The sequence below is a fragment of the Burkholderia sp. PU8-34 genome (assembly GCF_053427725.1).
Genome location: NZ_JBSAXC010000028.1, coordinates 1 through 56073 on the forward strand (window position 1 = coordinate 1; position 56073 = coordinate 56073).

At 64.3% G+C, this 56073-nt stretch carries 54 protein-coding genes and 4 pseudogenes (1 of these 58 only partly in view); 23 read left to right on the forward strand and 35 right to left on the reverse strand.

The window, feature by feature from the left end; genetic code table 11:
• Positions 1-145 precede the first annotated feature (145 nt).
• Entirely contained in the window at positions 146-349 is a 204-nt protein-coding gene (locus tag ACV22Z_RS34120; protein ID WP_448080659.1) for a cold-shock protein, read from the reverse strand.
• Positions 350-757: 408 nt separating this feature from the next.
• Here ACV22Z_RS34120 and ACV22Z_RS34125 point away from each other — a divergent pair, with 408 nt between their 5' ends.
• The 3 genes from ACV22Z_RS34125 to ACV22Z_RS34135 all read left to right on the forward strand — a co-directional run bounded on the left by ACV22Z_RS34125 (position 758) and on the right by ACV22Z_RS34135 (position 3313).
• On the forward strand, positions 758-1561 hold the full coding sequence (locus tag ACV22Z_RS34125; protein ID WP_448080660.1) for a hypothetical protein: 804 nt from the start codon (positions 758-760) through the stop codon (positions 1559-1561).
• Between the two features lie 358 nt (positions 1562-1919).
• A complete protein-coding gene (locus ACV22Z_RS34130) occupies positions 1920-2759 on the forward strand; it encodes an SPFH domain-containing protein (RefSeq protein WP_448080661.1) in 840 nt (279 codons plus the stop codon).
• A 2-nt stretch (positions 2760-2761) separates the two neighbouring features.
• Positions 2762-3313, forward strand: a complete 552-nt coding sequence (locus ACV22Z_RS34135; RefSeq protein ID WP_448080662.1) for a hypothetical protein — start codon at positions 2762-2764, stop codon at positions 3311-3313.
• 341 nt (positions 3314-3654) lie between these two features.
• On the opposite strand, the gene ACV22Z_RS34140 is transcribed toward ACV22Z_RS34135, so the two are convergent.
• The 6 genes and pseudogenes from ACV22Z_RS34140 to ACV22Z_RS34165 all read right to left on the reverse strand — a co-directional run bounded on the left by ACV22Z_RS34140 (position 3655) and on the right by ACV22Z_RS34165 (position 8232).
• A complete protein-coding gene (locus ACV22Z_RS34140; protein ID WP_448080663.1) occupies positions 3655-4293 on the reverse strand; it encodes a 3'-5' exonuclease in 639 nt (212 codons plus the stop codon).
• A 136-nt stretch (positions 4294-4429) separates the two neighbouring features.
• A pseudogene (locus tag ACV22Z_RS34145) lies at positions 4430-4702 on the reverse strand (helicase-related protein); the annotation flags it as partial.
• Between the two features lie 279 nt (positions 4703-4981).
• Positions 4982-5305: a CcdB family protein gene (locus ACV22Z_RS34150; RefSeq protein ID WP_448080664.1), complete on the reverse strand. Its 324-nt coding sequence runs from the start codon at positions 5303-5305 to the stop codon at positions 4982-4984.
• A complete protein-coding gene (locus ACV22Z_RS34155; protein ID WP_448080665.1) occupies positions 5305-5592 on the reverse strand; it encodes a type II toxin-antitoxin system CcdA family antitoxin in 288 nt (95 codons plus the stop codon). Before ACV22Z_RS34155 ends, ACV22Z_RS34150 begins: the two co-directional genes overlap by 1 nt.
• A gap of 637 nt (positions 5593-6229) precedes the next feature.
• Positions 6230-7012 (reverse strand): DEAD/DEAH box helicase, encoded by a 783-nt coding sequence (locus ACV22Z_RS34160; protein WP_448080666.1) that lies wholly within the window; start codon positions 7010-7012, stop codon positions 6230-6232.
• Between the two features lie 200 nt (positions 7013-7212).
• Entirely contained in the window at positions 7213-8232 is a 1020-nt protein-coding gene (locus ACV22Z_RS34165; RefSeq protein WP_448080667.1) for an AraC family transcriptional regulator, read from the reverse strand.
• Positions 8233-8576: 344 nt separating this feature from the next.
• Between ACV22Z_RS34165 and ACV22Z_RS34170 the strand changes: the two genes are divergently transcribed.
• From ACV22Z_RS34170 to zwf, 6 genes and pseudogenes are all read left to right on the forward strand, one after another.
• The gene (locus ACV22Z_RS34170) at positions 8577-9824 is read left to right on the forward strand and encodes a dienelactone hydrolase family protein (protein ID WP_448080668.1); all 1248 of its coding nucleotides are present in this window, start codon (positions 8577-8579) and stop codon (positions 9822-9824) included.
• Positions 9825-9864: 40 nt separating this feature from the next.
• Positions 9865-10652 (forward strand): annotated as a pseudogene (locus ACV22Z_RS34175) (SDR family oxidoreductase).
• Positions 10653-10716: 64 nt separating this feature from the next.
• On the forward strand, positions 10717-11955 hold the full coding sequence (locus ACV22Z_RS34180; RefSeq protein ID WP_448080669.1) for a styrene monooxygenase/indole monooxygenase family protein: 1239 nt from the start codon (positions 10717-10719) through the stop codon (positions 11953-11955).
• A 20-nt stretch (positions 11956-11975) separates the two neighbouring features.
• Complete coding sequence (locus ACV22Z_RS34185) at positions 11976-12515, forward strand: flavin reductase family protein (protein WP_448080670.1); 540 nt, start codon at positions 11976-11978, stop codon at positions 12513-12515.
• 36 nt (positions 12516-12551) lie between these two features.
• Positions 12552-13508 (forward strand): SphA family protein, encoded by a 957-nt coding sequence (locus ACV22Z_RS34190; RefSeq protein WP_448080671.1) that lies wholly within the window; start codon positions 12552-12554, stop codon positions 13506-13508.
• 452 nt (positions 13509-13960) lie between these two features.
• Positions 13961-15436, forward strand: coding sequence for a glucose-6-phosphate dehydrogenase (gene zwf, locus ACV22Z_RS34195; protein WP_448080672.1), 1476 nt, complete (start codon positions 13961-13963; stop codon positions 15434-15436).
• A gap of 49 nt (positions 15437-15485) precedes the next feature.
• Here the strand turns inward: zwf and ACV22Z_RS34200 are convergent.
• Together ACV22Z_RS34200 and ACV22Z_RS34205 are read right to left on the reverse strand one after the other, a co-directional pair.
• Positions 15486-15662 (reverse strand): annotated as a pseudogene (locus ACV22Z_RS34200) (porin); the annotation flags it as partial.
• A gap of 47 nt (positions 15663-15709) precedes the next feature.
• Positions 15710-16649 (reverse strand): annotated as a pseudogene (locus tag ACV22Z_RS34205) (cupin).
• A 217-nt stretch (positions 16650-16866) separates the two neighbouring features.
• Here ACV22Z_RS34205 and ACV22Z_RS34210 point away from each other — a divergent pair.
• A complete protein-coding gene (locus ACV22Z_RS34210; protein WP_448080673.1) occupies positions 16867-17355 on the forward strand; it encodes a substrate binding domain-containing protein in 489 nt (162 codons plus the stop codon).
• A gap of 168 nt (positions 17356-17523) precedes the next feature.
• On the opposite strand, the gene ACV22Z_RS34215 is transcribed toward ACV22Z_RS34210, so the two are convergent.
• From ACV22Z_RS34215 to hyfB, 9 genes are all read right to left on the reverse strand, one after another.
• On the reverse strand, positions 17524-19074 hold the full coding sequence (locus ACV22Z_RS34215; RefSeq protein ID WP_448080674.1) for a phospholipase D-like domain-containing protein: 1551 nt from the start codon (positions 19072-19074) through the stop codon (positions 17524-17526).
• A 228-nt stretch (positions 19075-19302) separates the two neighbouring features.
• Positions 19303-19515 (reverse strand): twin transmembrane helix small protein, encoded by a 213-nt coding sequence (locus tag ACV22Z_RS34220; RefSeq protein ID WP_448080675.1) that lies wholly within the window; start codon positions 19513-19515, stop codon positions 19303-19305.
• Positions 19516-19517: 2 nt separating this feature from the next.
• Positions 19518-19862 (reverse strand): hypothetical protein, encoded by a 345-nt coding sequence (locus ACV22Z_RS34225; protein WP_448080716.1) that lies wholly within the window; start codon positions 19860-19862, stop codon positions 19518-19520.
• Between the two features lie 99 nt (positions 19863-19961).
• A complete protein-coding gene (locus ACV22Z_RS34230) occupies positions 19962-20477 on the reverse strand; it encodes an NADH-quinone oxidoreductase subunit B family protein (RefSeq protein WP_448080676.1) in 516 nt (171 codons plus the stop codon).
• Positions 20477-22036: a hydrogenase large subunit gene (locus tag ACV22Z_RS34235; RefSeq protein WP_448080677.1), complete on the reverse strand. Its 1560-nt coding sequence runs from the start codon at positions 22034-22036 to the stop codon at positions 20477-20479. The genes ACV22Z_RS34230 and ACV22Z_RS34235 overlap by 1 nt, the downstream gene beginning before the upstream one ends.
• Before the next feature lie 3 nt (positions 22037-22039).
• Complete coding sequence (locus ACV22Z_RS34240; protein ID WP_448080678.1) at positions 22040-23503, reverse strand: hydrogenase 4 subunit F; 1464 nt, start codon at positions 23501-23503, stop codon at positions 22040-22042.
• Positions 23496-24155 carry a formate hydrogenlyase gene (locus ACV22Z_RS34245; protein ID WP_448080679.1) on the reverse strand — a complete coding sequence of 220 codons (660 nt, stop codon included), beginning with the start codon at positions 24153-24155 and terminating at the stop codon, positions 23496-23498. Before ACV22Z_RS34245 ends, ACV22Z_RS34240 begins: the two co-directional genes overlap by 8 nt.
• Entirely contained in the window at positions 24156-25106 is a 951-nt protein-coding gene (locus ACV22Z_RS34250; protein WP_448080680.1) for a respiratory chain complex I subunit 1 family protein, read from the reverse strand. It lies immediately after the preceding gene.
• On the reverse strand, positions 25100-27106 hold the full coding sequence (gene hyfB / locus ACV22Z_RS34255) for a hydrogenase 4 subunit B (protein WP_448080681.1): 2007 nt from the start codon (positions 27104-27106) through the stop codon (positions 25100-25102). The genes ACV22Z_RS34250 and hyfB overlap by 7 nt, the downstream gene beginning before the upstream one ends.
• Before the next feature lie 248 nt (positions 27107-27354).
• Between hyfB and ACV22Z_RS34260 the strand changes: the two genes are divergently transcribed.
• Positions 27355-28149, forward strand: coding sequence for a YoaK family protein (locus ACV22Z_RS34260; protein WP_448080682.1), 795 nt, complete (start codon positions 27355-27357; stop codon positions 28147-28149).
• Between the two features lie 103 nt (positions 28150-28252).
• The gene (locus ACV22Z_RS34265) at positions 28253-28438 is read left to right on the forward strand and encodes a CopG family transcriptional regulator (protein ID WP_448080683.1); all 186 of its coding nucleotides are present in this window, start codon (positions 28253-28255) and stop codon (positions 28436-28438) included.
• Positions 28439-28463: 25 nt separating this feature from the next.
• On the opposite strand, the gene ACV22Z_RS34270 is transcribed toward ACV22Z_RS34265, so the two are convergent.
• Together ACV22Z_RS34270 and ACV22Z_RS34275 are read right to left on the reverse strand one after the other, a co-directional pair.
• A complete protein-coding gene (locus ACV22Z_RS34270) occupies positions 28464-29300 on the reverse strand; it encodes a spermine/spermidine synthase domain-containing protein (protein WP_448080684.1) in 837 nt (278 codons plus the stop codon).
• An 89-nt stretch (positions 29301-29389) separates the two neighbouring features.
• Positions 29390-29734, reverse strand: coding sequence for a zinc ribbon domain-containing protein YjdM (locus ACV22Z_RS34275; RefSeq protein WP_448080685.1), 345 nt, complete (start codon positions 29732-29734; stop codon positions 29390-29392).
• A gap of 216 nt (positions 29735-29950) precedes the next feature.
• Between ACV22Z_RS34275 and ACV22Z_RS34280 the strand changes: the two genes are divergently transcribed.
• Genes ACV22Z_RS34280 through ACV22Z_RS34295 form a run of 4 tightly spaced genes read left to right on the forward strand, consistent with a single transcriptional unit; the run spans position 29951 to position 31784 of the window.
• Positions 29951-30406, forward strand: a complete 456-nt coding sequence (locus ACV22Z_RS34280) for a hypothetical protein (protein WP_448080686.1) — start codon at positions 29951-29953, stop codon at positions 30404-30406.
• Between the two features lie 26 nt (positions 30407-30432).
• Positions 30433-30696: an HPr family phosphocarrier protein gene (locus ACV22Z_RS34285; RefSeq protein WP_448080687.1), complete on the forward strand. Its 264-nt coding sequence runs from the start codon at positions 30433-30435 to the stop codon at positions 30694-30696.
• Between the two features lie 5 nt (positions 30697-30701).
• Complete coding sequence (locus tag ACV22Z_RS34290) at positions 30702-31514, forward strand: fused MFS/spermidine synthase (RefSeq protein WP_448080688.1); 813 nt, start codon at positions 30702-30704, stop codon at positions 31512-31514.
• Positions 31515-31562: 48 nt separating this feature from the next.
• Positions 31563-31784 carry a hypothetical protein gene (locus ACV22Z_RS34295; RefSeq protein WP_448080689.1) on the forward strand — a complete coding sequence of 74 codons (222 nt, stop codon included), beginning with the start codon at positions 31563-31565 and terminating at the stop codon, positions 31782-31784.
• A gap of 25 nt (positions 31785-31809) precedes the next feature.
• Here ACV22Z_RS34295 and ACV22Z_RS34300 read toward each other — a convergent pair whose 3' ends face one another.
• A complete protein-coding gene (locus ACV22Z_RS34300) occupies positions 31810-32025 on the reverse strand; it encodes a hypothetical protein (protein ID WP_448080690.1) in 216 nt (71 codons plus the stop codon).
• A 104-nt stretch (positions 32026-32129) separates the two neighbouring features.
• Here ACV22Z_RS34300 and ACV22Z_RS34305 point away from each other — a divergent pair, with 104 nt between their 5' ends.
• Positions 32130-32360, forward strand: coding sequence for a GDCCVxC domain-containing (seleno)protein (locus ACV22Z_RS34305; protein ID WP_448080691.1), 231 nt, complete (start codon positions 32130-32132; stop codon positions 32358-32360).
• A gap of 362 nt (positions 32361-32722) precedes the next feature.
• On the opposite strand, the gene ACV22Z_RS34310 is transcribed toward ACV22Z_RS34305, so the two are convergent.
• From ACV22Z_RS34310 to ACV22Z_RS34325, 4 genes are all read right to left on the reverse strand, one after another.
• Complete coding sequence (locus ACV22Z_RS34310; RefSeq protein ID WP_448080692.1) at positions 32723-33667, reverse strand: heme-binding protein; 945 nt, start codon at positions 33665-33667, stop codon at positions 32723-32725.
• Between the two features lie 83 nt (positions 33668-33750).
• Positions 33751-34905, reverse strand: a complete 1155-nt coding sequence (locus ACV22Z_RS34315; protein ID WP_448080693.1) for a tryptophan 7-halogenase — start codon at positions 34903-34905, stop codon at positions 33751-33753.
• Positions 34895-36712: a LodA/GoxA family CTQ-dependent oxidase gene (locus ACV22Z_RS34320; RefSeq protein WP_448080694.1), complete on the reverse strand. Its 1818-nt coding sequence runs from the start codon at positions 36710-36712 to the stop codon at positions 34895-34897. The genes ACV22Z_RS34315 and ACV22Z_RS34320 overlap by 11 nt, the downstream gene beginning before the upstream one ends.
• Before the next feature lie 16 nt (positions 36713-36728).
• Complete coding sequence (locus ACV22Z_RS34325; RefSeq protein WP_448080695.1) at positions 36729-38054, reverse strand: ferritin-like domain-containing protein; 1326 nt, start codon at positions 38052-38054, stop codon at positions 36729-36731.
• A 1125-nt stretch (positions 38055-39179) separates the two neighbouring features.
• Here ACV22Z_RS34325 and ACV22Z_RS34330 point away from each other — a divergent pair.
• Both ACV22Z_RS34330 and ACV22Z_RS34335 read left to right on the forward strand, forming a co-directional pair.
• On the forward strand, positions 39180-39743 hold the full coding sequence (locus ACV22Z_RS34330) for a helix-turn-helix domain-containing protein (RefSeq protein ID WP_448080696.1): 564 nt from the start codon (positions 39180-39182) through the stop codon (positions 39741-39743).
• Positions 39736-41058 carry a HipA domain-containing protein gene (locus ACV22Z_RS34335; RefSeq protein WP_448080697.1) on the forward strand — a complete coding sequence of 441 codons (1323 nt, stop codon included), beginning with the start codon at positions 39736-39738 and terminating at the stop codon, positions 41056-41058. Before ACV22Z_RS34330 ends, ACV22Z_RS34335 begins: the two co-directional genes overlap by 8 nt.
• A 269-nt stretch (positions 41059-41327) precedes the next feature.
• Here the strand turns inward: ACV22Z_RS34335 and metE are convergent, their stop codons facing one another.
• Entirely contained in the window at positions 41328-43622 is a 2295-nt protein-coding gene (gene metE / locus ACV22Z_RS34340) for a 5-methyltetrahydropteroyltriglutamate--homocysteine S-methyltransferase (protein WP_448080698.1), read from the reverse strand.
• Between the two features lie 116 nt (positions 43623-43738).
• Here metE and ACV22Z_RS34345 point away from each other — a divergent pair, with 116 nt between their 5' ends.
• The 3 genes from ACV22Z_RS34345 to ACV22Z_RS34355 all read left to right on the forward strand — a co-directional run bounded on the left by ACV22Z_RS34345 (position 43739) and on the right by ACV22Z_RS34355 (position 47539).
• Positions 43739-44647: a LysR family transcriptional regulator gene (locus ACV22Z_RS34345; RefSeq protein WP_448080699.1), complete on the forward strand. Its 909-nt coding sequence runs from the start codon at positions 43739-43741 to the stop codon at positions 44645-44647.
• A 403-nt stretch (positions 44648-45050) separates the two neighbouring features.
• Positions 45051-45329, forward strand: coding sequence for a hypothetical protein (locus ACV22Z_RS34350; protein WP_448080700.1), 279 nt, complete (start codon positions 45051-45053; stop codon positions 45327-45329).
• 68 nt (positions 45330-45397) lie between these two features.
• On the forward strand, positions 45398-47539 hold the full coding sequence (locus ACV22Z_RS34355) for an Agd3-related carbohydrate deacetylase (protein WP_448080701.1): 2142 nt from the start codon (positions 45398-45400) through the stop codon (positions 47537-47539).
• A 116-nt stretch (positions 47540-47655) separates the two neighbouring features.
• Here the strand turns inward: ACV22Z_RS34355 and ACV22Z_RS34360 are convergent, their stop codons facing one another.
• The 4 genes from ACV22Z_RS34360 to amrS all read right to left on the reverse strand — a co-directional run bounded on the left by ACV22Z_RS34360 (position 47656) and on the right by amrS (position 51039).
• Positions 47656-48567, reverse strand: a complete 912-nt coding sequence (locus ACV22Z_RS34360; RefSeq protein WP_448080702.1) for a hypothetical protein — start codon at positions 48565-48567, stop codon at positions 47656-47658.
• A 101-nt stretch (positions 48568-48668) separates the two neighbouring features.
• Positions 48669-48998, reverse strand: coding sequence for a TfoX/Sxy family protein (locus ACV22Z_RS34365; protein WP_448080703.1), 330 nt, complete (start codon positions 48996-48998; stop codon positions 48669-48671).
• Positions 48999-49062: 64 nt separating this feature from the next.
• Entirely contained in the window at positions 49063-49674 is a 612-nt protein-coding gene (locus ACV22Z_RS34370; RefSeq protein WP_448080704.1) for a Fic family protein, read from the reverse strand.
• 249 nt (positions 49675-49923) lie between these two features.
• A complete protein-coding gene (amrS, locus tag ACV22Z_RS34375) occupies positions 49924-51039 on the reverse strand; it encodes an AmmeMemoRadiSam system radical SAM enzyme (protein ID WP_448080705.1) in 1116 nt (371 codons plus the stop codon).
• 305 nt (positions 51040-51344) lie between these two features.
• Here amrS and ACV22Z_RS34380 point away from each other — a divergent pair, with 305 nt between their 5' ends.
• Positions 51345-51509: an FmdB family zinc ribbon protein gene (locus ACV22Z_RS34380; RefSeq protein WP_448080706.1), complete on the forward strand. Its 165-nt coding sequence runs from the start codon at positions 51345-51347 to the stop codon at positions 51507-51509.
• Positions 51510-51648: 139 nt separating this feature from the next.
• Here ACV22Z_RS34380 and ACV22Z_RS34385 read toward each other — a convergent pair whose 3' ends face one another.
• The 5 genes from ACV22Z_RS34385 to ctaD form a co-directional block, all read right to left on the reverse strand.
• A complete protein-coding gene (locus tag ACV22Z_RS34385) occupies positions 51649-53349 on the reverse strand; it encodes a phage integrase family protein (protein ID WP_448080707.1) in 1701 nt (566 codons plus the stop codon).
• 192 nt (positions 53350-53541) lie between these two features.
• Positions 53542-53883 carry a cytochrome C oxidase subunit IV family protein gene (locus tag ACV22Z_RS34390; RefSeq protein WP_448080708.1) on the reverse strand — a complete coding sequence of 114 codons (342 nt, stop codon included), beginning with the start codon at positions 53881-53883 and terminating at the stop codon, positions 53542-53544.
• Positions 53884-53891: 8 nt separating this feature from the next.
• Entirely contained in the window at positions 53892-54599 is a 708-nt protein-coding gene (locus ACV22Z_RS34395; RefSeq protein WP_448080709.1) for a heme-copper oxidase subunit III family protein, read from the reverse strand.
• Positions 54596-55207, reverse strand: coding sequence for a cytochrome c oxidase subunit 3 (locus ACV22Z_RS34400; RefSeq protein ID WP_448080710.1), 612 nt, complete (start codon positions 55205-55207; stop codon positions 54596-54598). The genes ACV22Z_RS34395 and ACV22Z_RS34400 overlap by 4 nt, the downstream gene beginning before the upstream one ends.
• Positions 55204-56073 carry the end of a cytochrome c oxidase subunit I gene (gene ctaD, locus ACV22Z_RS34405; RefSeq protein ID WP_448080711.1) on the reverse strand. Its footprint extends 885 nt past the window's final position, so the window shows 870 of its 1755 coding nt (coding positions 886-1755); the start codon falls outside the window, past its right edge; the stop codon is at positions 55204-55206. The genes ACV22Z_RS34400 and ctaD overlap by 4 nt, the downstream gene beginning before the upstream one ends.

A 56073-nucleotide genomic window follows, 5' to 3' on the forward strand; every position in this document is an offset into this window, starting at 1 on the left:
CCGCGCTGACAAGTTGAGGCCCTTCCTCGAGCGTTGAGCCGAGGCGGAGGTGCGCCCGCCCTTTCGACGCCCTGCTCCAGACGCGCAGCGATCACGCATCGGCGTGATCGCTGTGCTGACACGCCGCGGTCGCGGCGCGAAAAACTTACAGCGGCTTGATGTTCGCTGCCTGCTTCCCTTTGGGGCCCTGCTTGACGTCAAAACTGACCTTCTGGCCCTCCTGAAGGGATTTGAAGCCGCTTCCCTGAACCTCGGAGAAGTGCGCGAACAGGTCATCGCCGCCGTCGTCCGGCGTGATGAACCCAAAACCCTTCGTATCGTTAAACCACTTGACGGTACCTGTTGACATGTTCTGAATATTCCACGGAAGGCTGGTTGTAGATGACATCGGCGGCCTGCGCCAGACGTGCGGCTATCTTGTATCACAGGTGCGCCGGCGCCGACAATCCAGGTTTTTCGAACGACCGCTTCAACAAGCCGCGGACAGTCATGCTCGGTGCAAGTTGGCTGGTTGTCGGAGCACTTGCCGCTCGGCGCGAATGCATGTGACCACGGATCCAGTAAACCGCCGTTGAGGCGGCGCAGATTCCACCTGCGGTCGTGGATCGATCGTCACCTGTCGTGCCTGTCGCTGCTGAGCCTGCAGGGCTCCGCCCGGCCGGATTGGAAAGTGGCGATCCATCGGATTGATCGATCGCCATGTCCACCACGGAACAATCGACAACTTGGAACTATACTGGGCAACTAGGAGGTTTCAATGACCGATCACGATAGGCCGCATCCACTACGTCCGTTCCTGAAAAATTGGGTTTGGGAGCATGGCCGAATCGGGACTCGCTATCTGGACTGCGTTGATGGCGAAATCAAGTTTGATGAAGGCAAGAAGTCGCATTTCGCAGCTGAGAAATATATCTACGTGCCTCTTGGCAAGGGCACTGAAGACGATGCATCTGCGGATGGTCCTGCGATCCAGGAGGCCGGACTTGCCCGATTTTTGCGGGCTGCGCAGTTGGGTACGCCAGAGGAAGCCGGTTCTGTAGCGGATGTTCAGCGCGCAGTGCAGGACTGCGTGGAGATTGGCCTGTTCAGCGCATATCAATGGGAGGCTCGACAGGCATTCTCCCGATACGCCCAGGAACCCATGTTCGACAACGAGATCCGCGCGGCGCTTGTCGACGACATCCGGCGTATTTACGCCGGCATGCGGGAGCAACTGGCGCTGTACGATTTCAGTGTGCTCCACGGCTTGCCCATGCCGCTGCTTATTGGCGACACGCCCTTCATTGACTGGCGCATGCGCGCCAGTTCGGCACTTCCGTTTGTATCGCTTCCGCTGGGACCTTACTGCCTGCTGGTAGGCGCGCCGTCGGGCAGGAAAAGCCGAATCGGCCCAGTGGTCTGGAAGGCCGCTGCCGCGATGGGCCCGTTGAAGGACCACAACCGCCAGATCGAGGAGCAGGCACGTCGGTGGCTGGTAGCGACCTCGGATGACCAACTCGTCGCTGCACAAAACCGCATTGTTGCGGCCATGGGCTCCAGGCAAGGGGACGCAAAGCCCTAACCGAAGTCGACGGAAAGCAGACCGTCGGCGGCGGCTGAACGATTTCATCCGTTCGTTGCATCGACCGGTTGAATCCGCAAGGCAAAAAGGCCGCGTCGAGCCTCAGCCTCACCAGACCGGCATATGACTCGACGAAGGAAAGCATGCAATGGACCGGTGGCACCGGTTCAGCGTCCGTCGTCCCGACAATGGGAGTCAAGCGGTGTAACGAATACGAAGGCCATATGTCATATCGGCGGAAGTTCGGTGTCACACATAGAATCATTTGACTTTCTTCGGTATGGGAATATGCTTTGAACGCCAAGAATCACGATACCCGCTTCGCCGTGGAGTCAATGACTGACACAAGGAGCATCGCATGGCCATCACAAGGCAGGTCATCACCTCGCTACAACGCGACGGCACCGATATGCTGGGGACCAGGGTCTTGGCAATCAAGATTGCCGACGAGAGCATCGTTTCAGGCTCGCTGTTGACCGTGGAAAGCAATCACTTCTGCGTTCTGAAATCGCGCGGGGCTGTGCTCAACATCTATGAGACGGGTCAATACGCACTGACTACACCCGATAAGCCGCTTCTGGGCTCGATTGCTCAAGGCTTTTTCGGCGGCTCCTCGCCTTGGGTTTTTGAAGTGATTTACGTCAATCGGTCGAAGCTCCTGATTCGGAACCAGGGGGTTGCCACGAGTGCAGAAATGGCCGAGATGGCTTACCAAGTCGACTATTATGTTCACATCGATACCAAGGAAGCGGCGCTCGACCTGATTGCACACCTGCCGTTCAACGGCAATTTCATCAATACCGAAGAAGTCGCCGAGTATGCGGGCCCCGCGATCGAACAGGCCATCAACCAGATCGTGCAGGTAACGAAAATGGAAAGCATCAATGAGCACATCACCGAAATCAGGGATTCGGTGAAGATGCACCTTTCCGACTTCCTGAAAACCTTCGGCATCTTACTGAACGACGTCAAGGTGTTGATCGTGCCGAAAGACGAGCGGATGCGCGAACTGATTTCGCTGCAGGCAATTGGACTCACGCCGATTGAGGCCGTTCGTTATTATCTTGCTCTGCGGATGGCCGAAAAAGGTCTCGTTTCCGCCCCCAACGCTGCGGCTGGCTTGCCGTTCCAGATCGGTGGTCCGGCTGCTGGAGTTTATCCGTTGGGGCCCGATACAGGGCTTTCCACAAATACCTAGCCATGGATTCGGGATTCTATGACGAAGGCGTACTCCGGCAAACTGCGATTAACTTGTTTTATGGCTGGGGGTACAACTTCTACAAGATCGAGAACCAGCTGCGCGCTGACGATCAACTCGTGCGCAGCAAGGCGGCATGGCTGCTCGGTATGGCGCGCTCGAGTGTGGAACGTGCTGATTCCGAGTACCGACGGGCGCGTTGTGGCACGCCGTCTCGCGAAAAGCCATTTCCAGATCCTGTGGTCACGTCGGCGTCCCAGCAGCTCGAACGGCTAGCTGCCGATATCGGCATGGTGGGTGGCCGGCTGCAATCGCAGCCGGTGCCGGAGAACGACCGCATGACACAACGCTACCGTCGCGAGGCAGATACGATCAAGGCTCTGATCAGTTGCGATGAGCGGCTCGTGGGGCAGTGCAATTTGCTGCACGCAATGCTGGATACGCGAAGTGGTGAATGGATGTTGGAACATCTGGGTGAACTTGGCCAAGGGCTGATGGCGATCCAGGAAACCCTGCGGCGCCGCGAAGCGGTATTGCTCGACCGCATGGAATAGGCGTCGTACAGCCATGCCGTGCCGCATCCGCAAGAACGCGAATCGCCCGGCAGCCTGGATGCGTGCATTGACGAACGGCGGTTCGCAGATCCAAGGGCATGCGTGTCACGTGCCCGACGGGCCGTTGTGAGTCGACAGCACGCATTGGCTGCATTCGTGACTGTGAGAGGTGGCTGCGCGAATTCGGACAGTCCGATTAGTGCAGCGGCCGGGGCCTGAGTCAGCAAGAATCCCGGCCAAAGAACCCGGAAGATCAAATATGCTAAAGCCTCCGCGCGCGGCGGTGCCCGGAAGACTTGTGGCACGCCGACTCACACGAACCCTCCGTCGCACCGGCCTACTCAGGGCATCACATCTTCACATTGCGGCTTGCCTGCTGTCAGCGAACGCAGTAATGCCGGAACCTTCGCCTTACTGGTCGTCTGCACTCGTGTCATGAGAGCATGACCGACACGATCCAGGCCGTACGTCTTCGTAATGTCGTCTTGCAACCGGCACCAAAGATGAGTCGTCATCTCGGCATCGACCATTGCCCGGTGGGCACGACCCGGCTTCGGCAATTGCAGCATCTCTACCAGACTTGAAAGACGGTGACTCGGGGCGTGCGGATAAACACGTCTCGCTACGAGCATCGTACAAGCAAAGGCATGCTCTGCCGACATCCCAAGGCATGCAAGCTCTGCCTGCCAAAACCGTTTATCGAAGCCGGCGTTGTGGGCAACGACCGGATGCTTACCGACGAACTTTGCCGCTTCACTCATGACCTTCGAGACCGAGGGGGCCGATGCGATCATGTCGTTCGAGATGCCGGTTAGCGCCACGACATCGGACGGTATGCGTCTTCCGGCGTTCATCAAGCTCTGGTAGCGGTCGACGATTTGCCCATCACGCAGGAGAATGACCGCAATTTCGGTAGCTCGGTCGCCCTGAGCGGGTGAGAGCCCGGTTGTTTCGAAGTCTAGAACCGCAACAGTTTGCATATTTCGTCGCTTAAACAGCAGTTTTCAATTGGGACAACCAGCGATCTCGTTCGAGCCGACGACAGATTTTCTCAGTTGGACACACGATCCCATCTTGTCATCTGCGATGCGCTGGAGCTGCGCGAACGTCGTCATCCTGCATGGACATCACCACCTCACTCTCATCCACGCCGCCTGCCGTGTTCAGCTTGTAGACGAACTCCGGATTGCGCTGCCCCAGCCGGCGTGCGCGATCGGTGGTCTGGTTTTCCACGGCTGGATTCCACCATGGCTCGTCGTGCAAAACGGTGTCGGCCGCAGTCAGGTTCAGACCCACGCTCCCGGCATTCAGGACGATGAGGAAAAGCTGGGAGAAGTGCAGGATGCGACGGCCATCCTCGATGCACTCTGGCAGCATCCCGAGCAGCATCTGATGTTCGGTCAAAACCGAAAACTGAACGAGCAAACCCTTGGCAACGCCTCCTGAGCAGCCGAGCAGTCGTCGCGGGTTTCATGTGTGACTGTCGTGCGAATCAAAGCCGGGGCGCTCAAGTTCAAGAAGCGTTGGTCGAGCATGCGCTGAGCGTCGAGATGAGTCGCCATCTCGGCTATCTCCACTCAACGTGATTCCGGCTACCTCTTCATCTGGCGAGAGAAAACTCCGCCGGTATAAACCCTGCCGGCGCAAAGTTTGGACCAGTGATGTTGATTAGTATGTGCCGAACAAACGGTCAAGCGCAGCAGTGACCCGGTCTCGTTCGGCCTTGAGGGTGCCAATCGCGGGGCCGAGTTCACTCGTCCTGATCGCGCCGAGGAACGGTGTCTCCAACACGAACTTCTCCCCGTCGATAGCGATGAGCGGAGCCAGATCCTGCGCGACCTTGCTGGGTGTGTAATTGCCGGTTACTCGTGTCAACGGAATGACAACACGCGACATCAGATTCCCGAGATGATCGCTCTGCACATCGAGTAGGTATGGCGACTTCGCGTTGGATTTTGAAGAAGGATTGCTGTAAAGATCAAAACGAGCCATCAAAACATCCGGTGTTCTTCGAGGGGCAAGCCGTCGCGTTCGATACGCGTGTTCATCTCAGCGATAAAGTCGGCGTGCGCTTCCGCCCATGCCCGGGCCTCGGCCTCTTGAACTTCTTCGCGCAAGCCGCGTTCGCTCGCTCGCGAGATATTGACATGCAGCTCTTTCGCGCGCTCCAACAGTTCCGAGGGCAACGACACGTTGGTTGGCTTGCGCGTAGCTTTGGCAATCTTCCGAGACTGTTCCCCCGCAGCAACGTCAGCTTGCACGACGTATGCATGGATCATATGCATCTCCTATGCGCATGAACTATGTCGTAGTATCGCACACGTCGCGGGTGAAGAAGTAACGTTTCGGCGCTCCTGCCGGGCGTCGCTGATGGTGAAACTGGAACGAGCTCCGCCTGTTTTATTGAGTAATGGGGCCGGAGTTGGCGCGCAGGATAAGGCGACGCTGGCTTGTCGGAAATGGCCATTTTGTCGCGTTTTAGCGAAGAAAGCTCAACGCTGCTCTTGAATTCGTCGCGAAGCAGCGAAAGATGCATTAATCAGACATTTGGCGGCGCGTTCACAGTTGGGGTTGCCGGCGTCCTATACGCGTTTCTGGATCAAGCGGTGCATCAGTCCGCGGCACCGTCGAGCGCGAACCGCGCCCGGTAACCGGCAAGCAGCAACGGGTGCGCGTCGACCTGCGCGGCTGCACGCGCGTTTGCCGTTCGGGCGCGAACCATTCGTGTGCCCATCCACATAATCGAGACGAGTGCGGGCCATTATCAAATGTGAGGGTCCGTCCACGGCTGGCGACCGCGTGAAACGGTATGAAATGGGGATCGCCTGCCGGGTTTCAGGCGAGCGTCAGTTGGCCCGCGCCTTCCGACGCGCCGACCTGGTAGCCCATGGCCCGGTAACCCCGCTGGCGCTTGTCCTACATACGCAGCAGCGCCGGATGGCCGCTATCGACGAAATCGAGGACCCGCACGCCCGTCTTGGCTGCATGCTCACGATGCAGCCGCCCGGCGTACTGCTGCAGCGTGCCCTTCCATGAGATCGGCATGGCCAGTACCAGGGTGTCCGGTGCCGGGTGATCAAACCCCTCGCCCACCAATTTGCCGGTCGCCAGTACGACGCGCGGCGCGTCGTCGGCCTGCGCGTTGCGCGCGGCCCGTTGCGCGACGCGCGCCTTCCTTATGAGGCGCCCATGCAGCACGAACAGTGGCTCGATCGCATCGCCCAGCACCTGCTGCAAGCGTTCGAGATGATGCGTGCGCTCGGTCAGCACCAGCACCTTGCGCCCTTGCCGGTACTGCTCGCAAATGGTGTCGGCGATCAGGCGCGTGCGCCTCTCGTCCTGCGCGAGATGCGCAAACACCGTTTGTATTGGTGCGTCGACCGCGATCCCCACCGCGGCGGTGAGCTTTTGCGGGAGCACCTCAAGGCGTTGTGGCAGCGTGGCCGGCGGTCGCGCCACGTGACGGACCGGCCCGCACAACATGAACATCACCGGGTGTTGGCTATCGCGCCGCACCGAAGTCGCGGTCAGGCCCAGCACGTAGCGCGCATTGACAGCCTTGAGGACCGCCTCGAAGGAATGCGCGGAGACGTGGTGGCATTCGTCGACAAGAAAATCTGACGTAGAAGCGCGAAAGTTGAGCGAGACACAATCGTGTGTGCAAGAAGCGAAATTCGCCTCCTTCGCCTTTCCGACCAACAATCGCTCCAGATTGCAACATAGATTTACGTCCGGGCACTCCGATGTACCTACTCTCAGGCTCGTTCATTAGGACTACGTCCATTATTTTCCATAAGTGATTATGGCCGTTTTGGGGTCGGATAAACTTTACCCTCGCATCGTGTTTGCGACCAAACATGTGGCCGGTGTGGCCGACACCGCCGTTTCGGTCGCCAACTTCACATACGCCTCGTCCTGAGCGTGGCCGACGGCGATTCCCCGAACGCGCGCTTGTATTCGATCGCAAAGCGTCCGAGGTGTGCGAATCCCCATTTCAGCGCTATATCCGTCACCGATGCGAGCCCTGGCGTCTCGTCGCTGAGCAGTTCCTCGCGCACATGCTGCAACCGAAGTTGCCGAACGTAAGCCATCGGCGTGGTGCCGTGGCGGTTGCGGAACCCGGCAAACAACGTGCTTGCGCTGACGCCCGCGAGTTCGGCGAGTCGTTCGATCGTCAGCGATTCGTGGAGGTGTGCGCGGATGTATTCCTCGACCCGCCGCACATAAAACGGTGCGAGTGCGGACGGCACGTGTCGCGTACCGGGGCGCGTGCTGTTCGGGTGGCCGTAGAGCAGGATGTTGAGCAGCGTCGATTCGAGCTGCTCGAATGCCAGCGGATGACGCAACGGATGCGCGTCCGTTGCGATCACGTCGGCGAGCATCGGCAGCAGTTGCGTCAGGCACGCCCCCTGCGACGAGGACAGCGGGAACTCGGGATCGAATTCGATCGGCGCCCGCCAGTCGTCGCCGAAATGTCGCGCCGCATGCCTCTCCAGCACGTCGCGCTCGATGCGCAGGATGGCCTGCGGACAGGCATCGCCCCAGCGCATTTTCAGCGACAGCGTCGGCGACAGCAGCGACGCGGCAGTCGGCGACGAAACGAACTGCTTCGAACCGCATTCGATTTCGGCGTGGCCGCGCAGCGGGATCTGCAACAGAAAGAAATGCTCGAGTCGTCCCGGCTCGATGCTGACCTCGCCGCCGTAATCGAGCAGATTCAGCGACAGGTTGCCCCAGCGCGCGTGATGCAGGCAACTGTGCAACTCGCGCGAATGGCCGGTCAGCGTGAGCCGGTGCGGCTTGAAGACGGCCCCGACGCGCGCGCGCACCTCGTCGATATCGTTCGACCGCAGCAGCAGATTGCCCTGGTTGAAACAGGCGGCCTCGGCAAGCCAGCCCGTTCCGCAAAAATGCGCCATCGAAGTTCTCCCGTCATGCCCGGTTGCACCCGCACAGTGCGTGCGTTCCCGATCCGGCTAATCCTCTCGCACGATCCGGATAAGGTCCGGAGTATTCGGACAGTCCGGCCCGATGGAACGCGAGTCCAGCGTCGATAGCGCAAGAAGCGGACCACTCGCGCATCGTAGAAAACGGCGCGGGCTTCCGCATCCGCACATACCCGCAGTCCGAGGCGCTGTGCGGCAGGCCGGGCCGCCGGATCGTCAGGTTTCCGGAATTCCCGGACACCGGCCGAAGAAAGCGGATAGAAGCGCCCGTTTCGTCCGCCAATACTAGACCCGTCACAAACATGATGGAGGCGCACATGAAAGGACAGCACATCGACATTCCATCGCCGGACGGCGGGACGTTTCGCGCGTACCTGAGCACGCCGGAGGCCGGAAAGGGGCCGGGTATCGTGCTGTGTCACGAGATCTTCGGCGCAAATGCGACGATGCGCGAAGCGGCCGACTACTACGCCGAGGAGGGCTATACGGTGCTCGTGCCCGACCTGTACTGGCGTCAGTCCGCCGGCATCGAACTCGGCAGCTCCACAGCCGGGTTCGAGCGCGCGATGGCACTTTATCGGCAGTATGACGAGAACAAGGGGGTCGAGGACATCGGCGCGGCGCTGAACGTGCTGACGCAACGGCCCGAATGCACCGGCGAGGCCGGCGTGCTCGGCTACTGCCTCGGCGGCAAGCTCGCCTACCTCGCTGCGTGCCGGCTGCCGGGCGTGGCCTGTGCGGTCAGCTATTACGGCGTAGGCATCGAACATGCGCTGGACGAGGCGGCTCATCTGCGCGGACGTCTCGTGCTGCAGATCGCCGGAGAGGATCGCTTCTGCCCGCCCGAGTCGCAGCAGCGCATCGCGGAGACGTTGTCCGGCCGCGAGGACGTCGAAGTGTACGTCTATCCCGGCGTCGATCATGCGTTCGCGCGCGTCGGCGGCGACCACTGGGACAAGGCGGCCGCGGTCATGGCGCACCAGCGCTCGATCGCCGCGTTTCGCCGGACGCTCGGCCCGCACTACGACCTGTCCGCGCTCTGGGAGGTCCATCTCAAGCACGAATTCGATACGCGCAACGTCGACGCAACCATGGCCACGATGGTCGCCGAGCCCTACGTGAACCACATACCGACGCTCACGGGCGGCGTCGGCTACGACGAGCTCAAGCGCTTCTACACGCACCACTTCGTGCATGCGAATCCGCCCGACACCACGATCACGCCGATCTCGCGCACGATCGGCGCGAGCCAGATCGTCGACGAACTGCTGTTCTGCTTCACGCACACCACCGAGATCGACTGGATGCTGCCCGGCATCGCGCCAACCGGCAGGCGTGTCGAGATACCGCTCGTCGCGATCGTCAAGTTCCGCGGCAACAAGCTCTATCACGAGCATATCTACTGGGACCAGGCCAGCGTGCTCGTGCAGATCGGCCTGCTCGATCCGGCCGGCCTGCCGGTCGCGGGCGTGGAAACGGCCCGCAAGCTGCTCGACGAAACCGTTCCGTCGAACGGACTGATGCGCCGCTGGCAGGACAGCGCGTCGTCGTCGGATACCCATTGACCATGCCCTGCCCTCACCCACCGTTTCCAGGAGACACACCATGACCGTCCTTGCTGGCAAAGTCGCGATCGTCACCGGCGGCGCCACGCTGATCGGCGCAGCCGTCGCGCAGGATCTGAGCCGCGCCGGCGCGCGCGTCGCGGTGCTCGATCTCGATGCGCAAAATGGCACGCGCGTCGCGGAATCCCTCGGCGCACAGGGGATGTTCATCGCCGCCGACATCACCGACGACCGCGCGATCGACCATGCGGTGTCGGCCATCGTCGAGCGGTTCGGCGCCATCGACCTGCTCGTCAATCTGGCGTGCAGCTACGTCGACAACGGCATCCACGCGAATCGCAACGACTGGCTCGCCGCGATGGACGTCAACGTGGTCTCGGCCGCGATGCTGGCCAAGGCCGTTCATCCGCACATGGTCCGGCGCGGCGGCGGTGCGATCGTGAACTTCAGTTCGATCTCCGCTCAATGCGCGCAGACCGGCCGCTGGCTTTATCCGACATCCAGGCGGCGATCCGCCAGCTCACGCGCAGCATGGCGATGGACCTCGCGCCGGATCGCATTCGCGTCAACTCGGTGTCGCCGGGCTGGACCTGGTCGCGCGTGATGGACGAGCTGACCCGCGGCGACCGCGCGAAGACCGATCGCGTCGCCGCGCCATTCCATCTGCTCGGGCGCGTCGGCGACCCGTCGGAAGTCGCGCAGGTGGTCACGTTCCTGTGCAGCGACGCGGCGAGCTTCGTGACGGGCGCCGACTACGCGGTGGACGGCGGCTATTCCGCAATGGGACCCGAGCAGGCGGCGCCGGCCATCCCGCGGCTGGCCGAATGACCAGCGCCCGCGGACGGCCATCGATTCCATTCCCACCGGAACTCCAGCAAACAAGGATTGACTCATGAGACGCATCGCCATCGTCGGCGCCGGCCAGTCCGGCCTGCAACTCGCTTTCGCCCTGCTCGACCAGGGCTTCCAGGTCACGCTCGCGACCAATCGCGACGCGGAGCAGATCCGCACCGGCAAGGTCATGTCGAGCCAGTGCATGTTCCATACCGCACTGCAGATCGAGCGCGATCTCGGCCTGAACACGTGGGAGGAAGCCTGCCCTTCCGTCGAAGGCATCGGCGTCGCGGTGCCGCATCCGGACGGCAAGGGCCTGAAGGCAATCGACTGGTCGTCGCGGCTGACGCGCTATGCGCAGTCCGTGGACCAGCGCATCAAGATGGCCGACTGGCTGGACGGTGTCCGGCGCCGCGGCGCGGACGTGCGCATCTGCGACGTCGGCGTGCCCGAGCTCGAGGAACTGTCGCGAAGCCACGATCTCGTGCTGCTGGCAGCCGGCAAGGGCGAAATCGTCAACCTGTTTGGCCGCGACGACGCGCGCAGCGCATTCGATCGCCCGCAGCGCGCGCTCGCCCTCACCTACGTGAAAGGCATGACGCCGAGCCAGCCGTATTCGCGCGTGCGTTTCAACCTGCTGCCGGGCATCGGCGAGTATTTCGTGTTCCCCGCGCTGACCGTGAGCGGCCCATGCGAAATCATGGTGTTCGAAGGCATTCCGGGCGGCCCGCTCGACTGCTGGGCCGACGTGAAGACGCCCGAGCAGCATCTCGACAAGAGCCTGTCGTTCCTGCAGCAATACGTGCCGTGGGAATTCGAGCGATCGCGCCACGTCGAACTCACCGATCCGAACGGCACGCTGTCCGGCCGCTTCACGCCGATGGTGCGCAAGCCGTTCTTCCGCCTGCCGTCGGGCCGCACGGTGTTCGGCATGGCCGATGCCGTGGTGGTCAACGACCCGATCACCGGCCAGGGATCGAACAACGCCGCGAAATGCGCGAACGTGTATTTCGACGCGATCCTGTCGCGCGAATCCGCGCCATTCGGCGAAGACTGGATGCAGGAAACCTTCGAACGCTATTGGGCCTATGCGCAGCATGTCGTGCGCTGGACCAACTCGCTGCTCTTGCCGCCGCCGCCGCACATTCTCGAACTGCTCGGCGCGGCCGGCCGCGTGCCGTCGCTCGCCGCCGCGATCGTCAACGGTTTCGACGACCCGCGCCAGTTTTCGCCGTGGTGGTTCAACCCGGCGGCCTGCGCGGCGCTGATCCGCGCACACAGTGCGCGTTCGGAGTGAGCGACATGGAAACCACCATCATGCGCGATCCGGCCGATTCCGACGCATTCGCCCTGCCGTCCATCGATCCGGCGCGATTGCGCGCCGCATTCGGGCAGTTTCCGACGGGCGTCACCGTGATCACCACGCGCGCCGCCGACGGACGCAAGGTCGGCCTCACGGCAAACTCGTTCTCGTCGCTGTCGCTGGATCCGCCCCTCGTGCTCTGGAGCCTGCGCAAAGCCGCGCCGAGCTGCCCGGATTTCGTCTCGGCCACCCATTTTGCGATCAACATTCTCGCGCACGATCAGATCGACCTGTCGCGCCGCTTCGCGACACCTCACGCCGACAAGTTCGACGGGGTGCTTCACGTAGCGTCCGGCACCGGCGGCGTGCCCTGCCTCGACGGCGCGAGCGCCCGCTTCGTCTGCCGCAATGTCAGCCAGTACGAAGGCGGCGATCACCTGATCTTCATCGGCCAGATCGAGCAGTTCGACACGTTCGGCAAGGCGCCGCTCGTGTTCCATGCGGGGCAGTACCATGCGATCGCAGCTCACCCGGCTCTTTCTTGCCCTGTTTGATTAGTCATGCAAATGAATATGCGGGAGGTGGTTCAAATGAAATGCTGCTTTCGTCTGCTTGCCATTGCAGGCCTCGTGCTGACTTGCGTCACCGGAACAGCGCCGGCCGGTGCCGCCGACCTGCCGAGCGTCAACCTGGGCATGACCAGCTTCCTCGACGGCATGCCGCCCGCCGGCTCCGGCTGGTACGGCACCCAGTACTTCGAGTACTACACGGCCGGCCGCATCAACGACAACGCGGGCAACAAGGTCGGCCTGCCGAAGCAGGATGTCGACCTGTTCGCCGGACTGAGCCAGCTCGTCTACCAGTCGCCGCTGACTTTTGCGGGACTGCATCCGGGCCTCGACGTGATCCTGCCATGGGTCGCGTCCGTGCATACCGACGACGGGATCGGCAACGTGGCGCTGAATTCGCGCGCCGGTTTCGGCGATCTGCTGGTGGGCCCGTTCATCCAGTTCGACCCGGTCATGGGCGAGCACGGTCCACGCTTTGCCCAACGCGTGGAATTCCAGTTCATCGCGCCGACGGGCGCATACGATCCTTCGCGGGCCATCAATCCGGGCAGCCACTTCTGGTCGTTCGACCCGTACTGGGCGGCCACGCTCTGGCTGACGCCGAAGTGGACGGTGTCCTGGCGCCTGCACTATCTGTGGAATGCGACCAATCACCGTCCGTCGACCTCGCTCGGCCCGGACGTGACCTCGACCCAGGCGGGGCAGGCGATCCACGCGAACTTCGCGACCGAATACGAAGTGCGGCCCGGTCTGCGTCTGGGGGTCAACGGTTACTGGCTGCGGCAGACCACCGACCTGAAGGAAAACGGCCAGGATGTGCCCGGCACGCGAGAAGCCGTGTGGGCGATCGGCCCCGGCGCGATGTACAGTTTCTCGCCGAAGGATCATCTGATGTTCAACGCATACTTCGAGGTCTATGCCCGCAACCGGCCGCAAGGTACGCGCATGGTGCTGCGCTACGTGCACCACTTTGAATGACGTGCGAAGCGGATTTGTCCCATTTCGGCTTGTTGCGGACGTATGCCGACGTGGCGATCGAGCGGGACCGAAAGGCCATGTTCTCGAGCTGTCGAACGACCGGTTTCCGTGAACCGCAGGATTCGGCTGCGATTATGCGGGCCCGCTGGTTCAAGCGGGTCATTCGCCCGCTGGGCGCGCCCTGAAAGGTCGCCAACGACTATCGCCAGTGGTTCGGCAAGCAATGTGGATTGCTGCCGATCGACCTGCCAAGCGAAGCGCAGCGGGAGTATCCGGCACGATCGCGCAAAGGTTTTGCAGCCGCGACTTCGGGCACAGGATGCACGCGTGCCGTCGCGCGACGACAGCAGACACGCACGCGATCCGCAAAAACCGTGCATTATTGACGTTTACCGTCGTGCCGACAGCCCGCAGCACGTTCCACGCTCACCCTTTCAGACCGCGAACGATCCATGGCGAATCAATCTACCCGGACCGCAACCGACCAACCCGTCGACATGATCATCTTCGGCGGCGGCGGCGACCTGGCCGCCCGCAAGCTGCTGCCTGCGCTGTACATGGCGCACCTGCACTGCAACCTCCCGCCCGAAACGCGCATCATCGCCGTCGGACGCCGCGACTGGGGCATCGACGGCTACCGGAAGTTCATGGAAGAGCAGTCGCGTCCGTTTATCGACGAGAAGGCCTTCGACGCCGAAGCATGGCGCTGCTTCCTCGACCTGTTCCAGTACGTGCTGATCGACGTCGGTGCGCCCGGCGACTACGTGCGGCTTGCCGAAGCGTCGCGCGACGGCGCGATCCGCGTGTTCTACCTGTCGACGTCGCCGGAGCTGTTCACGACGATCTGCGACAACCTGTCGGCCGCGCATCTCGTCGACGCGCACGCGCGCGTCGTGCTCGAAAAACCGCTCGGACACGATCTGGCGTCCGCGAAAGCGATCAACGATTCGGTCGGCAAGCATTTCGAGGAATCGCAGATCTACCGGATCGACCACTATCTGGGCAAGGAAACCGTGCAGAACCTGATGGTGCTGCGTTTCGGCAATCCGATCTTCGGGCCGCTGTGGCAAGCGCCCAGCATCCGCAGCGTGCAGATCACGGTCGCGGAGACGGTCGGCGTCGGCAGCCGCGCGGGCTTCTACGACCATACGGGCGCGCTGCGCGACATGGTGCAGAACCACCTGCTGCAGCTGCTGTGCATCGTGGCGATGGAGCCGCCCGTGTCGCTCGACCCGGACGCAGTGCGCGACGAGAAGCTGAAGGTGCTGCGCTCGCTGCGGCCGATGTCGGTGTCGGACGTCGCACGCGACACGGTGCGCGGCCAGTATGCGGCGGGCGCGGTCGACGGCAAGCCGGTCAAGGGCTACCTCGAAGAGGACAACGTGCCGCCCGACAGCCGCGCGGAAACCTTCGTCGCGCTGCGCGCGCACCTCAACAACTGGCGCTGGGCGAACGTGCCGTTCTTCCTGCGCACCGGCAAGCGGATGCAACGACGCCAGTCGGAAATCGTGATCGAGTTCGCGGACATGCCGTTCTCGATCATCCCGAGCGGCCCGCGTCATTACGGCAACCGTCTCGTCATCCAGCTTCAGCCGGAGGAATCGATCCAGCTGCAGATGCTCGCGAAGGAGCCGGGCAGCGGCATGAACATGGTGCCCGTGAACCTGAACCTCGATCTGCAGCAAGCCATTCCGGAGCGCCGCGCGGAAGCCTACGAGCGGCTGCTGATCGACGTGATTCGCGGACGCCTCACGCACTTCATGCGCCGCGACGAACTCGAAGCGGCATGGGCGTGGGTCGAGCCGATTCTCGACGGCTGGAAGCAGCTGGGCGATCGGCCGCGGCCCTATACGGCCGGCACATTCGGTCCGGCCGCGTCGTCCGCGCTCCTCGCGCGCGACAACATGTCGTGGGCCGAGGAAGCGTGACCTGAGCAGGCATCGGCCCGTTCGGCCGATGCCTGGCTTGATTCCAGCGTCAGAACTTGTGCCGCGACCCGAGGCTGACGATCTCCTGCGTGTTCGTCCCCGGCACGCCGTACGAACCCACCGAAGCCTGTGCACCGGTCAGCGACCCGTTCTCCGCGCGCGTCGTGCCGCTCGCATGCTGCCACGCGCCGACGAGATAGACGTCGGTGCGCTTCGACAGTTGGTAGCGGCCCGCGCCGGACGCGGAACGCACCGCGCCCGGCATACGCGCGTTCAGCGCGCGAAGCGAATGTCGAGCGCACGCAGATACGTCTGCAGGCCCGCATCCTGGATCGGGATCACGTAACCGTTTTCGCCCGACTCGTTATAGTGCGCGTGCCAGTAGCCCGGCGGCGTGACGAACGCCATGCCCGGCTCCCAGTCGACGCGCACCGGGTCGACGATGTTGCCCTGCAAGTCGAGCTCCATGCCGACCAGCGTGTAGCAGCCCGGCTTGCAGTCGGAAATGAAGTCGAGCGCGATCGATTGATGGCGATGCGGCTTTTGCATCGTGTTCGGGCCGACGACGCCGAACATCGCCCACAGCGTATGCGTGACCGTGCGCGTTTGCGGGAAGTTCGCATTGCCGAGCAGGATGCTGATGCGGTTGCGCTGCTCCCGGCGCTTCGGCGACTCTCATCAATTCCGCCTGTGCGCGGGAGGACGGATACAGGGTCGGCGTGAAGCGCCGCGTCGTCGACGTCACGCCGAGATAGGCGAGCAGCGGCGCGTCGGTGACGTAGTAGAGCCGTGCGGTGGTATCCGCCGACAGCGTTGCCGCTTGGCCGCCCGGCAGCGTGAAGAAGTCGCCCTTCGTGAACGCGAACGCTGCGCCGCCCTGCTCGACCGTGCCGGAACCGTCGATCGCGTAGAACACCTGCGATGTTGCGTTCGGATTCACCGACACCGACTCGCCTGCGACCACGCGGACGAACTGGGCAAGCAGCCCCGGCCCGGTGGCTGGCGACGCGCAGCGCAGCTCGGCGGACAGATCGAGCGGGACGATGCGCGTGGGGCCGCTGTCGTAGAGCGACGCGCCGAACGAATGATAAGGAACGCGGGAAATCAGCCGGGCGCCGATCGGGTTCGCGGACGACGTGTATTCGAAATATTCCGCGTCGCGGGTCTCGGCATCGGTCGCGCGCAGCGTGGCATCAAGGGTTTCGTCGAGCATGGGAGCCTCCGGAAGAAAGGGTTGCGGGAATCGCCTGCCGCATGTCGGTACATGTCGGTGCACATCGGTATTGCGGCGGCGTCGAAGCGACTGTAGGCGCCCTGCCCGCCGGGCGGAACCGCGCATGCCGGAAATCAGCTTTGCCGAAAAGGGATAGCCGGCGCCGTTGAGGCGGCGCGAGGACGGCGGCGTAGAATCCAGCCATCCGACTTCGCAGTTGATGGCGCGCCAGCTCGCCGTCCATCGCCGGGTCGTGACCGCGAGCCCCGCATACGTCGAACAGCACGGCGCACCGGCCGCGCCCGACGATCTCGCGCAGCATGCGGCGTTGCGCTTTACCCTCGCATCGGACGACAAGTGGTATTTCGTTCGGCGCAATACGAACGGCAAGCCCGACCAGCACGGCGCACCGATCGAATCGGCAGTCAGGCTGCACGGCCGCGTGCGGATCGACGACACCGATGCGCTGCTCGATCTCGCGATCGCCGGGCAAGGCATCGCGCTGTTGCCGACATGGGCCGTCGCGGACGCGATACGCGACGGCCGGCTTCTGCATCTGCTGCCGGACTGGGCCGTGCAGCCGTCGCGCGCGGCGCCGGCGATCTGGGCCGTCTATCCGCCGAAGAAGACCGTGTCGTCGAAGGTGCGCGCGTTCATCGATTTCTATGCGGCCGTCTTTGCCGACGAGCGGGACTGGCTGGACTGACGGTCGTCCCGTTGGTAAGACGGAAATCCTCGTTAGTGGACCGGCGCGAGCCGGAGACCTGTTCCGTACGCCGTTCGTCCCGTGTCGTCAACCTGCCGACGAGGATCCGTCATGACCTGCGTCTGACACGGGCGAACGTACCCGCCGCGATCGCTCACCACGTCATGCTCACAACTGCGACTCGATCGGCAACAGCCCGAGAAACCAGATTTCCATCCGGCGCGCCGCCGATACTTCCGGCTCCGCAACGAGTTCGGTCGTCGACCCGTCTTCGTCGGTCTGAATCCACTTGAGCCGCCCTTTCCCGGCCGGATCGGTCCTCGGTTCCACGCGCCATGCGATCCGGTCGAGCCGCGATGCCAGGTCCGCCGCGACATCGGACGCGATTGCCGGACTCTCGCAATACACGCCGATTTCCGTGTTGAGCTTCAGCGAGCGCGGATCGAGGTTCATCGAACCGATGAAGATGCTTGTGCGGTCGAACACGTACGTCTTCGCATGCAGCGACGCGCGCGACGACCCGAACACGACCTGCTTCGAAATGCTCTTGTCCCCGGACGGCCGCCGCTCGTACAGCCGCACGCCCGCGTCGACGAGATCGCGCCGGTAGCGCCGGTAGCCGGCATGCACGGCCGCCACGTCGGTCGATGCGAGCGAATTGGTGAGCACCGTCACGCGCACGCCGCGCGCGGCGAGCGCGCGAAGCCGCTCGACGCCGTCCTTGCCCGGCACGAAATACGGCGACACGATCAGCAGTTCGTGTTCGGGCTGCAGCGCGAGCGCGCGCAGCTTCGGCATCAGGTGCCCTTCGTTGTCGTTCGGCGCGTGCGCGATCTTCGACGGATCGTCGTACAGCACGGTCGCCTGCCCCCACGACAGTTCGGTGCCCTGGCCATGAATGATCTGGTCGAGCCGCTGCTTCGCCTGCAGCACGTATGGATTGTCCTCCATGGCCCGCAGGTAGTCGCGCAACCGTTCGCGCTCCTCCTCCAGCCCGCCCGGCGCCGCGTCGTGACCGACGAGCGTGTCGATCGGGTACGCGTACGGGGAATTCCAGAACGTGTCGAATTCGGTCGAGATGTCGGTCACGACGGGGCCGTGCACGACGACGTCGAGATCCCCGAATTCGAGCATCGACGATGCGCCGAAATACTCGTCGCCGATGTTGCGGCCGCCGACGATCGCGGCCTGGTTGTCCGCGATCATCGCCTTGTTGTGCATGCGCCGATTGACGCGCGCGAATTCGAGCGCCGCGCCGATCTTCTTGAACGTGCGGGCGGCGACCGGGTTGAAGAGCCGGATCTCGATGTTCGGATGCGCGCTGATCTCGAGCAGCTTGCGGTCGTCCGCGTTCGTGCCGAGATCGTCGAGCAGCACGCGTACCCGCACGCCGCGATCCGCCGCACGCATGACCGCATCGGCGAGCTCGTGCCCGGTCAGGTCGTCGTGCCAGATGTAGTACTGGAGATCGAGCGAACGGTCCGCACGGTCGGCCAGCAGCACGCGCGCGTCCAGCGCGTCGACCGGATCCCGCAGCAGGTGAAACGCATCCTGGCCCGGGTGGGCGTCGGCTCGCGGACGAAATGCGATGCCGAGGCGCGTGTTGGCGGTGTCGGTGATCGCGTGCGTCGGTGCGCGGTCGGTCAGCGGCGGAAGGCTGGCGCATGCGACCAGCGCCAGCAGCGAAAGCATCGCACTCAACGAACGCAGCGTGACCATGAGCCGTTCTCTCTCCCCGGCGAAGCATATCTATTACGGCGGCCGGATGTCCCGGACGACGCACAGCATACTTGCCGGTGCCCGCGCTGGCGAAAATCCCCGAATGCTCATCGTGTGACCCGAGCGCGCCGGTTGGACCCGGACATCGCGTGCAAGCACGCCACCTGCCGCTGATTTCCTCACTCGATCACGGCAGGCACGCCCCGTGCACGGCCTTCAACCGGCCCGTCAACGCCCGATCGGAAGCCCGGTCGGTTCGATCCAGCCAAGCCAGTATGCGAGAAGGAGCGCCAGAAACAGCGTGATCGACAACCCGACGCGCGCCGCGAGCGACCATGCCATGCGCTTGGTCGTCCCCCGGTCGCGATTCATGAAGTACAGCGCGGAAATCAGGCTGCCGATAATCAGAACGAATGCGACAGCAACCAGTAGAGCTTTCATTTTTAATGCCTTGCGAGATCGGAATCAGCTTGAATCACTGCAGCGAGTTTACTCCGCTCGGCCGCGACATCACCAACGCCCGTCGCCGGCCAGTCCAGTGCGACGCCGTTGGAGAGCGAATCGCGCACGAGCGTCTGGTAGTCCCAATCGCTGATCCGGCCATGCTCCATCGCGTTCGCGATTTCGTGTCGGAATGCAGAAGGAAAGCTCGTGTACGCATGGGATAGCGCCGCATACTGCCTTGCATCGATTTCCTTCGAGGACGGCATCGCGGCCCAGATGACGACAGCCACGATGGCAGTAAGCGGGATGGCGGTATAGCGGAGAATGAATTTGATCGGGGTCATGAAGCGGTAACTTGTGTCATTGATGAGCAGCATCCTGTTCAAGCGCGGCGACGCGCGTCGTCGCTCATGTGTGGAAAGCGTTCTTCACCGGATTCGGCGTCAGACTCGGCGCGACCGGCAGGCAGTGAGGATGCCACGCAGCAAATCGACCGGCGGCGGCGGACACCCGGGAATCGTCACGTCGACCGGCAAGATCGACGAGACCGGGCCGCACACCGCGTAACTGTCGACGAAGATGCCACCCGTGCACGCGCATTCGCCTGCGGCGACAACGAGTTTCGGGCTGGGCGTCGCGTCGTAAGCGGCGAGCATGGCGGCACGCATGTTCAGCGTCACGGGCCCGGTGACGAGCAGCAGGTCGGCATGCCGGGGACTCGCCACGAACTTGATGCCGAGCCCTTCGATGTTGTAGTACGGGTTGTTCAGTGCATGGATCTCCAGCTCGCACCCATTGCACGAGCCCGCGTCGATCTGCCGGATGCACAGCGCGCGCCCGAGCAGATCGAGAATGTCCTGGCGAATCTGCCGCTCCTCGTGACGCCACGCATCTTCTGCCATCGGCGCCGGTTCGGCGGGAAAATCGGTGCGCCAGAATTGTCGGATGAGCTGCCACATCAGAGATCGTGCCCCGCGTAGTTCAGGTTGAGCGACTTGTTGATCAGCGGGAAATCGGCCACGATGTTGCCGATGATCGCATGCTCGAGCGCCGGCCAATTCTGCCACGACGGGTCGTGGCAATGGCATCGGGCGATGACGTCGCCCGGGGCGATATCGAGTGAGACGAACACGTCCCCTCGCCAGCCCTCCACCCAGCCCACTCCTTCGGATGGCGCCGTAGCAGGCGACATGTCGACGGCGACGGGGCCATCCGGAAGATCGGCCAGCAGCGCGCGGATCAGGCGCAGGGATTCGCCGATTTCGGCGAAGCGCACGGCAACCCGTGCGGCGACGTCGCCGCGCGCGTCATTGGCTACCTCGACCGCGATGTCGTCATACGGAGCCGGTCGCACGTTCGCGCGCACGTCGAACGTCTGACCGCTGGCGCGGGCGGCCAGGCCGCGCACGCCGAAATGCTCGGCCACCGCAGCGGTCAATTGACCCGTGCCGAGGAATCGGTCCTGCAGCCCGGACTGATCTTCGTAGATTTTCCGCATGACGCGGACTTCGCGTTCGATGTGTTCGCATTGCACCGCCAGTGCGGCCGCGTCCTCGGAGCGAACATCGACCGCCACGCCTCCCGGCACGATCCGGTCCATCAGGTATCGATGCCCGAACAGGCGCGCATTCATCCGTATCCAGTCTTCCTTGAGCCGCGAGAACTGCGCGAGTCCGAACCCGAACCCGGCATCGTTGCCGAGCGCGCCGAGATCGCCGAGGTGGTTCGCAATGCGCTCGCGTTCCAGCAGAATCGCGCGCAAATGCAGCGCGCGCCTCGACAGTGCCGCGCCACAGGCCTGCTCGAGCGCCATGCAATAGGCCCACGAGAACGCGACGGTCGAATCGCCCGCAATCCTGGCTGCGACCCGATGACCGCACGACGCCGGGGTTCGCTCGAACAGTCGCTCGACGCCACGGTGAAGGTAGCCGAAACGCTGTTCAAGGCGCAGCACCTTCTCGCCGACGACCGAGAACCGGAAATGCCCCGGCTCGATGATGCCGGCGTGGATCGGCCCGACGGCGATCTCGTGCACGCCATCGCCCGCGACCTGGACGAACGGGTAGTCGGCCTCGTTCGACTCGAAGGCTTCGACGCCCGTCGCCTGTTTTTGCAGCGGGAAATAATCGTCGGGCCAGTTGCCGTGGTTGAGCCACGGCCGGGTATCCTCGGCGCCCCGGGCCCGCAGGCCGGTCAGATCGAAGATCGCCCGTTGCATGCGGGTCGCGTACGGGAAAACGGGCGCGAGATCGGGATAATCCCCGCTGCCATCCCGCCTGCAAGCGGTCGCGAGGCGCGCCCACAGTATGCCGTCGGCGCATTCATATGCCGCATTCACCGAAAACACGCGCTCGACCGTTTCACTGCCCCACATCGCAACGAGCCGGTGCCGCTCGGATTGCGCCGTCCGCGCAATCTCGAGCCACGTCGATTCGTCGGCGTCAACGACTCCCGCGGAAATCTGGCCCACGCCGCGCATGACGCGGGTGGCGGCAATCTGCATCGATTCGAGTCGCATTCGTCACCCCGCCAGCATCGCCGCGGCCTGGCGATACCACGTCGCCAGGTACGGCGGGACATACAGCCCAAGCATCAGCCCCGCCCCCAGATGCATGAATACCGGCAGCAGCGCGGGGCGATGCTCGAGCGGTTTCGCCGTCGTCGTTCCACCGAACACCATGCGCTGCACGCGCGCGAAGATCGCCGCAAATGCGACGGCGAGACCGAGCAGCAGCAAGGGCGCCGTCCACGGCATCGTGTTCATCGCAGTCGTCAGGATCAGGAATTCGCTCGCAAACACGCCGAACGGCGGCAGGCCGAGAATCGCGATCGTGCCGAGCATCATGCCCCAGCCGACCGTCGGGCTGACCTGCAGCAGCCCGCGAATGCCGTCGATCGCTTGCGTGCCGGCCTTCTGTACCGCGTGGCCGACCGCGAAGAAAATCGCCGACTTGACGAGGGAATGCACGGTCATGTGCAGCAGGCCGGCAAACGTCGCGACCGGGCCGCCGAGCCCGAATGCGAACGTCATCAGCCCCATGTGCTCGATCGACGAATACGAGAACAGCCGCTTGACGTCCTTCTGCCGGAACAGCGAGAACGCGGCAATCAGCACCGACACGAGCCCGAACCCGACCAGCAACCGGCCCGGCAGGCCGTTGCCGAGTGCGCCGTCGGCGAGCACCTTGCAGCGCAGCACCGCATACAAGGCGACGTTCAGCAGCAGCCCGGACAGCACTGCCGATATCGGCGTCGGGCCTTCGGCGTGCGCATCCGGCAGCCAGCTGTGCATCGGCACGAGCCCGACTTTCGTACCATAACCGACGAGCAGGAACACGAAGGCGATCGACACGATGGTCGGATCGAGGTGCGTCCTGACCGCGGCGAGGCTCGTCCAGAGCAGCGCATCGCCGTCGGTCAACTGGCGGCTCGCGGCGAGGTACAGCAGGATCGTGCCGAACAAGGCCTGCGCGATACCGACGCCGCACAGGATGAAGTACTTCCAGGCGGCCTCGAGGCTGGCGGCGGTCCGATAGACGCTGACGAGCAGCACGGTCGCGAGCGTGGCGGCCTCCATCGCGACCCACAGCACGCCGAGGTTGTCGGTCAGCAGCGCGAGGAGCATCGCGAACATGAAGAACTGGTACATGCTGTGATAGAGCCGCATCCGCGCGGCCGTCATCCGGCCGCGGGCCTCTTCGACCTGCATGTACGGTTGCGAAAAAAGCGACGTCGTCCAGCCGACGAACGCGGTCAGCGAGACCAGGTAGACGTTCAGGGGATCGACGAAAAATGCGCGTCCGAACGCGAACGACGGCCCGTGCTCGACGGTGCGTGCGGCGAGTACGAGCGTCGCTGCGAACGTCATGAAGCTGAAGCCGACGTTCAGGTTGCGCGCGACGTGACTGGGGCGCACGCCCGCCAGACAGGCGGCGGCCACGAGCGGAATGCCGAGCACCGCGAGCACGACGTAGGCGTCATTCATCTTTGAGTGTCTCGAGGTGATGGATGTCGAGGCTGTCGAACTGCTCGCGGATCTGGAACATGAACACGCCGAGAATCAGGATCCCCACCAGCACGTCGAGCCCGATGCCGAGCTCGACGATCATCGGCATGCCGTTGGTGGCGGCCGTTGCCGCGAAGAACAGCCCGTTCTCCATCGACAGGAAGCCGATCACCTGGGGTATCGCCTTCGCGCGGGTAATCATCGCCATGAACGACAGCAGCACGCACGCGAGCGCGATCCCGAGCGCGCCGCGCGCGACCGACGTCGCGAGCTGGCTGATCGGCGCCGCCACGTTGAATGCGATGATCACGAGCACGATGCCGATCAGCAGCGTCGTCGGAACGTTGATCAGCGACTCGACGTCGGCCTGGACGTCGAGCCTGCGCACGAGCCGATACAGGATCCACGGAATCACGCCGACCTTCAGCACGAGCGTCATCGCGGCGGACACGTACAGGTGAGCATCCCCCGTCACGAAACCGAGGATCAGGTTCGCCGACACGAGCGCGACGCCCTGCAGCGTATAGAGGTGGATCAACGACAGGATCCGGCGCTGGCTCAGCATCGCGAACGACAGCATCAGCAGCACCGCCGCGAGGAAATTGATCAGTTGCGTCGCGTAGCCGTGCATTCATGCCCCCAACAGCAAATGGACGAGCATGCCGATCACCGCAAGCAGGAAGGCCGTCGCAAGAAACTCGGGGACACGGAAAATCCGCAGCTTCGCGTTGGCGGTCTCGACCACGGCGAGCGCGGCGCCGCCCGCCATCAGCTTGACGAAGAGCGCCGGCACCGCGAGCAGCAGCGCGAGCGGATTACCCGCCTCGGCGATTCCCCACGGCATGAAGAGCGCAAGGCCGATGCACGAGTACGCAAACAGCTTGAGGCTGGCCGCCCATTCCATCAGCGCGAGGTGACGCCCCGAATATTCGAGGATCAGCGCCTCGTGGATCATCGTCAGTTCGAGATGGGTGGCCGGGTTGTCGACCGGCAGCCGGCCGTTCTCGGCGAGCGATACGAGGGTGAATGCGATGCCCGCGAAAGCGAGGCTCGGATAGATCGTGAGCTGACCGCGGCCGAGCGTCGCGACGATGCTCGTCAGCAGTGTCGACTGCGTGATCAGCGACGCCGACAGCAGCACCATCAGCAGTGCCGGCTCCGCGAGGAAACCGATCAGCATTTCGCGGCGGGCGCCGAGCGTGCCGAATGCCGTGCCGACGTCCATCGCGGCGAGCGACAGCGCAACGCGCGCGAGCGCGAACAGGCCGACGAGCGCGATCGCGTCCGCGGCAGGCGACATCGGCAACTCGGTCGACAGCGTCGGCACGATCGCACAGGCAAGCGTCATCGCCGCCCAGACGACATAGGGCGCGCCCCGGAACACCGGGCTGGCGCCGTAGGCAACGACCGACTCCTTGTTGAACAGCTTGTGGAGCATCCGGTACGGCTGCCAGATGCTGGGCGCGCGCCGGTTCTGCAGCCACGCGCGGCACTGGTTGACCCAGCCGGTGAGCAGCGGCGCGGCAGCCAGCGCCACTACGATCTCGAGGGTTTGCGATAACACGCCGGATACGGTCACCATCGTCTCACCAGCATCAGGAGCAGGATCAGCACGGCGAAGCTGTAGGTCAGGTACACGGCAATCTTGCCCGTCTGCAGGCGGCCCGCCCATTCCGCCATGCGTTGCGTCAGCGCCGCGACGCGGTCGTACAGCGCGGACCACGTGCGATCGGTGACCGAGACCCGGTACACCGGCTGCGCATCGAACGGCGATGGCAATTGCCGCTCGATGCGCAGCAGCGGAGCGAAGATCTCCCGGATCGGCTGCCCGAACCCTTCCGCCGTGTCCTGCATGCGCGCGGTCGTAAACGGGAACCCGCAGCCCCATGGCGCGGCCCGACGCAACCGGCCGTGGTAGAAGCGCCGCACCAGCACCCACGCGAATCCGCAGCAGGCGACGAAAAACAGCATGAACACGGCGGGCATGTAGCTTGCCCGCGCGGTCGACACGGGCACGAACAGCAGCCAGCCGTGGTTGTCCGCGCCGATACCGGCCCCGACCAGCGCGTGCGTGACCCGATCCAGCACCTTGACGAACTGCGCGGGCATCAATCCGAGCAGCACACCCGCCGCCGCGAACCAGCAGAACGCGAGCCGTTCCCAGGTATTCGCATCGCGTGCGCGCGCCAGTTTCGCTTCCCTCGGTTGCCCGAGGAACACGATGCCGAAGAACTTGACCATCGTATAGCCGGCGAGCGCGGCCGACATCGCGATCAGCGCGGCCGTGATCGGCACGGTCATCGCGAGCACCGAATTCGGCAAACCCGGCGTGAACAGGAAACTCTGCAGCAGGAGCCACTCGGCAACGAAACCGCTCAGCGGCGGCAAGCCTGCGCTGGCGCCGACGCCGGCGAGCACGGCCCACGCGGTCCACGGCATGAAGCGGATCAGGCCGCCAAGCTTGCCGAGGTTGCGCTCGCCGGTCGCGTGCAGCACTGCCCCCGTGCCGAGGAACAGCAGGCTCTTGAACGCCGCATGCGCGACGATCTGGTAGAGCATCGCAGTCAGCGCGAGCGCCGACAGGCTCGTCATCCCGTATGCACGGAACAGCACCGCGACGCCGAGCGCGACGATCATCAGGCCGATGTTGTCGATCGACGAATACGCGAGCAGGCGCTTCATGTCGACCTGGATCGTGCTGAATACGACGCCGAGCAGCGCGGTGCCGACGCCGAGCACGAGCAGCAGCACGCCCCACCAGGCGATCTGCACGTGCAGCAGGTCGAACACGGTGCGCAGCAGGCCGTACAGGCCGACTTTCAGCACGAATCCGCTGAGCAGCGCCGATACGGGCGACGGCGCCGCGGGGTGGGCGTCCGGCAACCACACGTGCAGCGGGAACACGCCGGCCTTGGCGCCGAACCCGACCAGCGCGAACAGGAAAGCGAGCGACGCCCAGAACGCGTCGGGCGATTGCGCGCGCATGTTGGCGAACGTGTAGTCGCCGGTGCGCGCCTGCAGAATGCCGAAGCAGAGCAGCAGCGCCAGCGCGCCGACGTGCGAGATCAGGAAATACACATAGCCTGCGCGGCGGATCTCTCCGATCCGATGGTTGGTCATCACGAGGAATGTCGCGGACAACGTCAGCGTTTCCCAGGCGACCATGAACACGTAGGCATCGTCCGCGACGAGCACGAGCGCGATGCTCGCGATGCAGACGTGGTACTCAAAGCAGATGAGCCCTGGCGCGGCCCCCTCGCCCTTGCGGAAATAGCCGGCGGAAAAGGCGCCGATTCCCGCGCTGACGATGCCGAGCACGAACAGGAAATAGCCGGATAGCCCGTCGACGCGCAGATGGAATGGCAGCCCGGGCAGCCCGATCGGCAACACCGCGGTGGTTGGATCGGCGAAGACGCCGGCGAGCCCCGCCGCTCCCAGCAGCAGCCCGCCCAGCGCACCGAGCGGAAACAGCCCGTGCGCAACGAACCGCGTGCGATGCAGCACCCCGAGACCCAGCGCGCCGATCGCGAGCCACGCGGCTGCGACCAGCAGGACGAAGTGAACGACCGGCACGGGTGCCATCCGGGATGTCTCCAGTACGCTCGGATTGGACGAGGGCATGAAACGAGCCCGGAATCCCGGGCTCGTTCCGTCCGTATTATGACATCGAAAGGCCAATCCGGATAACAGAACATGATAATCACGTTATCATGTGAGCAACATGTTCGACGAAATTGGGCCACCCTGCGTACAGCTCGCCGGCGTGCGCTGCCCGAAGGCCTCATCCGCCGCGTCTTTGCCGCTGTTCCGAGCGATTGAGTGAGGATCCTATGCCTGCGCAGTACTTTCGAAGCCTGACGGGAAAACACCGCACCGCGACCGCAAACCGTCAGCTCGGGTTTTCGCTCGCCTTCGTCGCCGGCGCAACCAATGCCGGCGGGTTCCTTGCGGTCAAGCAATACACGTCGCACATGAGCGGCATCGTGTCGGCGATCGCGGATCAGGCAGCGCTCGGCGACATCCGGCTCGTGCTCGCCGGCATCGGTTCACTGGCGTCGTTTCTCGTCGGAGCGGGGTGCTCGGCGGTGCTCGTCAACTGGGGCCGGCGGCGCAGCCTGCAAAGCCAGTATGTGCTGCCGCTACTGGTCGAGGCCGCGCTGCTCCTGCTGTTCGGCCTGCTCGGCAGCCACCTCGCGCTATGGGAAGCGTTTTTCGTCCCCGTAACCGTCATCCTGCTGTGCTTTATCATGGGGCTGCAGAATGCGATGATCACGAAGCTGTCGGGCGCGGAAATCCGCACGACGCACATGACCGGCATCGTGACCGACTTCGGTATCGAGCTCGGCAAGCTCTTTTACTGGAACAGGTCGGCAATCGCCGCAGACGCGCACGCGGTCATCGCAAACCGCGCGAAGCTGAGGATCCACGGCACGATGCTCGCGTCGTTCTTCGTCGGCGGCCTGGCCGGCGCAATCGGCTTCAAGCATGTCGGCTATGTGTCGACCGTGCCGCTCGCCGGCGCACTTGTCGCACTCGCTATCGTGCCCGTAGCCGATGACGCGCTGACCTACCTGTATCGGCTCGACCGCGGGCGTCGATCCGGCGCGAGGCGGGACGAGTCCTGACCCGGAATGCCGGCGAATTCAGGCAGCTCGAGCATTCGCGGGCGTGCCGCGGAAGGCAAATGCATTATAATTCGATTAACATATTTGCCGACCTGCGCTCGCAATGGAAACGAAAACCGCACGCCTGACCGTCCTGATCGACCCCGCCAAGAAAGAAGCATTCGAGATGCTCTGCTCGGCGCAAGATCTGACGCCGTCGCAAGTCGTACGGCAACTGATCCGCGAGTATCTCGACCGTCACGGCGTGACTTACAAGACGAAGAGCCCGCTTGCCAAGCGCGTGAAGTAAAGCGCCGGTTGAACCCGGGCGCCGGTCAAGCGCCAATTTCCCAGTGTGCGTGTCCTTGCGCGCGCCACGTCAGCCGCTTCGGATCGAGGCACTCCCCTTCTTTCAGGCGCCTGGCCGTAGAAGTCAGCGCGAGCTCGCCGGCAAACGCAAATGAGCGGGCGCGATCGAGCAAGACCTGCGTCGATGGCAACCGGTCGTCACTTTTCCACGCGAACGCAACAAAATTGCTGTCGTCGCCGCACCGGACGATTGCGCAGGATGAGCCGAACACCGCTTGCAGCCGCTCGACGTGCATCGGCAGCGCCGGATCATCGTCCGTGAAGTTGATCGCGAGGACCCCCGCATCGGACAAACGCTCGCGACAGGCGGCGAAGAATGCAATGTCCGCGCACCGGCCCGGCATGCCGTCCGCAACAAAAGCGTCGAGCAGGATCACATCCGTGCGGACGTCCTCCTTCGTCACGTAGTCCGCGCCATCGGCGCAAACCACGGTGAACCGCGCGTCGTCCGCCGGAATCCTGAACACATCACGCAGCGCGATCACCTCGGGACTGATCTCGACGGCGTCGATCGCAACCTCGGGCAGATGCCGATAGCAGTACTTCGCCAGCGATCCCCCGCCGAGCCCGATCATGCAGACGTGCGCGGGAGCCGGCTGAAGCAGCAGAAATCCCATCATCACGCGCGTGTAGCCCAGCGCGAGCTTGTCAGGATTACTTACGGACATGAAGCTCTGAGTGGCGAAGTGATCGAAGTGCAGCGACACGGCGTGCCGCGTCTCCAGCACGACGGGCTGCCCATCACGCATGGGTGTCGCCAGGAACTTGACGAACGCGTCGTAGGATGTTCGATCCTCATCCATTCTCGGTATGCCCGGCTAATCAAACAGTCGATTGGATCATCCGCGACGAAGCGCGCGGGACAGCGATGCCGCCCATGGCGGGCAGCCGGTCAGACCTTCTTCAGAAAGCACGCCTTGAGCATGAAGCTGCCGGCATCCGTCTTGCAGTCGATTTCGTGATCGCCGCCGACGATCCGGATGCTTTTCACCTTGGTGCCCATCTTCAACGTGATCGACGAGCCCTTCACGCGCAAGTCCTTGATCAGCACGACCGAATCCCCATCCGACAGCACGTTGCCGTTCGCATCCTTGACGACATCACCCGCAGGTTCGTCGCCCGCGTCGGCGCCAGCGCTCGCCGACCATTCGTGACCGCAGTCCGCGCACACGTAAAGCGTGCCGTCCTGGTACGTGTTTTCCATCGCGCATTGCGGGCATGAGGGGACGGCGTTCATTGCGGCTTCCATCAGGGCAGTTTCGATCAGTCAGTAAAAAAAAGGGCGAGCAACCTGGCTCGCCAGAGTCGGCCACCATGCCTGTCGACTTGTCGACGGGCACATGGCGACACACGAAACATTATAATGCAATTCACATAATCTTACCGCTCGATTATAATTCATCGCTTACCGCCTTTCAGTGGACTTGCGGGCGGTTTCGCTGAGGATGTCGACATGTTCGAGCTGGATGATGTGCTGCTGTTGCCCGATCGGCGTGCCGTAACGTTGCGGGAAACGACAGGAAGCCGAGGGCTCGTCGTCGTGGGCGTCGGGCGCGGCGGCGAACGCGGCTTCCAGATGGTTCACCGCTTCCACGACGCGGGCGAGCAGCTCGCGGCGGCAGGGATCCATCTGGCCTTCGTCTATCCGAGGGAGTCGGCCCGGCATGTGATGGATCCGATCTCGGTCGCCAGTGCGCGGTTCAGGCGCCATCCGTGCCTGCTGCTGGACGTCGACGACCGTTGTTTCAAACAGGGCGTGCCACCTCGATCGCTGCGCGCGGTGTTCCTGAGCGGCGAAATGAAACGGCTCGCCAGCATCGACTTCGATTTGCAGAGCGCGACGTGGGAGATCGGGTTTCGCGCGTTTCTGACGCGCTGCCAGATCGACACGGCGCACTGCCCCCAATGACCTGTCCAGAGGCTTTCGCAAAGAACGTGGCAACCGTCGTGTACTTTCAAATCGGTTCAAGCTGGAACCGGAATCGCGCGGACGCTGCCCAGCACGCGCTGGTCGACATGGCACGCCGCTTCGAAAGCGACATCCTGCTGATCGCAAACGGGCGCCGCGGCAATGCGAAGGACGGCATGGCGGTCGCATCGTTGCAGGTGCGTGGCGGCACGTCGGCTCAAGTGCTGGCCGCCGGCCCGGATGAAGAGGCGGCGCTTCAGGCGCTATTGCCGTTGTTGCAGGAAGGCTGATCCGCATGCCGCCCGTCGACCTGCCATTCCCGAGCACTCGCGCGTTGCACGCGAACGCTGCCGCGGACATACCGGTTGTCCTGGAATCCGAGTACCTCGTCACGCTGTGCTTCGATGGCCGCGGCATGCAAAGCACGATGATGCGCGCCGCCCCCGATGCGCTTGCAATGGGCTACACGCGCACGATGATGGGATTCCTGCTGCTGCAACCTGCGCCCAGACGCATCTGCATGATCGGGCTCGGTGGCGGCTCGCTGGTGAAGTATTGCTATCGGCAACTGCCGGCTGCGCACATCACCGCAATCGAAATCAATCCGGAAGTGATCGCGCTGCGCGACCGATTCTGCATCCCGCCCGACGATGCGCGTCTGTCGGTGGTCTGCGCGGACGCGGCGCACTACATGTCGACGACCTCGCAAACCTTCGACGTGCTGTTGCTGGACGGCTTCAATGCGGACGGCGCGCCCGCCGAGCTCGTCAGCGCGGCTTTCTACCAGGCCTGTTACGCGCAGCTGAATGACGATGGCGTGCTGGTGACCAACCTGTTGAGAGACGACCCGCGTCTTGGCGACTGTCTTGCGCGGCTTCGCGATACGTTCGGCCCATCGGTCGCACTTGCCCCGGCCGAAGGCAGTGCCGCAAATCTGATTGCTTTCGCGTGGAAGAACGATGCGCCGTTACCGTCGCTCGAGGCACTGATCGCGCGTGCGAGTCAGCACGCCGGACCGCACCGCATCGATCTCGTCGAAGCGGCCGTACGCATCGAGGCCGGCGCCAGCTACGACTGGGCGCACCTGGGCACGTGCGTTGCCACCTGATCCCGCAACACCCGGCGCACCCGGTCATGATCAATACTTGGAGAAGCGATGAGCGACAACGATACGTCAAACGCCCGAGCCATTTCGGCATCCGCAATCTGGGCACTGGAACGCCTTGCCGAGGTCCGCTATGGGCGAGAGGCGCCCGCACTGGGTTGGTCGGTCACGCGGGAGCTCATCAGCGCGGGATTTGTCGACTATCCGATGAACCGCCGCCCGAGCATTTCAATTACTACGGCCGGCCGGACCTTCCTGAAGAACCGGAAATAGCGCCCGCTGATTGCGCCCCGGACGATCATTCGAGGCGCATCCGGTCCGACCCACCGCCGGCGGTCAAGGGCACGCCCGACTGGTGCGCGACGAGCCGCGCGTACGCACCTTGCCTCGCCAGCAGAATGGCATGCGGCCCCGCCTCGATCACCCTGCCGTGCTCGAAGACGAGGATCGCGTCCGCGCTCCGGAACGTCGAAAGCCGGTGCGCGATGACGAGCGATGTGTACCGGCCCATCATGTCGGTCAGCGCATTGCGAGCAATTCTGGCAAGAAACGCTTATGGTGCGAGAATCGGTTGAGCCTCACAATCGAGGTTGTTCAGGCCTGACCCCGGAGAGCCTCATGACCGCACTCCAGCTGGAATCCGTGTTGACCTGTCCGCACTGCGGGTTCAGCCGGCAGGAAACCATGCCGGTCGATACGTGCCAGTTCTTCTACGAATGCCACGGATGCAACGCGCTGCTGAGGCCCAAGCCGGGCGATTGCTGCGTGTTCTGTTCGTATGGCTCGGTCCCGTGCCCGTCGAAGCAGCAATCCGGAAACGGCGGGCCTGGCTGCGACGCCTGCGCTTGAATCACGGCTCGCTTTTGCCGGGGGCGGAGGCAGCAGCACCGGACGCATGCACGGTCGCGCCGCCCCCGGGCGCACGCTGTTCGACGGGCGTCACGCGCGCACCGCGGGGCTACGCGGCTCGGGTTCCGGTGGTCAGGTCGTTGCGTGGAAAGTTCGCGTTCCCGCCGATCAGTTCGTCATCGACAATTCGCCCATCATCGTCCACACGTGACAGATCGCGTCGCGTGTCGCCGCCCAGATCGCATGGGCCAACGGCAAGTGCAAGTGCAACTGCAAGTGCGTGTTCATGATGTATCCCCCTTCGGGCGCCGCATGCGGTCGACTGCATGCGGCGTCGGTGTCGCCCGTGTTGCCGTCGATGCCTAGAGCTTCTCGAGCGTGGCCACCGACACATGGGGCCAGCTCAACCCGTTGAAGTCGAGGATCACCTTCTGCGTGTATTGAAGCTGGAGCTTCGTCGCGCCGTTGGGCAGCCGGATCGTCTCGATCCAGAAGATCGCCTCGACCCGGGCCGCGTCGGCATTCGGCCCGTTCGCGGCACCCTGCAGGAACGAGATATTGGTCGTACCGCCGCCCGTAACCGGCGGATTGGCCGAGTTCGTCGAAATCAGCAGTGTGGTCGTCGCGATGACCTGCTTGCCGGCAATCCCGCTGTTCAGGACGATGTTCGGATTGTCGAGCCACGCCTGCGTGACGTGCGGAATGTCCTGGCTCGGCGTGCGGAACGCGCTCGGCGCAGCCAGGTTCATCTCCGGAAAATCGCTCGGCGGCAGCGGGTGGGACGGATTGCCGATCGGAAACGGCGCGATGTTCTCTGGCGCGAACGACGGCGGCCCGCTCAGCTGGAACGCACTGCCCTGCATCACGATCGACGTACCGTGCGGAATGGTCGCGAGGCGGGCAACCGTCGCGCCGTTCGGCGGATTCTCGGTCGGCGGGACGTTGAGCCAGAGCCCCGGCTCGATATGGATGCCGGCAAGGTGCCCGTCGACCTTGACGTTGGCATCCGACACCTCCTGCGTATAGGTCATCCCGTGCAGGTTGATATCGTCCTGCAGCAGGCCGCGATTCGGGATCGCGCCGTCAATCGCCTTGAATTCGATCGTCTCGATCGTTTCGTTCAGCTCCAGGAACCGATCCTGCTGACCGGCCGGGTGGCCGCCCCGCTGAATCGGGAATGGCCGCCAGATCTGGTTGAACCCCGTTCCTTTCCACATCCCGATCAGATCCTGCAAAGGCCCGAACCTGTTCGTGCCACGCAGGTCGGGAATCGTACCGGATACCGATGTCAATACGAACGCTGCCATGTCAGGCTCCTCGATTGTTGATTTGATTTGCGACCCTAACTATTTCACCGACTTTCCTCCTGCACTCCACACCACAACCGTCGTTACGCGCGAGCTTCGGCGGCATCGCCCGCCGCCTCGTGATTGCCGTGCCCGCGCCGCGCCCAGAACGCATGTTGCGACCACCTCGATTCGGTGCCGTATCGCTCGACACGCTCCGCGAGATAGCGTTTGAACACGGCATTGGCACGCGCGGCATATGCGATCGCGCCATCCGGCCGTCCCGCCAGCATGTCGACGACGGCCGGCGCGGCGGCCAACCCGTCGCTGAGCGCACCGGCGATCCCCGACGACGTCAGCGGGTCCAGCCCCATCAGCGCATCGCCCACGGCGATCCACCCGCCGCCCGAACTCCGTTCGATGCAGCCGCTATGCGCGGCGAACACGTGCACGTCGACAGGCTCCCGCGGCGGCTGCACATGCGTGGCGAGCAGGCGCGTGTCCTGCCACGCACGCCGGTAGACGTCGGGATCGCGAAAGCGGCGGGCCGTGGCGATGTCCCGGTCGGTCATCAACGTGACGAGCGCGCGCCCGTCCGGCAAGCCGACCGCGTACCACCAGCCGTCCTCGAACGATTCGACGAGCGAGAGCCCCGCGAGCTCCCGTGCATGCGGCGCATGTGCGGCGAGCGCCACCATCTCGTCGAAGCATCGCCGGCGCACGCCGAACCACGCGGCCAGCGGCGAACGGCGTCCGCCGGCGTCGACCAGCACGCGCGCGCGCAGTTCGTTGCGAAGTTCGCCGCGCGGTTCGTCGCGCGGTTCACCGATTTCGCGCACCCGTATCGCCCACCCGTCGCGCGTCGGCGCGATCGTCTCCACGCCGGCGCAGGAACGCACGGGGATGCCGCGCGCCCGTGCCGCGTCGCGCAATTGCGTGTCGAACGCCGCCCGATCGAGATGCCAGCCGTGCCCGGTCCCGCGAAACAGGAAATGGTCGACGCGCGGCCGGTCGTCTCCCCACAGCGACAGATTGCCGTGGTAGAAGCCGTGTCCGGCGCGCTCCAGCCGGTCGTCGACGCCCAGCCGGCGCAGCAGGCCGGCCACGTCGGGCGTCGCCGATTCGCCGACCCGGAACGACTGCGCGGACGGGCGATCCAGCACGGCGACGCGGCATCCCGCCGCGTCGAGCGCCAGCGCCGCCGCGCAGCCGGCCGGGCCGGCGCCGACGATCAGCACGTCATCGTGGTCAGCTGTCATTCGACGCACGCGTCGATGGATAGAATGGACGCGCCAGGGTCCGCTCGACCTCGACGAAGCGCTGCGTGCCGCCGATGTCTTTCTCCATCACGAAACCCAGGCGCGACCAGTAACGGACCATGTCGACGTTGTCGGGGAACGTCACGTAATCGCCCGCCATCTGGTCGTAGTCGGTGCCGATCCAGGGCACCTGCCTGCCGGTCTTTTCGGTCGACTCCTCGGGTGGCTGCGGGACATTCGCTGCCGCGCGCAACAGCGTGGGCTTCGGTTCCAGATACACGAACTCCGGCCGCTGCGCCGGCCACCACCACAGCGTGCGGTCACCGATCGACTGCGACGCGCACTCGTTGAAGTCGGCTTGCCACGGCAATGCCATGTAGCGCGTGAGGTCGCCCGCCTCCATGCCCCGTTGCGGGTGGTAGCCGAGACTCAGCGGCCCCTCCAGCGTGAAGCGGCTGCGAATGCGGAACGGCTCGGCGTAGATCTCGGGCACCCGGGAGATCCAGGTCATTTCGATGCCCGGAGAAAACGCGCCGCCCACGCAGTTGTCGAGCACGCCCCGCGTCAGCGCGTCGGTCGGCGGCTCCGTCGGCGGTTCATTGACGAAGTGCCCGTCCACCCATTGCTGCAGGAAGAAGTACTGCGTGTCGGTCAGCCGCAGATAGCGGCTCGTGGCCGTGCCCGACTTCAGGCAGTTGTCGCCGGCCAGGAACGGCATCATCGTGGCGCCGCGCGAATTGACGAGGTCGTTTTCCTGATAGGGCGGCCGCAGGACGTCCATGATGTAGCGCCGCAGCCCCTTGAACGCTTCGTCGCCCTCCCCCTGCGAGCCGAGCGCCCCGAGTTTGTCGAAGTCGAACGTGTGCGGCTTCGACGGAATCGCCGCGACCCATGGATAGAGCATCGCGCGCTCGAGCAACGGCTTGACCTCGGTCCGGAAATTGGGCCGGTAGCCGCCTTGGCCCGCTTGCCAGATGCCGCCGGCGAGGATCTTCGGATAATGGCCGGCACGCACCATCGCATCGAATATCGTGTCGTACAGCGTCACCAGATTCGGAATTTCCGGCGCGTACTTCGGCGGTGCGACGAGCACATGCGCGCTGGCGGCCTGGACGCTCGGCCCGTTGAAGAACTCGATCGTCACGCCGACCGGGCCATCGGACGTGTCGTCCCACCAGCCGTCGTTGTTCGCGTAGTGCTCGAGCGTCGGGTTCGGCTCGGTGGAGCCCGCAATGCCGTGACCGCCCAGCACCAGCAACCGCCCCTGTTCGTCGGTGCGCAGCTCGCCGAGCGTCTCGATCGCACGCATCATCGGATAGAGCCGGCCCGGCGGGAAATGTGCGCCCGTATACCCTTTCGGAACCTGTTCGAGATTGAAATGCACATTGCTCGCTCGCGGTCCGTGAATCTTGCGCGGCCCCGCATCGATCAGCAGCTGGTGGCGATCGGGTACGTCCGGGTTGCGCAACGGGTGCGTCGGCGCATAGCCGCCCTCGCCTTCCGCGGGACTGAACGCATACCAGCTGGGCTTCTTGTTTGCCAGATGAACAGACCAGACGATCGACTTCACATTCGGCGTGTCCAGCGTCACTTCTTCCGCGACGCCGTTCTCGATCCGGTACAGGTGAAAGCGTGCGGCCTGCCGGCACAGGCGCCCCTGTTCGTCGCGAAAATCCTGCTGCCGGAACGGCTTCCCATCGGGCCTGATCGGCAGCCCGCGATAACTTTCGGCCCCGATATAGAACGCGTCGGGTGCGTCTCCGACACGGGCAACGCCAATCGGCGGATAGATCTTGTATTCGACCATGATGTCCCCCGTCGCTCTAGCTTGCGAGCCGCTGTCCGGCGGCTTCGCTCAGCTCGACAATGTCGTTTCGCACGTCGTCCAGCACGGCCGCCAGGTCGGCGCGCTCGGCGCGATCCGTGACACCGGATGCGGCCTGTTGTGCATTGGCCCGTTCGCGCTCCAGCATCTCCATCGTGCAGCCCGGCCGATATAGCCAGGTCGGCGCCGCGTTCGGGCCGACCGCACCGTCGCCGGTCGCATGCATCGGCGTTTTCATCAGGCTCAGCGCGAGCTTCGGCATCACGTGGTGCATTAGCGGAAGGACCTTCGCGAAGAACGGATCCGGTTTGCCCGGCGTTTCGATGAAGGTCTTTTCCAGCTCGTCGAGCATGATGCTGTACGCAATGTCGAACGCGTCGGCGAGCTTGAGCGCGGTCTCGTTCGAGTAGTCCTGCCGTCTCGGATTGGACGTGATCGGACGCGTCGCGGGAAAGTTGGCCACGTCGAGCGCCACGCCGCGAAACTTCCTGAAGTGCGACATTTCATAAGGCGTGCCGAGAATGGGGCCGTACGTTCCGTCGGTGCGCTGGCCGTAGTGGTTGTAGGTTCCCCACGGGCTGTCGGGAACCAGCGGCTTATCCTCGGGAACACTGCCCTCGCCTTGCTGCATGATCTGGGTGATGCCTTCCAGCGCGGTGCCGATGTCATGCACCCGCACTGCCTTGCCGCCGAACTTGCCCAGATAGATATCGATGCGCTGGCGCGTGCCGGCGGCCTGCCGAAAGAGTGGCGGGCCGTCGGGGTGGCGCTCCGGGTAACGCTCCAGGCTCTCTCGCAGCGCCTCATACAGTTGCGCGATCGTGTCGTACTGGTTGCCCTGCGGCGCAGCGTGCGGCGGCGCGGGCGTCTCGATCGCGGCAAAGGTCTTCTCGAATACGTCGGGCGATGCCCTGCACAGTGCGATGAGCGGCAAGCGCTTCGGGTTCGAGTGAGGCAGAAAGCACGGGTACACCGGCACCGCCGTGCCCGTGAACTTCGGCTTTCCGCCGATCGCGACGAGCAGATTGGCCGCCTGGTTGAGGTGGAACATCTCTTCCACCACGACCGAGCGCAATGCCTGATAGGCATCGCTGGCCGGATCGGCGATCGAGTAGAGCGCCGTCAGGTAAGCCGGGATCGTCGTGAACTCGACCTGGATCGCCAATTGCGCGGCCTTCTGCAGGCTGTCGCGGGGATCCGGCAGTGCGCGGTGCCCGACGGGCTCTCCATGCGCTGCGGTTGCCACCCTGCCCATATCGGGCTTGCCGCTGAGCTCGCTGAACAGGTTGCCGAATGGCTTTTCTGAATCAGATAGGTTTGACATATTTCCCCCGTGGTCCGTCCGGATGAGGACGATTCGTATCGTCTGACGGCGCCGGACCCGGCCGCTTCGCAGGGCCAGTCCGGATTGGCGCGAGAACCGGAACCGTTCGTTCCGCCGCCGATAAAATCGTTTTTCTTTACAGATCGAGCGACTTTTTATTTTTCAGGGAAACGTCGACCGATGGCCCCGCCGCCCGAATGACAGGCGCGTTGGCGCCTGTATTTCCCGATGATCAGCGCTTGCCGAATTTTCATTCACTCGCCCGCCTCCGGAAACAATTCGATTCCCGGGTCGTATGCCGATTCGCATTAGCTATCAAATTAGACTACCGGGCATCCGAAGTCACCCTGATTTTTCATACAGTTCTCGCACCGCGAACGGTCGCCTGCCGGAGACTTTCTGCAATGCTTCCCGAAAGCGCAGCGCAAGTTTTTCGCAACGGAAGCCCATTTACCAATAAATAATTTCATTCACCAAAAAACCAATTCAGACCTAATATTTCGCTTCACATGTTTTTGCTATTTCACTTCAATTTCATTGCAATTTTATCGACTGCGGGCGGTCGCAAATAAAATCTCTCATAACCGCCAATTGAAGTGCAGCCACATTTGGCTTTACCGCCTTTCGATGGATAAATCGTGTCGGTGCAAAGAGAATCGGGAAAGAAATTTGCCCCGCCGAAACGCGCGGGAAATGTTTCCCGGTTCGTGTTTGGCGACTGACATGCACGGGGCTCGATCCGGGGCCGCACCTCGCCGCACACGGCCCCGCCGTTCGTGACGGCATTTCATTCAGCCAGAGGGAAGTCCTTGCGAACTGCGGCGAGGTTTCATTCGGGTCATGCACCGCAGCAGCGACCCTTCAAAAATACTGTGCGATCAAACGGTTTATCGGCAGATTGACCGCTCAATTTCGAGTAAACTGTGCAATCGAACGGTTTCTGACCAAGATTGAGCGTTTCACGTCGAAACTTGCCGATCGCACAGTTTCCGCTTGATTTTCGCGCCCCAGGTGGAATACTGTTTGATCGTACAGTTTCCCATCTTGCCGCCGCGGCGTGCAAAACGGCAGCGCCCGGTCCATCCGGCCTGTCGCCAACGCCCCCCGCCGCCGGAGTTTCTCGACATGCGATACCCGATAGAGCAAGCGTCTGACATCGGCGGCGTGATCCGCGCCGCCCGCAAGATCCAGAACCTGCGCCAGGACGATGCGGCCGGCAGCGTCGGCGTCAGCGAATCGTTCATGGTCAAGGCCGAGCGCGGCGCGGACACCGTCCAGTGGGGCAAGCTGTTCCAGATCCTGCAGGGGCTCGGCGTACGCGTCGTGTTCGACATCCCCGACGCGAGCGACGAACTGCTCGCGCGCCAGTCGGCCAGGGCGAACCATCGCGCGAGCGTCCGCGAACGGCGGGCCGCCGAACGGCTGCTGCTGCGCGTCGACGCAGCGCGAGCGGCAGACCACGCGCTCACCACGCCGCTCGTCGACGCGCGCGTGCTGAAGGCCGCCCGGCTGCTGGTCGCCGACGCCGATACGCCCGGATCCGCCGCACACGCCCGGCGCGCAGGCGACGACCGCCCGCCACATCGGCCGGACGCGCCCGCCGCGGCCCGCGCGCTGAATCTCGCGCGCCGCATCCTGACCGACGCGGAAGCCGCGCACTCGCCGAGCACGGAGACGCCGCATGACTGAGCGCGCCCTTGTCGCATCCATCGACGGCCAGCGCATCGGCACGCTGCACGAAGACCGGAACCTGTGGGCGTTCGAATACGCGCCGTCGTGGCTGGATGCCCCGTTCCGCTTCGCGCTGAGCCCGCACCTGCCGCTTCAGGCGGAGATCCTGCGCGACGGGGCGACCACGCGTCCGGTCCAGTGGTATTTCGACAACCTGCTGCCCGAGGAAACGGTGCGCGCGCTGCTCGCGAACGACGCGGGGCTGCCCGACATCAGCGACGCATTCGCGCTGCTCGCGCATTACGGCCGCGAATCGGCGGGCTCGGTCACGCTGCGCGCGCCGGACGATCATGCGGACGACGACACGCGGCTGCGCCCGCTCGACGACGCCGGGCTCGACGCGCGCATCCGTGCGCTGCCGACGGTCCCGCTCACGCACGACGCGCCGAAGAAGATGTCGCTCGCGGGCGCGCAGCACAAGCTGCCGGTCGTGCTGCGCGACGGGCGGCTGTTCGAGCCGAGCGGCCAGGCGATCTCGACGCATATCCTGAAGCCGAATCATCCGCACGCGCACGACTATCCGCATTCTGTCGTCAACGAGTGGTTCGTGATGACGCTCGCGCGCCGCGTCGGCCTCGATGTGCCGGACGTCGAGCGCCGCTACGTGCCGGCGCCTGTCTACGTGATCCGCCGTTTCGATCGCGAGATCACGGCCGACGGTGTCGAGCGGCGGCATGCGATCGACGGCTGCCAGGTGCTCAACCTCGCCGCGACGATGAAATACACGGGCTGGTCGCTCGACGCGCTCGCGGCGCTCGCGAACGCGTGCCGTGCGCCCGCGCCGGCGCGGCTGCGGATCTTCCGGTGGCTCGTGTTCTGCGTCGTGGTCGGCAACGGCGATTCGCACCTGAAGAACTTGAGCTTTGTCGTCGGCGACAGCGGGATGGCGCTGGCGCCGCACTACGACCTGCTGTGCGACGGCGTGTACGAAACCGCGACTTACAGCGCGAAGAGCCGCTGGCCCGATCTCACGGAATTCACGCGGCCGGTCGCCGGCGTACAGCGTTACGCGGCCTTTACGCGCGAGGTGCTTGCGGCGGCCGGCGCGGCGCTCGGGCTTGCGCGCGCCACCGCACTGCGCCACGTCGACACGCTGCTGCAGCGCATTCCCGCGGAAGCGGACACGCTGCTGCGCGACATCGCGCGCGACAACGACGCGATGATGGCGAGCCGTCCCGAACTGACGGCAACGCTCGGCGGAGAAATGCATCTGCTGAGGGCGATCCGCCATATCGTGATTCACGAGATGGTCGCGCGTCTGCGAAGCAGCTGAGGGGCCCGTACAAGGTGCCCATATAAGCGGCATCAAAAAACCCGTCGACGTAGCGCTCGTTGCAGCGGCCACCCGGCCGCGGACGGCGCCGTGGTTACCATACGGCGAGGTGCTGCTGCAGCGGATCGTCGATGGCGTGGAGATGCTGTTGAAGTGAATGAGCGGGGGGCTTGCTTCAGTTCAGCCGTACACCGGGCAGCGTCGCGCAAGGCCAAGGAAACTCCGCACCCGCCGTGCGCCGTCCGGCGCACGGCAGCTGGACGGCAGCGTCACTGCGCCTGGCTGCGCAGTGTCTTCGCCGCGGCGACCATCTGCGTCAGCGCCGGAATCACTTCCGCCCACTGGCGCGTCTTCAGGCCGCAGTCCGGGTTCACCCACAGGCGTTCGGCCGGAATCCGCTCGGCCGCCTTCTTCATCAGGCCAACGATGTGATCCTGCGACGGGATGTTCGGCGAGTGGATGTCGTACACGCCCGGCCCGATTTCGTTCGGATACTTGAAGGTGTCGAATGCATCGAGCAGTTCCATATCCGAGCGCGACGTTTCGATCGTGATCACGTCCGCGTCCATGTCGGCGATCGACGCGATGATGTCGTTGAACTCCGAATAGCACATGTGCGTGTGGATCTGCGTTTCGTCCTGCACGCCGTTCGCGGTGATGCGGAACGATTCGACCGCCCAGTTCAGGTACTCGCCCCACTGCGCGCGGCGCAACGGCAGCCCTTCACGCAGCGCGGCCTCGTCGATCTGGATCACGCGCACGCCGGCCTTCTCGAGATCGAGCACTTCCTCGCGAATCGCGAGCGCGAGCTGGTAGCACGACACCGAGCGCGGCTGGTCGTCACGGACGAACGACCAGTTCAGGATCGTCACCGGGCCGGTCAGCATGCCCTTCATCGGCTTGTCGGTCAGCGATTGCGCGTAGGTGATCCATTCGACCGTCATCGCCTTCGGGCGGCTGATGTCGCCGAACAGGATCGGCGGCTTCACGCAGCGCGAACCATACGACTGCACCCAGCCGAACTGGCTGAACGCGTAGCCGTCGAGCTGTTCGCCGAAGTATTCGACCATGTCGTTGCGCTCGGCTTCGCCGTGCACGAGCACGTCGAGTTCCAGCGCCTCCTGTTCGCGGACGCTGCGCGTGATCTCGGCCTGCATCGCGGCCTTGTAACCGGCCTCGTCGAGCGCGCCGGCCTTGAACTGGCTGCGTGCATGGCGGATCTCGGCGGTCTGCGGGAACGAGCCGATCGTCGTCGTCGGGAACGCCGGAAGGTTCAGCCGCGCCGACTGCTTCGGCGCGCGCTGCGGGTACGGGCTCGCGCGGTTGCCGAGCTGTGCGTCGATACGGGCGATCGCGGCCTTGACCGCCGGATTGTTCACGCGCGGCGATTCGCGACGCGTCCTGATTGCCGCGCCGTTCGCCGCCAGCGCGCCGGCGACGGCCGCGCGACCGCTGTTCAGCGCAGTCGCGAGCACCTTCAGTTCGTCGAGCTTCTGCAGCGCGAATGCCAGCCACGAACGGATCTCGGCGTCGAGCTTCTCTTCGCTCGCGAGATCGACAGGCACATGCAGCAGCGAGCACGACGGCGCGATCCACAGGCGGTTGCCGAGTTGCTTCGCGAGCGGTTCGAGCCAGTCGAGCGTCGCGTTCAGGTCGGTCTTCCAGATATTCCGCCCGTTGACTACGCCGGCCGACAGCACGCGCTCTGCCGGCAGTTCGGCGACGAGCGTGGCAACTTCGTCACGCGCATTGATCGCGTCGATGTGCAGGCCGTCAACCGGCAGCGCGCACGCGAGTGCGAGATTCTCCCGCAACTGGCCGAAATACGTCGCGAGCAGCAGCTTGATTCGGCGCGTTTCGAGCACCTCATATGCGGTTCTGAACGCCTGTTGCCATTCGACGCCGAGTTCGGTGACGAGAATCGGTTCGTCGATCTGCACCCATTCGACGCCTTGCGCAGTCAGCGTGTCCAGCAGCGCGCCATAGACGGGCAACAGCTTCGGCAGCAGCGCAAGGCGGTCGGAATCGTCCTTCGCCTTGCCGAGCCACAGGTACGTGACCGGGCCGATGATCACGGGCTTCGCCGTCACCCCCTGCGCCCGCGCTTCCGCGAGTTGCTGGAGCAGGCGCGACGGGTCGAGCGAGAAGTTCGTGTCCGCGTGGAATTCCGGCACGATGTAGTGATAGTTCGTGTCGAACCACTTCGTCATTTCACCGGCCGCGACACCAGCGCAGCAGGCCGCGTGCTCTTCCGCCGACTGCGCCGAACGGCCGCGCGCGACGCGAAAGTAATTGTCCAGCACATCGCCATGGAAGCCCTGGACACGCTTCGGCAGGTTGCCGAGCGTGAAGCTCATGTCGAGCACCTGGTCGTAGAACGCGAAATCGCCGACGGGAACCAGATCGAGACCTCGCTGGTTCTCCCAGTGACGCTCACGCAACTGCGCTCCGAGCGCCTTGAGCTCGTCGCGCGACGACTGGCCCTTCCAGTAGCTTTCCAGCGCGAATTTCAGTTCGCGTTTGGCGCCGATGCGCGGGAAACCGAGATTGTGTGTAGTAACCATGTCGACCTGCAGAAGATGGGGGAAAAAAGACAGGCACCGATGATAGGATTTTCGACTCATGAAATAAAATGGCATTATTTCATTCATCGATTAGCTTTATTCATGGGTCGGGCATCATGCTGGAACGCATTCATCTGGTCATCATTCGCGAGGTCGACAGACAGGGTTCGCTCACGGCGGCCGCAGGCGCGCTGAACCTGACGCAGTCGGCGCTGAGCCACACGGTCAAGAAAGTCGAGGAGCAGCTGGGCACGCCGATCTGGGATCGCAAGGGGCGCGGCCTGCGGCTCACCCAGGCCGGGCAATATCTGCTCAGGCTTGCCGAGCGGCTGCTGCCCCAGTTCGAGCACGCCGAAGAACGCATGAAGCAGTACGCGCAAGGGCAGCGCGGCACGCTGCGCATCGGGATGGAGTGCCACCCGTGCTACCAGTGGCTGCTGAAGGTCGTGTCGCCCTATCTGTCGCGCTGGCCCGACGTCGACGTGGACGTCAAGCAGCGCTTTCAGTTCGGCGGCATCGGCGCGCTGTTCGGCTATGACGTCGACGTGCTCGTGACGCCCGATCCGCTGAACCGGCCCGGCCTGCGCTTCGATCCGGTGTTCGACTACGAGCAGGTGCTGGTCGTCGGCGAGCAGCATCGCCTCGCGGGCGCGCCTTACATCGAGCCGGAGCAGCTCGCGGACGAGATCCTCATCATCTATCCCGTCGAAACCGACCGGCTGGACATCTACAACCAGTTCCTCACGCCCGCGGGCGTCGTGCCGAAGCGGCAGAAGGTGATCGAAACGACCGACATCATGCTGCAGATGGTGGCGAGCGGACGCGGCGTGGCCGCGCTGCCGCGCTGGCTCGCCGACGAGTACGCCGACCGGATACCGGTGACGCCCGTCAAGCTCGGCAAGCAGGGCATCGCCAAGCAGATTTTTCTGGGGATGCGCGAAGCGGATGACTCGATCGACTATCTGACGGCGTTCGTCGAGCTCGCGCGCCAGTCGGCGTCGAAAGCGCCGAAGATGCGCCGATAGCGGGATCGGGAAGATCGACCGCGGCGCGCCGTTCGAGCGGCAAATGCGCGGTTGATGCACGCTCCGTGTCGAACCTGAAACATTTCTTACGTTTTGCAGACGTCACACTGACATCCCGTCGACAAATAGGCCAACAAATCAATGATTTGACAGGGATGGCATGCATGTAGCTTACATCCGCCGTACAGGCCGGAGAACTTGTCGCATAAGCGTCATCGCATCGTAAGCGTCGACCGCCGTTTCGCCATCGCGGCGCTACATCCCGGCCTGGGAAGAAGACCATCCGTCATTGCGCCGGGAGATGTCCGGCGAGCATCGGCGTGCTGACGCACCAGCCACGCCGCCGACGGCATGGTCAATTTTGCAACGTATCCGACACGCGACACCGCGTTACGAGGAAACCATGACACGCCGCCGAACCCACCCGCCCCCGCTCGCGTGGCGCACGCTGCTGTGCTGCGCTTGCGCGGGATTGCTCGCCGCCGCCGCCGCACTCGATGCGCTCGATGCGCTCGATGCGCACGCCGCGCCAGCCGCGTCGGCCGCCGGCAAGGGCCGCCCCACCGGTCATCACCTGCCGTCGCCCGAGGCGCGGGTTCCGGCCAGGCCGCCTGCAATGCCGACCGGCCCGCATCCGGGCGAGTCGATGCGCAAGCAGACCTTCACGCCGAAAAAACCATAAACGCCGCATCGCTGCATTGCCCCGGGGGAACCGCTCCGTCATCCGACACCCGATGCGTGAGGTCCGTCATGAGTAAATTACGACCATTAATTCGTTTTCCGAATCTGTTTGCGCGCGGCATCGTCGCCGTGACACTCTGCGCGCTGACCCATCCCGGCCACGCGGTGCCGGTCGACGCACAGATCGATCTCAAGATACTGATTCTCGCGAGCCAGCAAGCCGGCGACGGTCCGGAACTGCAGATGGCGCAAACGGCACTCGACCGCATCGGCATCCCGTACACCGTCTACCGCTACGACACCGGCAATCCGACGCTGCCACCGCTCGAAACCGGCAATCACGCGCTGTACCAGGGCATCATCGTGCCCGTCAGCGACTACCGCTACATGAACCCGTTCGCCGGCGGCGCGCTCGCGCAGACGCTCGCGCGCTACCAGTTCAAGTACAACGTGCGGCTCGCGAGCCTGTACACGTGGCCGAGCGACTCGGCCTGCCTGCAGTATGTCGGCTACCGCGACACGACCGCTGCGCCGCTGCCGTCGACGCTGACAGCGTCGGGCGCGGCGCTGTTCCCTTACCTGAATGCCGGCACGAGCGCCCGCAACCCGCTGACGGTGCAGAGCGCATGGACCTACTTCGCGTCGCCGGCGAGCCCGCTGCCGGCCGGCACGACCGTCACGCCGGTGTTGCAGGCAACAGGCACGAACAACGTCGCGTATCCGGTCGCCGCAACGTGCGTGTTCGCGAACACGACGCCGCTCGCGGGCGACAGCGTGTCGCGCGAGATCATGGCGCTGACGTTCGACAACAGCCCGTACCTGACGCATTCGATCACGCTGTCGTACGGGATCGTGAACTGGCTCACGCGTGGGCTGTTCCTCGGCAACCGGCACGTGTACCTCGATCCGCAGGTGGACGACGTCGGCATTCCGGACGAGATCTTTCCGTACGCGCAATCCGACCTCACGAGCCTCTGGTACGACGTGCGGACCGGTGCGGCGACCGGCACGAATCCGCCGGGTCGGTGCCCGCTCGGCAATCCGCCGGGATCGGTCGCGTCGTATACCGGCACCACCGCGTGCGAGTACCGCATCACGGGCGCCGATCTCGACAACGTCGTCAAGTGGCAGTCGAACGTCAACGGCAAGACCGCGAACGCGGCGGCACTGAAGCTCACGTTCGCGTACAACGGCGCCGGGTATGGCACCGCTTACGGCGGCCAGGGCGACTATCCGAGCGTCGGCAACGATACGCTGACGACCCAGGTCCGCTCGAACCAGAGCCGCTTCAAGTGGATCAACCATACCTACGACCACCTGCTGCTCGATCCGCCGTTCACGACGACGGCCGCGCAGGTTGCAACCGAAATGCAGAGCAACCACAACGTCGCGCGACGCTTCGGGTTCTCGACGTATTCGACGCAGGCGCTCGTCACGCCGGAGATTTCCGGGCTCTACAACGCGACGACGCTGGGCGCGCTGGCCGCGTTCGGCACGCGGGTGCTCGTGTCGGATTCGTCGAAGCCCACGCCGCCGGCCGGCACGGCAGGCTGTCCGGCGAACAGCAACGGCACGCCGTGGCCGCTGCCCGCGTTCAATGCGGGCAAATCCAACTGCGTGAACCCGGCGATCTTCGAGGTACCGCGTTATGCGACCGCGCTGTTCTACAACGTGTCGCAGCCGCAGGAATGGGTCGACGAGTACAACTACTTCTACGGCGCGAACGGCATCGACCCGACAAAGTGGGGCTACGACCTGACCTACGCGCAGGTGCTCGACAAGGTGTCGGACACGCTGGTCACGTACCTGCTCACGTACGACCTGCGGCCGCTGATGTTTCACCAGTCGAACCTGCGCAGCTACAGCGGGTCGAGCTCGCTGCTCGGCGACCTGCTGAGCGCGACGCTCGCGAAATACAACACGTATTACAAGGGGCTGCCGATCGTCAGTCCGTACCTGACCGATCTCGGCACGCTCGCGCTGCAGCGCAGCGTCTACAACACGTCGAACGTTGCGGCGACGCTCACGCCCGGCAAATCGATCTCGGTGAGCGGCTCGCGCAGCGACGGGCAAGCCGTCGTCGTGCCGGTCACCGGCATCAAGTCGGGCACGTCAACCGAAACCTATGGCGGCCAGCCGGTTTCCTACTTCACGCTGTTGCCGGCGACGGCCTACACGACGCAGATCACGCCGGCGCCTGCGTGGAAATAACCACTCCGGCGACAATGAGGAGAGACTCGCCCGCAGAAATGCGGGCGTTTTTTTGCAATTGCATGGACGGTCGACGGCGTTCATGCCTGCCTGTCCCGCCTCGACGCGGAATCGCGCTACCGCTGGACCTGCTGGCGCTGGTATTCGTTGCGCTTCATCTGCAGGTAGTCCTGCCGTTCCACTTCGTGCAGTTGCTGCGGATATTGCTCGGTGGCGTCGAACCAGCGGGCGAAGCGTTGATCGGGGGATTTGTCGAGCGTGGCGAGGTACGCGTCGATCGCGAGGTAGTAGCGCATCGTGTTGCGCTCCAGCAGGCCGCGCACCCCGCCGATATATTTCGGCGGGGTCGACGGCTGTGTTGCGTCGACGGTAAACCCGACCTTGTCGCGGCCGATCGTGGCCAGGTAGGTCTTCATCGCCATCCGCCCGACCGTGCCGAAACCGTACCCGTACGTCAGGTGCAGGAACGTGCGGTTGCCGCCGACCGGCACCGCTTCCAGCGCGATGCGGTAGTCCTTCGTGCTCATCGGCCCGCTGTCGGCCGTGAGATTCACCTGGAAATAGTCCGGGGTCGCGGCCGCCACGCGGTAGCGGAACTGCACGCGATACGTGTCGTCCAGCTTTTGCTCGATCTTTCTGCCGACGTTGACGTCGAGGACCGCACCGTTGTCGCCCGTCGACGCATGGCAATACTTGGTGTTCAGGTGCAGGATCAACACCTCGCACCAGTTGGCCGGCCCCTGGCCAGGGTCGTCGAGCTTGCCGCTGACCGTCGCGAACGGATAGTCGACGACCGCATAGATGTCGCCCTTGAGCACCGAGTTCGCCTCCGACGACTCGAGATACAACGGACGATGGAACGGGTTCTGCTTCAGTTGCTCCGTCAGCCCGTGGTAACGGTCGAGCAGGGTTGCGGCGGCATCCGCGCCGAACGCCAGCGCGCTCCAGCACAGGCAGCATGCAGCGACGACGGCCTGCCACCCTGGCCGGTTGAGTCCGGCCTTGTGCGGGCGTTCATTTGTGGTCATTCAGTGCTCCGGGTGTCCGCATCGAATTCACGCTCATGCTGCGTAGCATACGCCGCGGGATCGATTCCGTACCCGACATCCGTCACGCACCGGTCTCGAAGCTACCGGGCACGCTTCTTCGGCACCGGCACCGGCAACTGCGCGGCCGTGATCCGGATCAGTTGCGACAGCCACTCGCGCTCGTCCCACCGCTCGCCTGAAATGACGATGCACGGTTTCGCGCCAGGATACGGCTGGCCTTCCTCGTATTCCCCCAGAAAAGCCTTGCCGCCGGGTGTCGGCTTGACGAACAGCTTGTCGTCGCAGACGAGCGCAACGACCTTCCCGTCGCAGTAGATGCCGTATTCGCCGAACATCTTCCGCGCCGACACGGCGCCGGCCGCCGACATCTGTTCGACGATGTAGTCCGCCGTGCTCTGACTGGATGCCATGGTTCTCTCTCGATTTAATTGTTGGAAACGCGCATTGTGAACCATCCGTGACGACACTGATCGTTCATCGTGCCGGGCGATCGTCCCCGGACGGCGTTCGAGCACGACAGCGATCCGCACGCCACCCAAGCACATCGGCGTAAAGGTCGAGAGACCGCCGGAGCGCCTCAGCGGCCAGCCGCGCAATGCCCGAGTAGTCGCCGCCCACGCATGCCTGGTCCAGCGCGTCGCAGTACGCATGGCGATCTTCCATCCGCATGACGGCAGGCGGATAGCCGGACTTCATCAGCTCGACGTTCAGCAGCAGCCGGCCCGTCCTGCCGTTTCCGTCCACGTACGGATGGATCTTCACGAATCGCGTGTGAAGCTCGGCCGCGCGCACGACCGGATGCATGCCCGCTGCGCTCGCATACCAGTCGACGAGCGCGGCCAGTTCGGCAGGCAGATCGAGGAAGTCCGGCGGTGTCGTGCCGGCGCCCGAAATCGACACGTTCCGATCGCGATAACGGCACGCCTCCCGACCGGCCTCCACTTTCAGCACGAGATTGTGGAGGTTCCGGATCTGCCATACCGACAGCGCCTCGCGCGCTGCGACGATCTCCTCGACATAGCGTATCGCTTCGCAGTGGTTCGTCGCCTCGCAGTGCTCGCGCAGGGATTTGCCGCCCAGCGGCATGCTTTCGAGCACGACCCGGGTCTCGTGCAACGCCGGCGTGTTGTCTGCAAATGCGTTCGGACGGGACGTCCACTCGCTAACCAGTCTGTCGCGCAACGCAGCCAGCGCCGGTGGCGAAAGCGGACGCGCAGCGTCGAGCTTCCGCTTGTCGGCGTCGATTGCTTCGAGCAACGTTTGTAATGACGGGGCCATCGTATCCAGCGGCAACGACATCCTTATCCGCACATGGCCGAGCGCCGACGCGCGGGATCACATCGCGACGCGGATCGGGATCCGCCGCCGGCCGAACGGCAAACCGAATTTTTCGAACCGCCCCGCCACCGGCATGCGGCACGCGGGACACGCGCCGTCGGCCGTCAACCGATAATCGTCGATCCGGTGCCAGTCGCGCACGATGAGCGCCGTGCCGCATCGGGGGCAGAACGTGGTGTCGCCCTCGACATCGTGAACGTTTCCCGTATAGACATACCGCAACCCTTCCGACCGCGCGATCGCGCGCGCGCGGCTGAGCGTTGCAGGCGGCGTGGGCGCGATGTCGGTCATCCGGTAGTCGGGGTGGAAGGCCGTAAAGTGCAGCGGTACGTCTTCACCGAGTTCCCTCACGATCCACTGCGCTTCGGCGCGAATTTCGTCGTCGCCGTCGTTCTTGCCCGGGATCAGCAACGTCGTGATTTCCAGCCAGACACGGGTGTCGTGCCGCAGATACTGGAGCGTTTCCAGCACGGGTGCGAGATGGCCGCCCGTGACCCTGACATAGAAATCCTCGGTGAATGCCTTCAGGTCGACATTGGCTGCATCCATCGTCGTGTAGAAATCCCGCCGCGCCTGCGCGCCCATGTAGCCGGCGGTCACGGCCACGGTCTTGATGCCGCGCGCGTGGCAGCTGTCCGCGACATCCATCGCATATTCGGCAAAGATCACGGGATCGTTGTAGGTGAAAGCCACGCTCTTGCAGCCGCATCGCTCTGCCGCCGCGGCGATGGCGTCCGGCGTGGCGGCGTCGGCGAGCGTATCCATGTCGCGCGACTTGCTGATGTCCCAGTTCTGGCAGAACTTGCAGGCCAGATTGCACCCCGCGGTTCCGAAGGAAAGCACGCTCGTGCCGGGATAGAAATGATTGAGCGGCTTCTTTTCGATCGGATCGACGCAGAACCCCGACGAACGGCCATAGGTGGTCAGGATCATGCGGTCGTCGATCCGCTGGCGCACGAAACAGGCGCCGCGCTGCCCTTCGTGCAGGCGGCAATTGCGCGGGCACAGGTCGCACTCGATGCGCCCGTCGTCCAGAAGGTGCCAGTAACGGCCGGGGTAACACGAATCTTTCATACCAATCGAGCAATCGATGGGCGACGGCTCGAACTCCATTATCGACCCGCGACGGGCTGGCGGCATCGCCAATTTGATGGTGGTGCTTATGGCAGACACGGACCGAGGCGCCCGTCAGCGCGGTCGACGCGTGTCAGAATCATCGCCGGTGCGCGGCGCAACCATCGACATTCCCGCAGGCTGCCGACGAACGACGATGGCTCTCCCGTATTCCTCGCTGCGGGCGAACTTCGCAGCGGGTGCGTCTTTCAGGTCGCAGCGCTAGAATTCACGTTGCTGCGCGCATTCTTGTGGCGACGGACGCGCAGCGCACCTATCGAACTCCTTCGCACCGGAGGATGAGCATGCCGACCTATCAGTATCGTTGCCAGGAATGCGGCGAAACGTTCGAACATGCGGAGCATGTCGCGGAGCATGCGACCGTCCAGCTGAAATGTCCGAAGTGCGGGAGCGACAAGGTGGAACACAAGCCTGCGCCATTCGTCGCCAAAACGTCCCGAAAGAGTTGAACCGCCGCTTCTGTGTCGCTGAAGGGGCCGGATTTCGGGTGATTCTGCTACGGCAACGGAAGAAGTTGCGCCGTTCGACGACGAGGTCGAAACACGCGCGTCAAACGCCGAGCGCCGCGCCACGCGCTTCCCCGGCCGCTTACTTGTTTCCGAACGCGCCAGCAATCTGCCGCGCCCGCTTCACGTCGTCGCCGTGCAGATAGATCGACGTCGTCGAGATCGACGCGTGACGCAGATTGTCGCGCACGGTGGTCAGCTCGGCGCCGCGCGCGAGCGCGTGGGTCGCGTGCGTGTGGCGCATCCAGTGCGGGCTCGCCAGCCGAAGTTTCGCCGCGAGCGCCGGATTGTCCGACTCGACAATGCCGGCCGTCTGCGTGAAGAAGCGCTGCATGACCTTCCAGAGCCGCACGCTGGTGATCGCGGCGGCACCGTCCTCGGCAAGGCTCGGGATCAGCGGCGTCTCCGGGCGCCAGCGGCTCGGCGTGACCGGCAACCGGCGCGCAACCAGATGGCGGTCGAGCGCCGACCGGGCCAGCGGCGGCAGCGCGACGCGGGCCGCCTTGCGCCCCTTCCCGATCACCTTGATCCATGCATCGCCATGCACGTCGGTTTCGATGTCACCGAGCGTCGCGCCGACCAGTTCGCTCGCGCGCAGGCCCGTCGCATAGCCGAAATCCAGGATGAAGCGCAGGCGCTGCGCGGCGCCCGGCTCCCAGCCATACGATAGTTCGAGCCCGTCGGCGATGGTCCGGACGAGCAGCCACTCCCCTTCGGTAAACGCATGCGATGTATCGAGCACGTTCGCGCGGCGCGTGTCGCGCACCTTGACGCCCGCGAACGGATTCGCGAGCAGATAGCGCTGCTCGATCAGCCAGCGGTACAACGCGCCGAGCACGGTCAGCGTATAGGCGGCCGACCGCGCGGACAGGCCGCCCGAGAACGGACGCCAGTCGGGCGCATGGCGCGGACGGACGGGCCCGACCCAGCGCTCGTGCGGCGTCGGGCGGCGCAGGAACGCGCGGTATGCGACCGCATCCTCGGTGGTCAGCGACGACAGCGCGCGGCCACGCTCGACGATCGCCCACAGGATCAGCCGCTCGGCTTCCTTCCGGTAAGCGCGCTGCGTGGCGGCCGACTCGTGCAGCGACAGCCAGGCCTGGACGGCCTCGTAGTCGTTGTCCGCATCGAGCGTGCTGGTCGCGCGCGGCGCGCGGAACGTGCCGGCCGAGCCGTCGACCTCGTGCGGCAGCCGCAGTTGCTCCCACGGCACGATGCCGCTGCGCTGCGACACGGCGACCAGCGCCCGCGCCCGCTCCGTCAGTTCGGGATGTGCGGCGAAGAACGCCTCGATGCGCCGCGCGCTGGCCGGGCCGAGGCCGGGGATCGCCTTCCACCATTGGCGCCGGCGCGGAATCCGCACGGTGAGATCGGCGAGCGTCGCAATCCCGTGTGCGCGCAGCGTGGCGACGGCGCGCGTGCTCAGCCAGTCGCCGATATCGTCGCTGATCTGTGGTGTCGGCACGCGGGCATGACGCAGCGCTTCGATCGCTTCGCCGACTGCTTTCGCTTCCCGCAAACGCTCACCGTCGGGATGCGTCAGGATGTCCGCGAGATCAGGCCGGCCGACCTGCCGGGCAATCTGAACGAGGCGGCGGCGAATCGCGCCGATGACGCCGCGGGCCGATCGTCCGTCGCCGAGGCGATCGGGCAGATAGCGCGCCACCGCCTGACGGATGCGCACGCCGGCGTACCACGTACGCAGTGCGGCCAGTTCGTCGGCGCCGGGGAAGCCGGCAGCAGTGGATTCAATTTGAGGGAGCGGCTTCGGGGATACATGCATGGCCGCCAGTTTGACACAGGCCTGCACATATACGAACCGGCTTGATAGCGTCGCCGTTCTGGCTCTTCCTCGGTTATCCGTCTTCGATAGCCAATGAATCGACGACCTGATTGCCGATGAAACGAGCGCGCAACGAACGATCGGCAATCAGGCCGGAGATGGGGAATCAGAAGAGCTTGGTCGGCAAAGGGGTCAGTGGAAGAACAGCTCCCGCATGCCGAACGTGTGATGCGCTTCGGCCGCCATCAGCACCATCAGCACCAGCAGGCACAGCGGCGGTATCAGGATCGCGTACACCAGCGCCAGCCGCTCCCACATCATGTGCATGAAGATCGACACGATCAGCCCGGCCTTGGCGATCATGAGCACGACGATCAGCACCCAGCGCATCAGGCCCTGCACGCGGAAGTAATCCACCATGTACGACATCGTGCTCAGTACGAACAGCAGGCCCCAGATCTTCAGGTAGAGGCCGATCGGATGCTGCTGGCCGTGCGCGGCGTCGGGTTGATGGGCGGGATCGGTGTGATCCATGGTCGGCCTCACCACAAATAGAACAGCGCGAAGATGAACACCCACACCAGGTCGACGAAGTGCCAGTACAAGCCGGCAATCTCGACGATCTGGAAGTTGCCGTGCTCGGTGAACCCTGGCTGCAGGATCTTGCGTGCGATCAGCAGCAGGTAGATCACGCCGCAGGTCACGTGAAAGCCGTGGAACCCGGTGATCATGAAGAAGCACGCGCCAAACTGCGCCGCGCCGATCGGGTTGCCCCACGGGCGGATACCTTCATGGACGATCAGCTTGGTCCATTCGAAGGCCTGCATCGACACGAAGGTCGCGCCCAGCAGCGCGGTCGCCAGCAACAGTGCGGCGGCACGCGTTGCATTGCGCCGGTAGCCGAAGTTGACAGCCATCGCCATGGTGCCGCTGCTGGTGATCAGCGTGAACGTCATGATGGCGATCAGCAGCAACGGCACATCCACGCCGCCCACAGTGAGCCCGAACACCTTGGAAGGGTCAGGCCACGGCGCCGTGGTCGATATGCGCACCGTCATGTAGCCGATCAGGAAGCTGCTGAAGATGAACGTGTCCGACAGCAGGAAGATCCACATCATCGCCTTGCCCCACGGCACCTTGAAGGCCTGGCGGTCGGCCGACCAGTCCGTGACGATGCCGCGCCAGCCGTCCGGCCCGGCGTCGGTGGGCGGGGTGGCCGCGGATTCGGTGGGCAGCGTGGGCGTGGTCATGGCGCGGCTCCATACAGCGGCCCGCAGATGGCGGCGACGATTGCAGGGGTGATCCACCACATCGCCGCGAGCAGCACGAGCCAGACAGCCAGCAGGAAATGCCAGTAGATCGCGCACAGCGCGATGGCGCGCTGGGCCCGGAAGGGGTCCGCGCGCCGGAGCAGCGCGATCGTCACGGCCCAGGCCACCAGCCCGCCCAGCACATGCAGCCCGTGCAGGCCGGTGAGCAGGTAGAGGAAGCTGTTGGAAGGATTGACGGCGACGGTCTGCCCGGCCGCCGACAGCATGCGCCAGGCGGCCAGTTGTCCGAGCACGAACACGGCCGCCAGCACACCGCCGGACACCAGCCACGCAGCGCGGCGCAAGGTCATCTGCCGCGCACGCTGCATGGCCATGCTTGCCAGCACCAGCGCGCCGGTATTCCACCACAGCAGAACCGGATGCGGGATCGGCTGCCAGTCCGGCTCGCGCATGCGCATGGCATAGGCGAGCAGCAGCAATGAAAACAAGGTCGTTGCCACCGCCATGAACACGATCAGCCCGATGCGGCTCGCATTCGGCAACACAGGCGGCGCGCCAGGAACGAACGGGCGTGGCAGTGTGGTCATTCGCGTGCCTCGCCGGGTTGCAGCGTCGGGTGGGCCGCTTCGGGCACCGTCTCGGGCGGCTGGTTTTGCGGGATGAAGTCTTCCTCGTGCCCCGGCGGGCTGTATTCGTACGCCCAGCGGTAGACGACGGGCGGCGCGGCGCCCCAGTTGCCGTGCACGGGCGGCGTTTGCGGCGTCTGCCATTCGAGCGTGGTGGCCCGCCACGGGTTGCTGTCGGCACGCTTGCCGCGCACGAGGCTCCACGCCAGGTTGTACAGGAACAGCAACTGCGCCACCCCAACGATCAGCGCAACGACGGTAATGAACGTGTTGAGCGTCTGCGCCGAATGGGGAATGAAGCTGTAGCCCTCATACGCGTAATACCGCCGCGGCATGCCAAGGATGCCGAGATAGTGCATCGGGAAGTAGATCGCATAGGTGCCGACGAAGGTGATCCAGAAGTGCGCGCGCCCGAGCGTGTCGTTGAGCATGCGGCCCGTCACCTTCGGATACCAGTGGTAGATGCCGCCAAACACCACCAGGATCGGCGACACGGCCATCACCATATGGAAGTGCGCGACCACGAAGTACGTGTTCGACAGCGGAATGTCCACGCTTACGTTGCCGAGGTAGAGCCCCGTCAGACCGCCCAGCACGAAGGTGCTGATGAAGCCGATGGCAAACAGCATCGGCACGGTCAGGTGGATATCGCCGCGCCACAGCGTCAGCACCCAGTTGTAGACCTTGAGGGCGGTCGGGACGGCGATGATGAGCGTGGTGGTGGCAAAGAAGAAGCCGAAGTACGGATTCATGCCGGCGATGAACATGTGGTGCGCCCAGACCACGAAGCTCAGCACACCGATGATGATGATGGCCCACACCATCAT

Bases quoted from the DNA above. Each gene is read 5' to 3' on its own strand.
- ACV22Z_RS34320 (WP_448080694.1), bottom strand. From the start codon at position 36,712: ATGGTCGAATACAAGATCTATCCGCCGATTGGCGTTGCCCGTGTCGGA.
- ACV22Z_RS34290 (WP_448080688.1), top strand. From the start codon at position 30,702: ATGCCGCCCGTCGACCTGCCATTCCCGAGCACTCGCGCGTTGCACGCG.
- ACV22Z_RS34120 (WP_448080659.1), bottom strand. From the start codon at position 349: ATGTCAACAGGTACCGTCAAGTGGTTTAACGATACGAAGGGTTTTGGG.
- ACV22Z_RS34330 (WP_448080696.1), top strand. From the start codon at position 39,180: ATGCGATACCCGATAGAGCAAGCGTCTGACATCGGCGGCGTGATCCGC.
- ACV22Z_RS34280 (WP_448080686.1), top strand. From the start codon at position 29,951: ATGTTCGAGCTGGATGATGTGCTGCTGTTGCCCGATCGGCGTGCCGTA.
- ACV22Z_RS34300 (WP_448080690.1), bottom strand. From the start codon at position 32,025: ATGATGGGCCGGTACACATCGCTCGTCATCGCGCACCGGCTTTCGACG.
- ACV22Z_RS34260 (WP_448080682.1), top strand. From the start codon at position 27,355: ATGCCTGCGCAGTACTTTCGAAGCCTGACGGGAAAACACCGCACCGCG.
- ACV22Z_RS34240 (WP_448080678.1), bottom strand. From the start codon at position 23,503: ATGAATGACGCCTACGTCGTGCTCGCGGTGCTCGGCATTCCGCTCGTG.
- ACV22Z_RS34135 (WP_448080662.1), top strand. From the start codon at position 2,762: ATGGATTCGGGATTCTATGACGAAGGCGTACTCCGGCAAACTGCGATT.
- ACV22Z_RS34185 (WP_448080670.1), top strand. From the start codon at position 11,976: ATGCGCGATCCGGCCGATTCCGACGCATTCGCCCTGCCGTCCATCGAT.
- ACV22Z_RS34335 (WP_448080697.1), top strand. From the start codon at position 39,736: ATGACTGAGCGCGCCCTTGTCGCATCCATCGACGGCCAGCGCATCGGC.
- ACV22Z_RS34380 (WP_448080706.1), top strand. From the start codon at position 51,345: ATGCCGACCTATCAGTATCGTTGCCAGGAATGCGGCGAAACGTTCGAA.
- zwf (WP_448080672.1), top strand. From the start codon at position 13,961: ATGGCGAATCAATCTACCCGGACCGCAACCGACCAACCCGTCGACATG.
- ACV22Z_RS34275 (WP_448080685.1), bottom strand. From the start codon at position 29,734: ATGAACGCCGTCCCCTCATGCCCGCAATGCGCGATGGAAAACACGTAC.
- ACV22Z_RS34245 (WP_448080679.1), bottom strand. From the start codon at position 24,155: ATGCACGGCTACGCGACGCAACTGATCAATTTCCTCGCGGCGGTGCTG.
- ACV22Z_RS34315 (WP_448080693.1), bottom strand. From the start codon at position 34,905: ATGACAGCTGACCACGATGACGTGCTGATCGTCGGCGCCGGCCCGGCC.
- ACV22Z_RS34250 (WP_448080680.1), bottom strand. From the start codon at position 25,106: ATGGTGACCGTATCCGGCGTGTTATCGCAAACCCTCGAGATCGTAGTG.
- ACV22Z_RS34125 (WP_448080660.1), top strand. From the start codon at position 758: ATGACCGATCACGATAGGCCGCATCCACTACGTCCGTTCCTGAAAAAT.
- hyfB (WP_448080681.1), bottom strand. From the start codon at position 27,106: ATGGCACCCGTGCCGGTCGTTCACTTCGTCCTGCTGGTCGCAGCCGCG.
- ACV22Z_RS34220 (WP_448080675.1), bottom strand. From the start codon at position 19,515: ATGAAAGCTCTACTGGTTGCTGTCGCATTCGTTCTGATTATCGGCAGC.
- ACV22Z_RS34265 (WP_448080683.1), top strand. From the start codon at position 28,253: ATGGAAACGAAAACCGCACGCCTGACCGTCCTGATCGACCCCGCCAAG.
- ACV22Z_RS34360 (WP_448080702.1), bottom strand. From the start codon at position 48,567: ATGACCACAAATGAACGCCCGCACAAGGCCGGACTCAACCGGCCAGGG.
- ACV22Z_RS34395 (WP_448080709.1), bottom strand. From the start codon at position 54,599: ATGACCACGCCCACGCTGCCCACCGAATCCGCGGCCACCCCGCCCACC.
- amrS (WP_448080705.1), bottom strand. From the start codon at position 51,039: ATGGAGTTCGAGCCGTCGCCCATCGATTGCTCGATTGGTATGAAAGAT.
- ACV22Z_RS34150 (WP_448080664.1), bottom strand. From the start codon at position 5,305: ATGGCTCGTTTTGATCTTTACAGCAATCCTTCTTCAAAATCCAACGCG.
- ACV22Z_RS34370 (WP_448080704.1), bottom strand. From the start codon at position 49,674: ATGCCGCTGGGCGGCAAATCCCTGCGCGAGCACTGCGAGGCGACGAAC.
- ACV22Z_RS34170 (WP_448080668.1), top strand. From the start codon at position 8,577: ATGAAAGGACAGCACATCGACATTCCATCGCCGGACGGCGGGACGTTT.
- ACV22Z_RS34270 (WP_448080684.1), bottom strand. From the start codon at position 29,300: ATGGATGAGGATCGAACATCCTACGACGCGTTCGTCAAGTTCCTGGCG.
- ACV22Z_RS34365 (WP_448080703.1), bottom strand. From the start codon at position 48,998: ATGGCATCCAGTCAGAGCACGGCGGACTACATCGTCGAACAGATGTCG.
- ACV22Z_RS34235 (WP_448080677.1), bottom strand. From the start codon at position 22,036: ATGCGACTCGAATCGATGCAGATTGCCGCCACCCGCGTCATGCGCGGC.
- ACV22Z_RS34355 (WP_448080701.1), top strand. From the start codon at position 45,398: ATGAGTAAATTACGACCATTAATTCGTTTTCCGAATCTGTTTGCGCGC.
- ACV22Z_RS34385 (WP_448080707.1), bottom strand. From the start codon at position 53,349: ATGCATGTATCCCCGAAGCCGCTCCCTCAAATTGAATCCACTGCTGCC.
- ACV22Z_RS34130 (WP_448080661.1), top strand. From the start codon at position 1,920: ATGGCCATCACAAGGCAGGTCATCACCTCGCTACAACGCGACGGCACC.
- ACV22Z_RS34230 (WP_448080676.1), bottom strand. From the start codon at position 20,477: ATGTGGCAGCTCATCCGACAATTCTGGCGCACCGATTTTCCCGCCGAA.
- ACV22Z_RS34190 (WP_448080671.1), top strand. From the start codon at position 12,552: ATGAAATGCTGCTTTCGTCTGCTTGCCATTGCAGGCCTCGTGCTGACT.
- ACV22Z_RS34350 (WP_448080700.1), top strand. From the start codon at position 45,051: ATGACACGCCGCCGAACCCACCCGCCCCCGCTCGCGTGGCGCACGCTG.
- ACV22Z_RS34390 (WP_448080708.1), bottom strand. From the start codon at position 53,883: ATGGATCACACCGATCCCGCCCATCAACCCGACGCCGCGCACGGCCAG.
- ACV22Z_RS34180 (WP_448080669.1), top strand. From the start codon at position 10,717: ATGAGACGCATCGCCATCGTCGGCGCCGGCCAGTCCGGCCTGCAACTC.
- ACV22Z_RS34305 (WP_448080691.1), top strand. From the start codon at position 32,130: ATGACCGCACTCCAGCTGGAATCCGTGTTGACCTGTCCGCACTGCGGG.
- ACV22Z_RS34400 (WP_448080710.1), bottom strand. From the start codon at position 55,207: ATGACCACACTGCCACGCCCGTTCGTTCCTGGCGCGCCGCCTGTGTTG.
- ACV22Z_RS34295 (WP_448080689.1), top strand. From the start codon at position 31,563: ATGAGCGACAACGATACGTCAAACGCCCGAGCCATTTCGGCATCCGCA.
- ACV22Z_RS34140 (WP_448080663.1), bottom strand. From the start codon at position 4,293: ATGCAAACTGTTGCGGTTCTAGACTTCGAAACAACCGGGCTCTCACCC.
- ACV22Z_RS34225 (WP_448080716.1), bottom strand. From the start codon at position 19,862: ATGACCCCGATCAAATTCATTCTCCGCTATACCGCCATCCCGCTTACT.
- ACV22Z_RS34215 (WP_448080674.1), bottom strand. From the start codon at position 19,074: ATGGTCACGCTGCGTTCGTTGAGTGCGATGCTTTCGCTGCTGGCGCTG.
- ACV22Z_RS34345 (WP_448080699.1), top strand. From the start codon at position 43,739: ATGCTGGAACGCATTCATCTGGTCATCATTCGCGAGGTCGACAGACAG.
- ACV22Z_RS34325 (WP_448080695.1), bottom strand. From the start codon at position 38,054: ATGTCAAACCTATCTGATTCAGAAAAGCCATTCGGCAACCTGTTCAGC.
- metE (WP_448080698.1), bottom strand. From the start codon at position 43,622: ATGGTTACTACACACAATCTCGGTTTCCCGCGCATCGGCGCCAAACGC.
- ACV22Z_RS34165 (WP_448080667.1), bottom strand. From the start codon at position 8,232: ATGGCGCATTTTTGCGGAACGGGCTGGCTTGCCGAGGCCGCCTGTTTC.
- ACV22Z_RS34310 (WP_448080692.1), bottom strand. From the start codon at position 33,667: ATGGCAGCGTTCGTATTGACATCGGTATCCGGTACGATTCCCGACCTG.
- ACV22Z_RS34155 (WP_448080665.1), bottom strand. From the start codon at position 5,592: ATGATCCATGCATACGTCGTGCAAGCTGACGTTGCTGCGGGGGAACAG.